This is a genomic window from Micromonospora sp. NPDC005707 (assembly GCF_040631005.1).
Classification (GTDB): Bacteria; Actinomycetota; Actinomycetes; order Mycobacteriales; family Micromonosporaceae; genus Micromonospora.
Window position 1 is genome coordinate 1 of record NZ_JBEXYR010000020.1, and the last position, 55903, is coordinate 55903.

51 protein-coding genes, 1 pseudogene and 1 riboswitch (1 of these 53 cut by a window edge) are annotated in these 55903 nt (G+C 73.6%); of the genes and pseudogenes, 15 read left to right on the top strand and 37 right to left on the bottom strand.

Features of this window, described 5'->3' with window-relative positions:
* Positions 1 to 165: 165 nt before the first annotated feature.
* On the bottom strand, positions 166 to 1104 hold the full coding sequence (locus ABZ452_RS29080) for an ABC transporter substrate-binding protein (RefSeq protein WP_357949572.1): 939 nt from the start codon (positions 1102 to 1104) through the stop codon (positions 166 to 168).
* A 111-nt stretch (positions 1105 to 1215) separates the two neighbouring features.
* Positions 1216 to 1309: riboswitch (cobalamin riboswitch) on the bottom strand.
* Positions 1310 to 1418: 109 nt separating this feature from the next.
* Positions 1419 to 2723 (bottom strand): annotated as a pseudogene (locus tag ABZ452_RS29085) (M14 family metallopeptidase); the annotation flags it as partial.
* Positions 2724 to 2930: 207 nt separating this feature from the next.
* Between ABZ452_RS29085 and ABZ452_RS29090 the strand changes: the two are divergent.
* On the top strand, positions 2931 to 4271 hold the full coding sequence (locus ABZ452_RS29090; RefSeq protein ID WP_357949575.1) for a C39 family peptidase: 1341 nt from the start codon (positions 2931 to 2933) through the stop codon (positions 4269 to 4271).
* A gap of 95 nt (positions 4272 to 4366) precedes the next feature.
* Here ABZ452_RS29090 and ABZ452_RS29095 read toward each other — a convergent pair whose 3' ends face one another.
* The 4 genes from ABZ452_RS29095 to mqnE all read right to left on the bottom strand — a co-directional run bounded on the left by ABZ452_RS29095 (position 4367) and on the right by mqnE (position 6876).
* Positions 4367 to 4852 carry a hypothetical protein gene (locus ABZ452_RS29095; RefSeq protein ID WP_357949577.1) on the bottom strand — a complete coding sequence of 162 codons (486 nt, stop codon included), beginning with the start codon at positions 4850 to 4852 and terminating at the stop codon, positions 4367 to 4369.
* A 52-nt stretch (positions 4853 to 4904) separates the two neighbouring features.
* Complete coding sequence (locus ABZ452_RS29100) at positions 4905 to 5183, bottom strand: DUF4229 domain-containing protein (protein WP_357949580.1); 279 nt, start codon at positions 5181 to 5183, stop codon at positions 4905 to 4907.
* An 84-nt stretch (positions 5184 to 5267) separates the two neighbouring features.
* A complete protein-coding gene (locus ABZ452_RS29105; RefSeq protein ID WP_357949583.1) occupies positions 5268 to 5696 on the bottom strand; it encodes a hypothetical protein in 429 nt (142 codons plus the stop codon).
* Positions 5697 to 5706: 10 nt separating this feature from the next.
* On the bottom strand, positions 5707 to 6876 hold the full coding sequence (gene mqnE, locus ABZ452_RS29110) for an aminofutalosine synthase MqnE (RefSeq protein ID WP_357949585.1): 1170 nt from the start codon (positions 6874 to 6876) through the stop codon (positions 5707 to 5709).
* A gap of 236 nt (positions 6877 to 7112) precedes the next feature.
* On the opposite strand from mqnE, the gene ABZ452_RS29115 reads away from it, so the two are divergent.
* The 4 genes from ABZ452_RS29115 to ABZ452_RS29130 all read left to right on the top strand — a co-directional run bounded on the left by ABZ452_RS29115 (position 7113) and on the right by ABZ452_RS29130 (position 13008).
* Complete coding sequence (locus ABZ452_RS29115; protein ID WP_357949588.1) at positions 7113 to 8678, top strand: NlpC/P60 family protein; 1566 nt, start codon at positions 7113 to 7115, stop codon at positions 8676 to 8678.
* Between the two features lie 110 nt (positions 8679 to 8788).
* Entirely contained in the window at positions 8789 to 10063 is a 1275-nt protein-coding gene (locus ABZ452_RS29120; protein ID WP_357949590.1) for a hypothetical protein, read from the top strand.
* Positions 10064 to 10249: 186 nt separating this feature from the next.
* Positions 10250 to 12247 (top strand): DEAD/DEAH box helicase, encoded by a 1998-nt coding sequence (locus tag ABZ452_RS29125; RefSeq protein ID WP_357949592.1) that lies wholly within the window; start codon positions 10250 to 10252, stop codon positions 12245 to 12247.
* A gap of 140 nt (positions 12248 to 12387) precedes the next feature.
* A complete protein-coding gene (locus tag ABZ452_RS29130; protein WP_357949830.1) occupies positions 12388 to 13008 on the top strand; it encodes a putative glycolipid-binding domain-containing protein in 621 nt (206 codons plus the stop codon).
* 4 nt (positions 13009 to 13012) lie between these two features.
* On the opposite strand, the gene ABZ452_RS29135 is transcribed toward ABZ452_RS29130, so the two are convergent.
* From ABZ452_RS29135 to ABZ452_RS29145, 3 genes are read right to left on the bottom strand one after another with little or no spacing between them, the layout of a single operon-like run.
* Positions 13013 to 14104, bottom strand: coding sequence for a PLP-dependent cysteine synthase family protein (locus tag ABZ452_RS29135; RefSeq protein ID WP_357949594.1), 1092 nt, complete (start codon positions 14102 to 14104; stop codon positions 13013 to 13015).
* A 10-nt stretch (positions 14105 to 14114) separates the two neighbouring features.
* Entirely contained in the window at positions 14115 to 14957 is an 843-nt protein-coding gene (locus tag ABZ452_RS29140; protein WP_357949597.1) for an SDR family oxidoreductase, read from the bottom strand.
* Positions 14958 to 15003: 46 nt separating this feature from the next.
* The gene (locus ABZ452_RS29145) at positions 15004 to 15462 is read right to left on the bottom strand and encodes an Lrp/AsnC family transcriptional regulator (RefSeq protein WP_091261335.1); all 459 of its coding nucleotides are present in this window, start codon (positions 15460 to 15462) and stop codon (positions 15004 to 15006) included.
* A 268-nt stretch (positions 15463 to 15730) separates the two neighbouring features.
* Here ABZ452_RS29145 and ABZ452_RS29150 point away from each other — a divergent pair, with 268 nt between their 5' ends.
* Entirely contained in the window at positions 15731 to 15997 is a 267-nt protein-coding gene (locus ABZ452_RS29150; RefSeq protein ID WP_013473529.1) for a BldC family transcriptional regulator, read from the top strand.
* 53 nt (positions 15998 to 16050) lie between these two features.
* Here the strand turns inward: ABZ452_RS29150 and ABZ452_RS29155 are convergent, their stop codons facing one another.
* A complete protein-coding gene (locus ABZ452_RS29155; protein WP_357949600.1) occupies positions 16051 to 16695 on the bottom strand; it encodes a UbiX family flavin prenyltransferase in 645 nt (214 codons plus the stop codon).
* Between the two features lie 157 nt (positions 16696 to 16852).
* Here ABZ452_RS29155 and ABZ452_RS29160 point away from each other — a divergent pair, with 157 nt between their 5' ends.
* Complete coding sequence (locus ABZ452_RS29160; RefSeq protein ID WP_357949603.1) at positions 16853 to 17809, top strand: terpene synthase; 957 nt, start codon at positions 16853 to 16855, stop codon at positions 17807 to 17809.
* A gap of 7 nt (positions 17810 to 17816) precedes the next feature.
* Here ABZ452_RS29160 and mqnP read toward each other — a convergent pair whose 3' ends face one another.
* From mqnP to ABZ452_RS29175, 3 genes are all read right to left on the bottom strand, one after another.
* Positions 17817 to 18731 carry a menaquinone biosynthesis prenyltransferase MqnP gene (gene mqnP / locus ABZ452_RS29165; protein WP_357949606.1) on the bottom strand — a complete coding sequence of 305 codons (915 nt, stop codon included), beginning with the start codon at positions 18729 to 18731 and terminating at the stop codon, positions 17817 to 17819.
* Positions 18731 to 20191 (bottom strand): menaquinone biosynthesis decarboxylase, encoded by a 1461-nt coding sequence (locus ABZ452_RS29170; protein WP_357949609.1) that lies wholly within the window; start codon positions 20189 to 20191, stop codon positions 18731 to 18733. Before ABZ452_RS29170 ends, mqnP begins: the two co-directional genes overlap by 1 nt.
* Positions 20192 to 20287: 96 nt before the next feature.
* Positions 20288 to 20848, bottom strand: a complete 561-nt coding sequence (locus tag ABZ452_RS29175) for a carboxymuconolactone decarboxylase family protein (RefSeq protein WP_357949612.1) — start codon at positions 20846 to 20848, stop codon at positions 20288 to 20290.
* 64 nt (positions 20849 to 20912) lie between these two features.
* Between ABZ452_RS29175 and ABZ452_RS29180 the strand changes: the two genes are divergently transcribed.
* Complete coding sequence (locus ABZ452_RS29180; RefSeq protein WP_357949615.1) at positions 20913 to 21383, top strand: MarR family winged helix-turn-helix transcriptional regulator; 471 nt, start codon at positions 20913 to 20915, stop codon at positions 21381 to 21383.
* A gap of 53 nt (positions 21384 to 21436) precedes the next feature.
* Positions 21437 to 21655 carry a hypothetical protein gene (locus tag ABZ452_RS29185; protein ID WP_357949617.1) on the top strand — a complete coding sequence of 73 codons (219 nt, stop codon included), beginning with the start codon at positions 21437 to 21439 and terminating at the stop codon, positions 21653 to 21655.
* On the opposite strand, the gene ccsB is transcribed toward ABZ452_RS29185, so the two are convergent.
* From ccsB to hemL, 6 genes are read right to left on the bottom strand one after another with little or no spacing between them, the layout of a single operon-like run.
* On the bottom strand, positions 21640 to 22620 hold the full coding sequence (ccsB, locus tag ABZ452_RS29190) for a c-type cytochrome biogenesis protein CcsB (RefSeq protein WP_357949619.1): 981 nt from the start codon (positions 22618 to 22620) through the stop codon (positions 21640 to 21642). The genes ABZ452_RS29185 and ccsB overlap by 16 nt on opposite strands.
* Entirely contained in the window at positions 22620 to 24242 is a 1623-nt protein-coding gene (locus ABZ452_RS29195) for a cytochrome c biogenesis protein ResB (RefSeq protein ID WP_357949621.1), read from the bottom strand. The genes ccsB and ABZ452_RS29195 overlap by 1 nt, the downstream gene beginning before the upstream one ends.
* Positions 24242 to 25108: a cytochrome c biogenesis protein CcdA gene (locus ABZ452_RS29200; RefSeq protein WP_357949624.1), complete on the bottom strand. Its 867-nt coding sequence runs from the start codon at positions 25106 to 25108 to the stop codon at positions 24242 to 24244. The genes ABZ452_RS29195 and ABZ452_RS29200 overlap by 1 nt, the downstream gene beginning before the upstream one ends.
* Complete coding sequence (locus tag ABZ452_RS29205) at positions 25108 to 25680, bottom strand: TlpA disulfide reductase family protein (RefSeq protein WP_357949627.1); 573 nt, start codon at positions 25678 to 25680, stop codon at positions 25108 to 25110. The genes ABZ452_RS29200 and ABZ452_RS29205 overlap by 1 nt, the downstream gene beginning before the upstream one ends.
* Complete coding sequence (locus tag ABZ452_RS29210; RefSeq protein ID WP_357949629.1) at positions 25680 to 26327, bottom strand: histidine phosphatase family protein; 648 nt, start codon at positions 26325 to 26327, stop codon at positions 25680 to 25682. Before ABZ452_RS29210 ends, ABZ452_RS29205 begins: the two co-directional genes overlap by 1 nt.
* Positions 26328 to 26330: 3 nt before the next feature.
* A complete protein-coding gene (hemL, locus tag ABZ452_RS29215; RefSeq protein WP_357949631.1) occupies positions 26331 to 27668 on the bottom strand; it encodes a glutamate-1-semialdehyde 2,1-aminomutase in 1338 nt (445 codons plus the stop codon).
* Between the two features lie 151 nt (positions 27669 to 27819).
* Here hemL and ABZ452_RS29220 point away from each other — a divergent pair, with 151 nt between their 5' ends.
* The gene (locus ABZ452_RS29220) at positions 27820 to 28152 is read left to right on the top strand and encodes an STAS domain-containing protein (RefSeq protein WP_357949634.1); all 333 of its coding nucleotides are present in this window, start codon (positions 27820 to 27822) and stop codon (positions 28150 to 28152) included.
* 88 nt (positions 28153 to 28240) lie between these two features.
* Here the strand turns inward: ABZ452_RS29220 and ABZ452_RS29225 are convergent, their stop codons facing one another.
* Both ABZ452_RS29225 and ABZ452_RS29230 read right to left on the bottom strand, forming a co-directional pair.
* Positions 28241 to 29833, bottom strand: a complete 1593-nt coding sequence (locus tag ABZ452_RS29225) for an ABC transporter permease (RefSeq protein ID WP_357949636.1) — start codon at positions 29831 to 29833, stop codon at positions 28241 to 28243.
* The gene (locus ABZ452_RS29230) at positions 29830 to 30732 is read right to left on the bottom strand and encodes an ABC transporter ATP-binding protein (protein WP_357949638.1); all 903 of its coding nucleotides are present in this window, start codon (positions 30730 to 30732) and stop codon (positions 29830 to 29832) included. The genes ABZ452_RS29225 and ABZ452_RS29230 overlap by 4 nt, the downstream gene beginning before the upstream one ends.
* Positions 30733 to 30799: 67 nt before the next feature.
* Between ABZ452_RS29230 and ABZ452_RS29235 the strand changes: the two genes are divergently transcribed.
* Positions 30800 to 31324, top strand: coding sequence for a MarR family transcriptional regulator (locus ABZ452_RS29235; protein ID WP_357949641.1), 525 nt, complete (start codon positions 30800 to 30802; stop codon positions 31322 to 31324).
* 4 nt (positions 31325 to 31328) lie between these two features.
* Here ABZ452_RS29235 and ABZ452_RS29240 read toward each other — a convergent pair whose 3' ends face one another.
* On the bottom strand, positions 31329 to 31886 hold the full coding sequence (locus ABZ452_RS29240; RefSeq protein WP_357949644.1) for a response regulator: 558 nt from the start codon (positions 31884 to 31886) through the stop codon (positions 31329 to 31331).
* Entirely contained in the window at positions 31883 to 36235 is a 4353-nt protein-coding gene (locus ABZ452_RS29245) for a HAMP domain-containing protein (RefSeq protein WP_357949647.1), read from the bottom strand. Before ABZ452_RS29245 ends, ABZ452_RS29240 begins: the two co-directional genes overlap by 4 nt.
* Before the next feature lie 182 nt (positions 36236 to 36417).
* On the opposite strand from ABZ452_RS29245, the gene ABZ452_RS29250 reads away from it, so the two are divergent.
* Positions 36418 to 38481 carry a SpoIIE family protein phosphatase gene (locus ABZ452_RS29250; protein ID WP_357949649.1) on the top strand — a complete coding sequence of 688 codons (2064 nt, stop codon included), beginning with the start codon at positions 36418 to 36420 and terminating at the stop codon, positions 38479 to 38481.
* A 307-nt stretch (positions 38482 to 38788) separates the two neighbouring features.
* Here the strand turns inward: ABZ452_RS29250 and ABZ452_RS29255 are convergent, their stop codons facing one another.
* Positions 38789 to 40381 (bottom strand): FAD-binding oxidoreductase, encoded by a 1593-nt coding sequence (locus ABZ452_RS29255; RefSeq protein WP_357949652.1) that lies wholly within the window; start codon positions 40379 to 40381, stop codon positions 38789 to 38791.
* 100 nt (positions 40382 to 40481) lie between these two features.
* Between ABZ452_RS29255 and ABZ452_RS29260 the strand changes: the two genes are divergently transcribed.
* Positions 40482 to 42596: a S9 family peptidase gene (locus tag ABZ452_RS29260; RefSeq protein ID WP_357949655.1), complete on the top strand. Its 2115-nt coding sequence runs from the start codon at positions 40482 to 40484 to the stop codon at positions 42594 to 42596.
* Between the two features lie 26 nt (positions 42597 to 42622).
* Here the strand turns inward: ABZ452_RS29260 and ABZ452_RS29265 are convergent, their stop codons facing one another.
* On the bottom strand, positions 42623 to 43564 hold the full coding sequence (locus ABZ452_RS29265) for a threonine/serine dehydratase (protein ID WP_357949658.1): 942 nt from the start codon (positions 43562 to 43564) through the stop codon (positions 42623 to 42625).
* A gap of 64 nt (positions 43565 to 43628) precedes the next feature.
* Here ABZ452_RS29265 and ABZ452_RS29270 point away from each other — a divergent pair, with 64 nt between their 5' ends.
* The gene (locus tag ABZ452_RS29270; RefSeq protein WP_357949661.1) at positions 43629 to 43793 is read left to right on the top strand and encodes a hypothetical protein; all 165 of its coding nucleotides are present in this window, start codon (positions 43629 to 43631) and stop codon (positions 43791 to 43793) included.
* A 1-nt stretch (position 43794) separates the two neighbouring features.
* Here ABZ452_RS29270 and ABZ452_RS29275 read toward each other — a convergent pair whose 3' ends face one another.
* The 6 genes from ABZ452_RS29275 to ABZ452_RS29300 form a co-directional block, all read right to left on the bottom strand.
* The gene (locus tag ABZ452_RS29275; RefSeq protein ID WP_357949664.1) at positions 43795 to 45912 is read right to left on the bottom strand and encodes a bifunctional polysaccharide deacetylase/glycosyltransferase family 2 protein; all 2118 of its coding nucleotides are present in this window, start codon (positions 45910 to 45912) and stop codon (positions 43795 to 43797) included.
* Positions 45913 to 45914: 2 nt separating this feature from the next.
* Positions 45915 to 46334, bottom strand: a complete 420-nt coding sequence (locus ABZ452_RS29280; protein ID WP_357949666.1) for a hypothetical protein — start codon at positions 46332 to 46334, stop codon at positions 45915 to 45917.
* A gap of 109 nt (positions 46335 to 46443) precedes the next feature.
* Complete coding sequence (locus tag ABZ452_RS29285; protein WP_357949669.1) at positions 46444 to 47967, bottom strand: FtsX-like permease family protein; 1524 nt, start codon at positions 47965 to 47967, stop codon at positions 46444 to 46446.
* The gene (locus tag ABZ452_RS29290; protein ID WP_357949672.1) at positions 47964 to 48665 is read right to left on the bottom strand and encodes an ABC transporter ATP-binding protein; all 702 of its coding nucleotides are present in this window, start codon (positions 48663 to 48665) and stop codon (positions 47964 to 47966) included. Before ABZ452_RS29290 ends, ABZ452_RS29285 begins: the two co-directional genes overlap by 4 nt.
* The gene (locus ABZ452_RS29295) at positions 48662 to 49198 is read right to left on the bottom strand and encodes a PadR family transcriptional regulator (protein ID WP_357949674.1); all 537 of its coding nucleotides are present in this window, start codon (positions 49196 to 49198) and stop codon (positions 48662 to 48664) included. The genes ABZ452_RS29290 and ABZ452_RS29295 overlap by 4 nt, the downstream gene beginning before the upstream one ends.
* A 75-nt stretch (positions 49199 to 49273) precedes the next feature.
* Positions 49274 to 49840, bottom strand: a complete 567-nt coding sequence (locus tag ABZ452_RS29300; RefSeq protein ID WP_357949677.1) for a TIGR03086 family metal-binding protein — start codon at positions 49838 to 49840, stop codon at positions 49274 to 49276.
* A gap of 31 nt (positions 49841 to 49871) precedes the next feature.
* Here ABZ452_RS29300 and ABZ452_RS29305 point away from each other — a divergent pair, with 31 nt between their 5' ends.
* On the top strand, positions 49872 to 50708 hold the full coding sequence (locus ABZ452_RS29305) for an AraC family transcriptional regulator (protein ID WP_357949680.1): 837 nt from the start codon (positions 49872 to 49874) through the stop codon (positions 50706 to 50708).
* A 10-nt stretch (positions 50709 to 50718) separates the two neighbouring features.
* Here the strand turns inward: ABZ452_RS29305 and ABZ452_RS29310 are convergent, their stop codons facing one another.
* The 6 genes in view from ABZ452_RS29310 to ABZ452_RS29335 are tightly spaced (at most 32 nt apart) and all read right to left on the bottom strand, a layout consistent with a single transcriptional unit that may run on beyond the window.
* Positions 50719 to 52257, bottom strand: a complete 1539-nt coding sequence (locus ABZ452_RS29310; protein ID WP_357949683.1) for a SpoIIE family protein phosphatase — start codon at positions 52255 to 52257, stop codon at positions 50719 to 50721.
* 2 nt (positions 52258 to 52259) lie between these two features.
* On the bottom strand, positions 52260 to 53588 hold the full coding sequence (locus ABZ452_RS29315) for a sensor histidine kinase (RefSeq protein ID WP_357949684.1): 1329 nt from the start codon (positions 53586 to 53588) through the stop codon (positions 52260 to 52262).
* 32 nt (positions 53589 to 53620) lie between these two features.
* Positions 53621 to 54634, bottom strand: coding sequence for a SpoIIE family protein phosphatase (locus tag ABZ452_RS29320; protein WP_357949833.1), 1014 nt, complete (start codon positions 54632 to 54634; stop codon positions 53621 to 53623).
* Positions 54631 to 55050 (bottom strand): ATP-binding protein, encoded by a 420-nt coding sequence (locus ABZ452_RS29325; RefSeq protein WP_357949687.1) that lies wholly within the window; start codon positions 55048 to 55050, stop codon positions 54631 to 54633. Before ABZ452_RS29325 ends, ABZ452_RS29320 begins: the two co-directional genes overlap by 4 nt.
* Positions 55047 to 55454: an STAS domain-containing protein gene (locus tag ABZ452_RS29330; protein ID WP_357949690.1), complete on the bottom strand. Its 408-nt coding sequence runs from the start codon at positions 55452 to 55454 to the stop codon at positions 55047 to 55049. Before ABZ452_RS29330 ends, ABZ452_RS29325 begins: the two co-directional genes overlap by 4 nt.
* Positions 55454 to 55903: the 3' portion of an STAS domain-containing protein gene (locus ABZ452_RS29335; protein ID WP_357949692.1), read on the bottom strand. 411 nt of this gene lie beyond the right edge of the window; only the last 450 of its 861 coding nucleotides appear in the window; its start codon lies off the right edge, out of view; its stop codon occupies positions 55454 to 55456. Before ABZ452_RS29335 ends, ABZ452_RS29330 begins: the two co-directional genes overlap by 1 nt.

Consider the following 55903-nt stretch of genomic DNA (forward strand, 5'->3'; position numbering starts at 1 on the left):
GGGCGTACCCGGAAAAGGGTTTCGGGGGGCCCGCCCCGCCCCGCGCCGGCGCGGGGGCGGCCCCGCCTCTCCTTGCGGGGGGGGTTGGGGGGGCGCGGGGCGGGCGGGACGCCTCGGGCGCCCCGGCCGGCCGGTCGGTGGGTTCCGCTGGTCGCACGGTCGGGCTCAGGCCGGGACCTTGGCGGTGGCGTCCACGATCACCTTGAGCAGGTCGACCACACGCGGACCCCAGCGGGAGGCGATGTCGTCGTCCAGCGCCACGATCTGGTTGTTCTTCACGGCGGTCACGCCGGCCCAGCCGCTGCGGGCCTTGACGGTCTCCGGGGTCTGCTTGCAGCACTTGGTGTCGGCCAGGAAGACGAAGTCGGGGTTCGCCCGGACGATGACCTCCTGGGAGAGCTGCGGGTAGCCGCCGTTCTTCCCGTCGGCGTCCGCGGGGTCGGCGATGTTCGCCAGGCCGGCGAGGGCGTAGATCGAGCCGATGAAGGTCTTGCTGGTCGCGCTGTACAGCTCGGGGCCCAGCTCGTGGTAGTAGGTGAGCTTCGTCGCCCGCTTCGGCAGGTCCTTGGTGAGCGCGGTGACGTCGTCCTTCATCTTCTTCGTGACGGCGTCCGCCTCGGCCGGGTGGCCGGTGAGCTTCCCCAGGTCGGTGATCTGCTGGTAGGTGTCGTCCAGCGTGGTCGCCGCCGGGGTGAGCAGCACCGGGATCTTCAGCGTGGTGAGCTGGTCGACGATCCTGTTGGTGTCGTTGGCGAGCACCACCAGGTCGGGGCTCCGGCCGGCGATCGCCTCGGCGCTCGGCTGGTAGCCGGAGAGGTCGGTCTTCGGCGCCTCCGGCGGGTAGTTCGACTGGTCGTCCACGGCGGTGACCTGCTTGCCGGCGCCGACGGCGAAGAGCATCTCCGTCGCGGTGGGCGAGAGCGAGACGATCTTCTCGGGGCGCTTCTCCAGGGTCAGCTTGCCGACTGTGACCGGGAAGGCCGCGGCGGCCGGGCTGCCGCCGGCCGCGGGGGTGTCGTTCGAGGTCTTCTCGGCGCAGCCGCCGAGGAGCAGCGCGCCGGCCGCGAGGGCGGCGGCGAAGAGCCGGGGGGTACGTCTGGACATCGGTCCTCCTGTCGGTCGAGGAGCGTGGTGCTTCGCCGACAGGGACCTGAGCGGGCCCGTCCGCGAGGCGCCCTTCCTCGAGAGCGCGTGTCGCGACCGTGCCGCAGGCGACCTGGCTCGTCCCCCCACAGGTGTCGGCGCCGGCCGAGGCCGACGCCGTGTGCGGGGCATCACAGTTGCGGGACAGCGCCGGTTTCGCACCGGCTTCGCTGCGGGGTGGTCGGTGCCACCGTAGCGCATGACCAGCGGAGATCGTCCGGACGGGAGGGGGCGGTGGGGCCCCGGTACCGGGGCCCCACCGTGCTTCGTGGTCAGCAGTACTGGCTCTGCTTCCCGATCGCCCGGTACGGGCAGTCGGCGTATTCGGAGAGCAGCAGCACGGCCTCCCGGTTGCGGGAGGTCTGCGCGGGGATCACCTCGTCGGGCGGGTAGAAGCCGCCCCCGGAGGCCGACCCGGGGTACATCTCGAAGGTGTACGCCCAGATCTTGTGGGTCCCCCACATCCAGTCGATGCTGGTGCCGTCGGCGATGTAGAGGTCGCTGGACTGCTCCGGGGTGTAGCCGTTGCTGGACGCCATCTGCCGGCCGATGGTGGCGAAGGTGTTGTACTGGTCGGTGTTCATCCCGGTGGCGGTGTTGCTGTACGTGTAGCCGTACGGCCAGAGCACCAGCTGCGAGTAGGTGTGGAAGTCGATGTTCGCCTTGATCTGCTGCACCCCGCCGACCACCCGGCTGTTGACGAAGGTGCGCAGCGCCGCGGTCTCCGGGGCGGAGAAGGCGGACGGGCCGCGGTAGGTCTCCGACGAGGTCGAGCCCGACGAGCCGCCGCAGCAGCCCCACTGGTAGGACCAGTTCCGGTTCAGGTCGGTGCCGACGGACGAGGAGCCGCTGTTCGGCTGCCGGTTCTTCCGCCAGGAGCGGTAGGAGCCGGTGGCGATGTCGTACTCGCTGCCGTCCGGGTTGACCGTGGGGACGATCCAGATCTCGCGGGAGTTGACGAGGTTCGTGATCCGGGAGTCGCTGCCGTAGTTGTCGGTGAAGAGGTTGAGCAGGTAGATCGCCATCTCGACGGTCAGGTGCTCGCGGGCGTGCTGCTGGGCGTTGAAGAGGATCTCCGGCTCGCTCTCGTCGGTGCCGACGTTGTCGGAGATCTTCACGGCCATCAGGTCCCGACCCTGGTAGGACCGCCCGATGCTGAGCTTGCGGGCGATGGCCGGGTGGTCGGCGACCACGGTGTTCACCACCGACGTCAACTCGGCGTAGTCGTGGTAGTTGGAGTCGGCGGGCGGGAACGCGTACGCGACGGCGCCGGCGGCCGTGGCCGGTGCGACGTCCTTCTCCAGCCGGAAGCCGAGCCGGGTGATCGCGGCGGCCTCGGCGGTGGTGGCCGTGACGTGCAGCACCCCGTGTTCGGACTGGTCGATCGCCGCGCCGGTGCGGGCGACGGCGCTCCGGTCGGCGAGGGTGCGCGGGCCGAGCACCCGGTAGGCGACGGCGGCCGGTTCGCCGTCCGGTGCGGGCCGGGCGGCGGCCGGGCCGGTGACCGCGGCGACGAGGGTCAGGCCGACGGCGGCGACGAGGGCCAGCCGGCGGCGGAGGCGGGACGTGCGGAGGGCCATGGACAACCTCCTCGGGGTACGGGCGATCCCGTTGTCCGCACACTTCACCAGGAGTCACATGGTCATATCAATATTCATCACTATGTGCTTCCATCCCGACCGCATCCTCACGCCGGCAATGATTTTCCATGCGTCACCCTCTGGCGAAACTTCCCGCCAGGCGCGACAGTGAACGGCAACGAGCCCTTCCCACCTCACGGAGTGCACATGGTCAGACCAGCCCTGCGCGCGGTCGCCCTCGTCGGCGCCGCCGCGCTCGCTCTCGTCGGCGTGACGGCACCCGCCCACGCCGGGAACAACCTGCCGGTCGTCTCGCACGACGAGCAGATCACCTTCCAGGAGTGGTCCAAGTACCCCGACTGGCGCGGCGGCACCCACCAGGGCACCTTCGCCATCCCGGGGCACCGCACCGGGATCACCATCGGCCGCCCGGCCGGCACCACCGAGTTCACCGACGAGCACACCGGCACCACCCGGACCTGGGAGTACGCGACCTGGACCTCGCCGCAGCGGCAGGTCGGCTTCGACGCCAGCGAACTGGTCGCCTCGTGGAACGCCGCGACCCCGGCCGGCACCTGGATCCAGGTCGAGCTGCACGGCACCTACAACACCGGGCAGCAGACCCCCTGGTACGTCATGGGCCGCTGGGCCTCCGGCGACCAGGACATCAAGCGATCCACCCTGGACGGCCAGGGCGACCCCTGGTCGACCATCTGGACCGACACGTTCTCCATCGACGACGCCAAGGCCGGCGTGCTGCTGCGGTCCTACCAGCTCCGGCTGACCCTCTACCGCGCGCCGGGACAGACCGCCTCGCCGCGGGTCTGGATGCTCGGCGCGATGAGCTCCAACGTGCCGGACCGGTTCACCGTCGCCCCGAGCAAGGGTGGCATCGCCTGGGGCACCGAACTCGCGGTGCCGCGCTACTCCCAGAACATCCACATCGGGGAGTACCCCGAGTACGACGGCGGCGGCGAAGCCTGGTGCTCCCCCACCTCCACCGAGATGGTGGTCGAGTACTGGGGCCGGAAGCCCTCGGCCGAGGACATCGCCTGGGTCGACCCGAGCTACGCCGACCCGACCGTCGACCACGCCGCCCGGATGACCTACGACTACGAGTACGAGGGCGCGGGCAACTGGCCGTTCAACACCGCGTACGCGGCCAGCTTCCCGGGCCTGGACGCCCGGGTCACCCGGATGCACTCGCTGGACGAGGTGGAACGCTTCATCAAGGCCGGCATCCCCGTGATCACCTCGCAGTCCTTCCTGAGCGAGGAACTGGACGGGGCCAACTACGGCACCTCCGGGCACCTGTTCGTGATCGTCGGCTTCACGGCCGACGGTGACGTGATCGTCAACGACCCCGCCTCGTCGTCCGACGACGTGGTCCGCAACGTCTACAAGCGGGAGCAGTTCGAGCAGATCTGGCTGCGCACCAAGCGCCACCGGGCGAACGGCACCGTGGCCTCCGGCTCCGGCGGCATCGCGTACCTGATCAAGCCCACCAACCGGGCCTGGCCGGTGGTGCCGGGCTCGACCAACTGGTGAAACGCCGCGGGCCCGGCGCGATCCCCGCTCGGGGATCGCGCCGGGCCCGGTTTCGTTGGAAGGGGCGGGTTTCCCGCTGGAGGGACGGGTCTCCGCTAGAGGGACGGGGCGAAGGAGGCCGGCTGGGCGGTGGGCTGCTTCGCCCGGCGCCGGTTCCGGATCGCCCGCACGATGATCCACACCCAGGCCACCAGGGCGGCCACGCCGGCCAGGGCCAGCCCGGTCACCAGCAGGTACGTCGACCCGCCCGTGGTGGAGAAGACCCCGGCCCGGGCGCCGGTGTCCCGAGCGGGAGCGGTGGCGCCGGCGGCGAGGCCGTCGGGCGCGTCGTAGAGGATCACGTCGGCACGGCGGGCACCGCCCTGGTCGGCCACGAAGGTGCCGCGCCACTCGCAGTTACGCCGGCCGCAGTCCTCGTGGACCGCGGTGAAGGTGCCCGGCGTGCCGCCACCGTTCTTCGCCTCCCAGGTGGGAGCGAGGTCGGTGACGCTCAACATCAGTCCGATGGCGGCGATGACCGGCAGGCCGATCCAGACGAAGACCTTCGTCCGCCACCCGTTGATCGTGTTCAGGAAACTCACGGCGGCAGACGCTAGCGGCCGGCGTCGTTTCCCGCTGCCCCGTTTCGGGCGGTCAGCTCTCGCGGCGCTCGTCGGTGCGCTCGGCCTGGTCGTCCCCGGCCAGCGCGGAGCGCAGCCGATCCTTCTCGGCGCGACGCCGCTCCGCCGCCTCGGACATCTCACCGGCCATCTCGTCCCGCCAGCCGCGGAGCAGGAAGAACGACAGCGCGGCGGAGAAGACCAGCGCCAGCATCAGCCGCAGGAACATGTTCATCTCGACGAACCAGAGGGCCGCCAGCACGCCGACGAACAGCCCGATCCGGCCCAGCGTGTACTTGACCGCCGCGCTCACTGCGACGCCTCGGTTCGCGACTGCGGGGCTCGCAAACCCGGCTCACTCCTCGCGCTCACGCTGCCCTGCCTTCTCTCTCACGCCTCAGCCCGTCCGCCGGGCCAGCCAGTGCACGCCATGAAACCAGACCACCGCGTAGACCACGGTGAACACCGCCGCGGCCAGCGCGCCGGACACCAGCGCCGGCAGTCCGGCGGCGAGGCCGGCCGCCAGCAGCCCGGCGAGAACGCCGAGCGCGACCCCGGCCAGCGCCGCGAGCACCCGGGCCGAGCCGAACTCCCAGGCCCGGAAGTCGTCCCAGAACAGCCAGAGCGGCAGGATCACCGCCAGCCAGCCGTTGGTCCGCCCGAACCGGCCCGCGCCCATGGTGGCGAAGGCCCACTCGAAGAGCACCAGCGCCAGCACCCCGATCACCAGCCCGGCGAGACTCACCCCGAGCAGGTCGCCCAGGGTGAGGATGCGCCCCTCGTCGTCCCGCCGGGGGAAACTGCGCTGCTGCTCCTCGGTGCTCATCGGCGTGCGGTCAGGCCCAGACCTGCTGCGGCTCGGCGCGGCGCTCGGCCAGCGACGGGGCCGCGTCGTACTCGCGGACGATCTCGTAGCGGGTGTTCCGCTCGACCGGGCGGAAGCCCGCGTCCCAGATCAGGTTCAGCAGGTCCTCGCGGTGCATGGTGTTCGGCGTGCCGTACGAGTCGGCGTCGTGGGTGATCTTGTATTCCACGACCGAGCCGTCCAGGTCGTCGACACCGAAGTTCAGCGAGAGCTGGGCCACCGAGAGGCCGTGCATCACCCAGAAGTTCTTGACGTGCGGCACGTTGTCGAACAGCAGCCGGGAGACGGCGAACGTCTTCAGCGACTCGGCCGGCGAGGCCATCGTGGTGCGCGCCTGGATCTTGTTACGGATCTTGCCGTCCGCCGAGTCCACGAAGTCGTGCTGGTAGCGCAGCGGAATGAAGACCGCGAAGCCGCCGGTCTCGTCCTGGAGCTCGCGCAGCCGCAGCACGTGGTCGACCCGGTGCCGGGGCTCCTCGATGTGGCCGTACAGCATCGTCGCCGGGGTCTGCATGCCCTTGCGGTGCGCCAGGGCGTGGATCCGCGACCAGTCCTCCCAGTGGCAGGCGTGGTCGACGATGTGCTGCCGGACCTCCCAGTCGAAGATCTCCGCGCCACCGCCGGTGAGCGACTCCAGGCCGGCGTCCATCAGCTCGTCGAGGATCTCGTCGGCGCTCAGGCCGCTGATCTTCTCGAACCACTGCACCTCGGTCGCGGTGAAGCACTTGAGCTTGACGTTCGGCAGCGCCGCCTTCAGCTCGCGCAGCACCTTCGGGTAGTAACGCCAGGGCAGCGTCGGGTGCAGGCCGTTGACGATGTGCAGCTCGGTGAGCTGCTCGTCCTCCATCTCCTTGGCCTTGCGGACCGCCTCGTCGATGCGCATCGTGTAGGCGTCCTTCTCGCCCGGCTTGCGCTGGAACGAGCAGTACGCGCACGAGGCGGAGCAGACGTTGGTCAGGTTGAGGTGCCGGTTGACGTTGAACATCACCCGGTCACCGTTCATCTCGGTGCGCTTGTGGTGGGCCAGTCGCCCCAGCCAGGCGAGGTCGTCGCTCTCGTAGAGGGCGATTCCGTCCGCACGGGTGAGCCGCTCCCCCGCGTAGACCTTCGCTTCGAGCTCGCGCTTGAGTCCGGCGTCCATCGAAAGCCACGTCCCTTCCACCTGCGGTCCCGGTCGAGCGTACGTCGCGCGCCCGACGACCCGGCGACCCGGTCAACCGCAGCGACCTACTTCACCGGACTACCGGCCGGCCGTCACCCTCCGCACATCGACATAGCTGCGTTCGTGAGGTAAGACAGGATGGGGCGGAACACACACCGGTACCGTCCTGGCTCAGCGCGCCCACCTCGCGCGAAAAGCAGACGACGGGGAGCGGAATGGTCGAGAGCATCCAGGGCCGACGCCGACGAAACCGGATTCCGGTGATCTCGCCGGTGCTGCGCCCGGCGCTCTGGTCCGCACTGCTCGGCGCGGTCGCCGCCGCGGCGCTGGCCACCCCGGCCTGGGCCGACCCGCTGCCCGACACCGTCCCCGACACCGGCTCCCGCCCCCGCGTCGCCGGCACCCTCCAGCTTCCCACCGTGCCCGGCGCCGTCCCGGGCCTCCCCGGCACGGTCACCGGCGGGCCCGGCACCACCCCGGGCCTCCCCGGCGTCACCAACCCCGCCGACGGCCCGCTGATCGCCCAGATCAACCAGGCCGACGCGCAGGTCGCCCAGCTCGGCGACACCCTGCTCAGCGTCAAGGGCGAACGGGACACCGCGCAGGCGGACCTGGCCCTGGCCGCCGCCCGGCTGAAGGAGGCCCAGGACGCGCTCGTCCGGGCCCAGGAGAACGCGAAGACCGCCGCCGCCGACGCGGTCAAGGCCGACGCCGCGCTGCCGCCCGGTGAGTTCGGGGCCAGCCTGCGCGAGCTCGCCAACCTCCAGCGGATCACCCGGGGCGACAAGGCCGAGGGCGCCACCACCGCGGTGACCGGCGAGCTGGCCCGGGCCACCACGGCCGAACAGGTCGCCCGCCAGGCGCACGCCTCGGCCGAGCGGCGTGCCACCGAGAAGAGCGCGGAGTACACCCGGGTCGAGACCGACCTGCACAAGCAGGAAGCCGCGCTGGTCAAGCTCCGCAGGGACAACGCCGCCAAGCTGCGCGAGATCGAGCGCCTCGAGGACGCCGCCGAGCAGCAGATCGGCAGCTCGTACGTCGTCAACCAGAGCGTCAGCGGGCGGGTCGCCGACCCGAGGGCGCTGGCCGCGGTGCGCTACGCCCTCGCCCAGCTCGGCGACCCCTACCTCTGGGCGGCCGAGGGGCCGGACCGGTTCGACTGCTCGGGCCTGGTGCTCGCCTCCTACCAGGCGGCCGGCTACCGCGGCCTGCCCCGCGTCTCCCGCGACCAGTACTACGCCACCCGCTCCCGCACGGTCGACCCCAACGCGCTCCTCCCCGGCGACCTGCTCTTCTTCGCCTCGGGCAGCAGTTGGACGAGCATCCACCACGTCACCATGTACATCGGCAACGGCAAGATGGTCGAGGCGCCGCGCACCGGCGACGTCGTCAAGATCTCCGTGGTCCGGTGGTCCCGGCTCTACGCGGCCACCCGGGTGATCGGCGCGGTCCCCGCCCCGGCCACCCCGGCGCCGGCCCCGACGGTGCCGACCACGCCGCCGACAACCCCGTCGAAGCCCAGCCCGACGCCCAAGCCCACGAAGACGGCCACGCCCAAGCCGACGAAGACGGCCACGCCGAAGCCGACGCCGAGCACGTCGAGCCCGACGCCCACCCCGTCGACCTCGCCGAGCACCACGCCGCCGACGACGCCGCCGCCGAGCCCGTCCGACTCGCCCACCTCGACGCCGCCGACCAGCACCGCGCCGTCCGGCGGCAGCGCGGACCCGACCGGCAGCACGGCCGAGAGCACCTCGGCGAGCCCGAGCGCCACCGACTGACCCAACCGTCCACTCCGGCTGTGCTCCCGGGCCGGAATGTGGCACGGTGAGACCCAGGCACGCCCGGCCGGTGCGACGGCCGGGGGCGAGCGTGGGCGCGGAGGGGCGAGATGGGCGAGCAGGACGTTCCGGCGGAGACGGTCCACCCCGGATCCGCGCCCGACGCCGCCGACCGGCCGGCCGGGCCCGCGGAGGAGCGACCGGGCCAGGACGGCCCGGTGGCCGTCGCCCGGGCCCGGGTGAGCGTCGCCGGCGCCGCGTCGCCGCCGGCCGATGAGCGGCCGAGCGCGCCGGCCACCGCCACCACGTACCGGGCGGGCGGCCCGGCGGAGTCGGTTCCGGAGCTGGATCGGCGCCAGCCCGGCGCCTCCGTTCCGCCGCCCTCGACCTGGTCCGCCTTCGCCGCCGCCGAGCGCGGCGGAGCGGAGGCGCCGGCTGCCGACGGCGACCGGCCGCAGGCCCCGAAGACCTCCGTGCCCGCTCAGGGGCAGGCCCGCGCCAGCGCGTCGGTCCCCGGGCTGACCCGGGCCTCGGCCGACGAGGTCGCCGCCGCGGTCGCCGGGACGTCCGGCAGCGCCAAGGTCTACCGCGCCGGCCCGGTCAACCCCGAGCCGCCCGAGCCGGCCCAGCCGCCGGAGCCGGCCCAGCCCCCGACGCCGCCCGTGCCCGAGCCCGAGCCGGCGCCGACCCCCGTGCCGGGTCCGACCCCGCCCTCGCCGGCGCCGCCCGTGCCGGCGCCGGAGCCCCCGTTCCGGCCGGTGCCGCCGGTGCCCGCACCGCCGCCGGGCCCGACCCCGCCGGGACCGGTGCCCCCGGTGCCGGGGCCACCGGCGCCGCCGCCGGGACCGCCGGTGCCCGCGCCTCCGCCGCCGCCCGGCCCGATGCCCGCGCCACCGTTCCCGCCGCCGCCCGCCATGGCCGGCGTACCGGGGTCGACGCCGTTCGCGGACGCCGGGCAGCCCGCTGCGCCCGCCGCGCCGTGGGCCTCGGGGCCGCTGACCGGCGCACCGGCGGTGCCCGCCCCGGCCCTGCCGACCTGGCCGCCGTCGACCAACCCCACCGCATACGGGTCCGGACCCGCCGGCAACCCCCCCGGCGCCCCGCCGAGCGGTCCCGCCGGCAGCGTGTACGGCGGCACCGAGGGGCCGGGCTTCGCCACCGTCTCCTTCCCGCAGGGCAACCCGCTGGAGAACTCCGGCTCGCTGACCGGGCACATCCTGGCCCAGGGCTGGACCGAGGACGCCCCGGCGACCCGGTCGAGCAACACCAAGGTCGTGATCGTGCTGGCCGGCGCGTTGGCGCTGCTGGTCGCGATCAGCCTGGTGGTGGTCTTCCTGGCCAACGACGCGCTCAGCGGGATCACCGGCGCCGCGCTGACCAGGTGACCGGGGTGAGCCCGCCCACTACGCCCTCGCGGCGCGGTGGCGGGTTCGCCGCGCCGCCGTACACTTGTGGGGATCACTGACCCGGCGCGCCCATTGCGCGCCCATGGGCGATCTTGCGGGCGAATCGGCGGCGTGACGAAGCCGCGGCGGCCATCGCGAAGATGCGCCCCGCTCGAAAGGCATTTCTTGACCACGTTCGCTGCCACCGGCACGTCCCCGTCCGCCGACCCCACCATCGACACCCCTGACTTCGCCGCCCTCGGCCTGCCCCGCCAGCTGGTCGAGGCGCTCGCCCGGCAGGGCATCACCACCCCGTTCGAGATCCAGCGGGCCACCCTGCCGGACGCCCTCGCCGGCCACGACGTGCTCGGCCGGGGCCAGACCGGCTCGGGCAAGACGCTCGCCTTCGGCCTGCCGGTGATCGCCCGCCTCGCGGAGCGCAACCGGGCCCGGCCGCTGCACCCGCGCGCCCTGGTCCTGGTGCCGACCCGCGAGCTGGCCATGCAGGTCAACGACGCGCTGATGCCGCTCGGCAAGGCCGTCGGCATCTTCCTGAAGACCGCCGTCGGCGGTGTCCCGTACGACCGGCAGATCGATGCGCTGCGCCGCGGCGTGGAGATCGTCGTGGCCACCCCGGGGCGGCTCGGCGACCTCATCGAGCGGGGTGTCTGCAACCTCGACGACGTCGAGATCACCGTGCTGGACGAGGCCGACCAGATGGCCGACATGGGCTTCCTGCCCGAGGTCACCCAGCTGCTGGCGAAGACGCCGGCGGACGCCCAGCGGCTGCTCTTCTCGGCCACCCTGGACAACGACGTCGACACCCTGGTCAAGCGGTTCATGACCGACCCGGTCACCCACTCGACCGCGCCGGCGACCGCTGCCGTGTCCACCATGGACCACCACCTGCTGCTGATCCCGCCGCACGACAAGTTCGCCGTGGCGGCGTCCATCGCGGCCCGCGAGGGCCGCACCATGCTCTTCGCGCGTACCCAGCTCGGTGTCGACCGGCTGGTCGAACAGCTCGGCGCCGTGGGTGTGCGGGCCGGCGGCCTGCACGGCGGCAAGACCCAGCGGATGCGCACCCGGACCCTGGCCGAGTTCCGCGAGGGCCGGGTGAACGTGCTGGTCGCCACCGACGTGGCGGCCCGGGGCATCCACGTCGACGGCGTGACGCTGGTGCTGCACATCGACCCGCCGAAGGACCCGAAGGACTACCTGCACCGGGCGGGTCGCACCGCGCGGGCCGGTGAGTCCGGCGCGGTGGCGACCCTGGTGCTGCCGAAGCAGCGCCGGACGACGCTCGCCATGCTGGAGAAGGCGGGCGTCGCGCCGGCCGAAACCCGGGTCCGCGCCGGCGACGCGGCGCTGGCCGAGCTGACCGGCGCCCGCGAGCCCAGCGGGGTGCCGGTCCGCGAGGAGCCGGAGCCGCGCCGGGGCGGCCCGCGCCGCTCGGGTGACCGCGACGGGCGCGGCGAGCGCCGCTTCGGCGACCGGCCGACCGGCCGGGGCTTCGACCGGGGCGACCGCCGCCACGACGACCGCCCGACCGGCGGCCGCGGCTACGACCGGCCCTCCGGCGAGCGGCGCTTCGACCGCGAGGGCTTCGGCGAGCGCCGCAGTGCCGACCGGGGCGGGTTCGACCGCGCCGACCGGGGCGGAGCCGACCGCGGCGACCGGCGCTTCGGGGACCGGGGTGAGCGGCGCGACGAGCGCGGCTCCGGCCGGCCCACCGGCGACCGCCACTTCGGCGACCGCGGCGGGCGCGACCAGCACCGGCCGACCGGCGCCGCTCGCGGCTACGACCGGGACGGCCACGGCGACCGGCGGCACGACGACCGGCCCACCGGCGGCCGATCCTTCGGCGACCGGCCCACGCAGGGCCGCGGCTACGGCGACCGGGACGGCGGCCGCGCCTACGGCGACCGGCCGACCGGCGGGCGCTCCTACGGCGACCGGCCGACCGCCGGTCACGGTGACCACGGCCGCCGCTACGAGGACCGCCCGCAGGGCGAGCGGCGCTACGGCGACCGCGACGGCCGGGGTGACCGGCGCTTCGGCGAGCGGGGCGAGTTCCGTCCGGCCGAGCACCGGGGCGGCTTCCGGCCGGAGCGGGGCCGCGAGGACCGCCCGCGCGACGACCGGCGCGGCTTCGGCGGCCGGCCGCCGGCCCGTACCCACTGACCCACCGCACCGCACGACCCCGGCCGCACCGGCCGGGCCCGCGAACACCGGCGCCGCCGTCGAGCCACCGCTCGGCGGCGGCGTTCGTGCATCCGCTGCCGGTGTCCGGCCGGTCGCGTAACGTCCGGTTCATGCCGACCATGCCGAAGTCGCTGTTCTGGACCCGGACCGACACTGCCGGCTCGGAGCACGTGCTGCTCGACGACCGGCAGGGCCTGACCGCGCAGGGCGTGGCCCTGGCCGTCGACCCGATCCCCTACACGTGCCGCTACCAGCTGACGCTGGGCGCGGACTGGTCGACCAGCCGGCTGGAGGTCACCGCGGAGGGCGCGGGCTGGACGCGGAGCGTACGCCTGGAACGGGCCGGGGACGGATGGCGGGTGCGCACCGGCGAGGAGGGTGACCTGGACGCGGCGTTGCGCGCGGCCGGGCATCCGCCGGCCGGGCTGCCGGGCACCGACGACCCGGACCGGCTGGCCGAGGCGCTCGACGTCGACCTGGGCGGCTCGCCGCTGACCAACACCCTGCCGGTCCGCCGGCTCGACCTGGGCCGGGCCCCGGCCGACCAGGCACGAACGATCACCGCGGCCTGGGTGCTGCTGCCCGGCCTCGCGGTGGTCCCCGCCGAGCAGGTCTACACCCCGCTCGGGCCGGGCCGGGTCCGCTACGCCAGCGGCTCCTTCACGGCCGACCTGGACGTGGACCAGGAGGGCTTCGTGGTGCGCTACCCGGGGCTGGCCGAGCGGATCGACCCGCGCTGACTCCTCAGGCCGGCCAGGCGCCGGTGGCCAGGAAGCGGTCGATGGTGGCCAGGTGCGGCGCGAGGTCGAGGCCCTGCCCGGCCACCCACTCGTCGTTGTAGTAGGTGTGTGCGTAACGGTCGCCCGGATCGCAGATCAGGGTGACCACCGAGCCGGTCCGGCCGGCGGCGAGCAGCTCCGCGATCAGCGCGAACGCACCCCAGAGGTTGGTGCCGGTGGAGCCGCCCACCCGGCGGCCGAGCACCGCCGAGCCGGCCCGCATGGCGGCCAGCGACGCCGCGTCCGGCACCTGCATCATCCGGTCCACCACGCTGGGCAGGAAGGACGCCTCGACACAGGGCCGGCCGATCCCCTCGATGCGGGAGCCCTTGTCGGTGCGGACCGACCAGTCGCCGGCCTGCCACGCCGGGTAGAACGCCGAGTTCTCCGGGTCGACCACGCAGAGCTTGGTGGGCAGCCGGCGGTAGCGGGCGTACCGGCCGATGGTGGCGCTGGTGCCGCCGGTGCCGGCGCCCACCACGATCCACGCCGGCACGGGGTGCCGTTCCAGGGCGAGCTGCGCGTAGATCGACTCGGCGATGTTGTTGTTGCCCCGCCAGTCGGTGGCCCGCTCGGCGTAGGTGAACTGGTCCATGTAGTGCCCGCCGCTGTCCTCGGCGAGCCAGCGCGCCTCGATGACCACCTTGGCGGGGTCGCGCACCAGGTGGCAGCGGCCGCCCTGGAACTCGATCTGGGCGATCTTCTCGGGCGAGGTGGAGGCGGGCATGACCGCGATGAACGGCAGCCCGAGCATCCGCGCGAAGTACGCCTCGGAGACCGCCGTCGAACCGGACGACGCCTCGACGATCGTGGTGTCCGGGCCGATCCAGCCGTTGCAGAGCCCGTACAGGAAGAGCGACCGGGCCAGCCGGTGCTTGAGCGAGCCGGTGGGGTGCACCGACTCGTCCTTGAGATAGAGGTCGATGCCCCACTCCCGGGGCAGCGGGAAGGGCAGGAGGTGGGTGTCGGCGGAGCGGTTGGCGTCCGCCTCGACCGTGGCGATGGCCTCGGTCACCCAGCTCCGGCTGGCCTCGTCACACCGGTCGAGATGAGTCACGCCGGCAACGTTACAAGCGAGGCCCGCTCGCCTCGGGACGGACCCGGCGCGCCTGCCGGCGCTGGCCGGCCCGGCCGGCGGCCCGGACCACCGGGGTGAGGGCCAGGGCGAGCCGGGGGAAGGCGTCCAGGAGCCGCACCTGGGCGCCGCGCCAGCGCGGCAGGCTGACCACCGGCCGGGGCCGCCGGGCCAGCCGCACGGCCCGCGCGGCGACCCGCTCCGGGGTCAGCAGCGACCCGGTGAAGGATGCCAGGGCACCGGGGTCGTCGAGCTTGTCGTGCAGCATCGGCGTCCAGATCCCGTCCGGGCAGAGGCACGACACGTGTACGCCTCGGACGCCGGCCATCCGCAGGTCGGCGAGGGTGCCGAGGCTGAACGCCAGGAGGGCGTGCTTGCTGGCCGCGTAGACGGTCTCGCCGGGGGCGGCGATCAGCCCGGCCAGCGAGACGACGTTGAGCACGTGGCCGTGGCCCTGCGCCCGCATCTCCGTCAGGGCCGCGTGGGTGCCGTTCATCGCACCGAGCGCGTTCACCTCGACGAGCCGGCGCCGGGCCCTAGCGTCGTGCGTCCAGGACGGCCCGGTGGCCAGGATGCCGGCGTTGTTGACCCAGAGTGTGAGCCCGCCCGGCGTCCCGGCCGCCTCGGCGGCCACCGTCGCGCAGGCCGCCTCGTCGCGGACGTCGAGGGGGCGGGACCAGCCACCGAGCGGTGCCGCCGCGGTGGCCACGGCCTCCGCGTCCACATCGGTGAGCAGGACCCGCCAGCCGTCGGCGTGCAGCGCGGCGGCGATCGCCCGGCCGAGGCCGCCGGCCGCCCCGGTCACCACGGCGGCGCCCCGCCCCGGAGTCGTCATCGGCGCACGGTAGCGCTCCGCGCCGGCCGGGACCAGAGCGAGACGGTCAGGAAGCGGCGGATTCGAGGGGCTGGGGACGGTTCTCCCACTTGGTCGACAGGGCGATGCCGGTGCGGGTGGAGGCCACCCCGGCGGTCCGGTTCAGCCGGACGATCAGCTGTTCCAGCTCGGCGATGGTGCCCACCCGGGCCTTCAGCAGGAACGATTCGACGCCCGCCATGAAATAGCAGGACTCGATCTCCGGCATCTGCCGGAACGCCTCCAGCACGTCGTCGGTGTCCGCGGTCGAGTCCTCCACGATGCCGATCAGCGCCGTGACGCCGAGCCCGATGGCCTCCGGCTCCACCTCGGCCCGGTAGGCCCGGATGACGCCGCCCGACTCCAGCTTGCCGACCCGCTCGTGCACCGCCGGGGCGGAGAGGCCGACCTGGCGGGCCAGCTCGGCGTACGACAGGCGGGCGTTGCCCCGCAACAGCTCCACGAGGCTCAGGTCGATCGCGTCCACGGAGAGTGACCCTATCCTTTCGGGCGTAACGCCCGACACGCGGCATCAGTTGAACATGACGTCACGTTGCCGTTCACAAACGTGCAGTCACGGGGGTTCTACACCGGTAGCATTTACTAACTTCTCACTGTGTGCGTTTTTCGCGTTTGGCGGACACGCCAGGTCGCTGGTGCTGTAATTGCCATACGTCCCTCATGACGGCTCTGGGCTCGCACCGGCCGGGGGCAGTGTGTTCAGCCGGGGGCTTCGTCGACGCGAGGAGGGGGCTGTGGACACTGGAGATCGCCTGCTGACACCTGGTGAGGTCGCCGCGCTGTTTCGGGTTGACCCGAAGACCGTCACCAGATGGGCAGCGGCCGGCCGGATCGGCAGCATCCGGACTCCAGGCGGGCATCGCCGGTTTCGGGAATCCGAGGTGCGAGCCCTGCTTGAGGGGGAGGGCATGCTGGACGAGGCGGAGGACATGGGCAAGGCACGCAACATGGGCCCGACCGCTTCGACCGGCCCAGGGCCGGCGAACGCCGGAATGTACTGAGGCGACACCGATCGGGACGCGGTCCGGCTCGGTCCGCGTCCCGATCCGCGCCGTCAGGTCGGGTCGGGGTCCCGGCGGGTGACGGCCAGCTCACCGGACCAGCGGCGGAACAGCGTGTGCGGCACGCCGAGCGCGTCCAGCACCTTCCCGGCCACGAAGTCGACAAGTTGCTGGGCGGAGGCCGCCGCCCCCGCCCCGTAGAAGCCGGGGCTCGCCGGCAGCACCACCGCGCCGGCGTCGTGCAGCGCGATGAGATGTTCCAGGTGGCTGCGGGTCACCGGGGTCTCCCGGGGGACCACCACCAGGGGCCGCCGCTCCTTGAGGTTCACCTCGGCGGCGCGCTGCAACAGATCCTTGGACAGCCCGATGGCGATGCCGGCGCAGGCCGCCGTGCTGGCCGGGACGACGGCCATGCCGCGTACCCGGTAGGAGCCGCTGCTCGGGCCGGCGGCCAGGTCACCGGCGGGCCAGTGTCGCAGGTCCGCGTCGGCGAGGTCGCGGCCCAGCCAGGCGGCCAGGTCCTCGGCCCAGTGCCCGTCCCGGAACGGCCGGCCGGTCTCGTCGAGAATGGTCAGCCGGGCGGCCCGGGAGACGATCAGGTCCACCGCCTGGCCGGCGTCGAGCAGGCCCCGGACGACCGCGGCCGCGTACGGGGTGCCGGAGGCACCGGACACGCCGACCACCCATGGTTCGCGCATGCGTCAAGACTGCCTGGTCGATCCGGGCGGCGGGCGGCCACCCCGGCGCTGTGTCCCGCTTGTCCCGCGACCAGTGGCGTTGTCCACCGGGTCGGCGGACGTGCCGGGAACGTGGGATTCTTCCGTCGGGGATCCACGTCCATGGAAGGGACCGGTCATGACGGCGGCGGTGCTGCGGGCGTTGCGGTCCGAGTGTCCGATCCCATCCCGGCTCTCCCCGCACGCCGACCGGGTGCAGGAGTGGCTCGTCGGCCAGCTCGACCGGCTCGGCCTGCCGCTGGACCCGGCCATGCGGGAGCGGCTGGCCCGCGCCGGCTTCGCCCGCTACGCCGGTCGCCTCTACCCGGGCGCCACCGAGCCCGACCTGCGGGCACTGGCCGCCCTGTTCACCTGGTTCTTCCTGGTGGACGACGCCTGTGAGGGGCCGGACCGGCTGGCCCCGACGCAGATCAGGGCGTTGCGCGACGGCGCGCTGGCCCTGCTCCGGGAGGGCCCCCGGGCCCGCCATCCCGGGTTCTCCGGCCCGCTGCGCCGGCTCCTGGTCCAGGCGTGGCGGGAGCCGCGGCGTCGGATGCCGGCCCGCTGGCGGCTGCGCTTCGCCGACGCCGTGGCCGACCACCTCGACGGCGCCTGGCGGGAGGCGGTCGCCACCGTCGCGGGGCGGCCACCGGGCGTCGCCGAGTACGTGCAGCTGCGGCGGGCCACCTCGGCGGCGTACGTGTCGTACCCCCTGATCGAGTTCGCCGCCGGGCGGCCGCTGCCCGACGCGGTCTACCACCATCCCGCGCTGCGCCGGCTCGCCGACCTGGCCAACGACCTGCTGTCCTGGTACAACGACCTGGCCTCGCTGGAGCGCGACCGGGCCGGCGCCGGGGGCCACAACCTGGTGCTGGCGGTGGCCGCCGAGCGGGGCGTGCCGGTGCCGGCCGCGGTCGACCTGGTCGCCGCGCGCTGGCGCGCGGAGATGGCCCGCTTCGTGGCCCTGCGCGCCGCGGTGCCGTCGTTCGGGCCGGCGCTGGACGAGTCGGTCACCGCCCACCTCGACGGGCTGGCCAACGCGGTCCGCGGCACGGTCGACTGGACGCTGGAGAGCGCCCGCTATCCGGTCGGGTGACGTCCCCTCAGGGGCGCAGGCCGAGCCGGACCACCAGGTCCAGCAGGGCGAAGACGAACAGCGCGATGCCGACGAAACCGTTGGCGGTGAAGAACGCCCGGTTGACCTTGCTCAGGTCGGTCGGGCTGACCACCAGGTGCTGGTAGCCGAAGGCGACAGCGGTGAACGCGAGCCCGATCCACCAGAGCCAGCCGAAGCCGACCAGCGCGCCGAACCAGATGAACAGCGCGAAGGTCACCACGTGCGCGACGGTGGAGGCGTGCAGCGCGAAGCGCCGGCCGTACCGGGCCGGGACGCTGTGCACCCCGATCTCCCGGTCGATCTCGGAGTCCTGGCACGCGTAGATGAGGTCGAAGCCGCCGATCCAGAGGCCGACTGCCGCGCCGAGCAGCCAGGCCGGCCAGGAGCCGGCGAGGGTGCCGGTGACGGCCAGCCAGGCGCCGACCGGGCCGACCGCCTGGGCGATCGCCAGGATGGCGTGCGGCCAGTTGGTGAACCGCTTGCCGTAGGGGTAGACGACCAGCGGCACCACGGCGAGCGGGGCGAGCACCAGGCAGAGCGGGTTGAGCAGGGCGGCGGCGGCCAGGAAGACCACCAGCGCGACGGCCGCGCCGGTCCAGGCCGTCCGCACGCTCACCGCCCCGGTCACCAGTTCCCGGTTGGCGGTACGCGGGTTCCGCGCGTCGATCCGCCGGTCGAGGATCCGGTTGGCGGCCATGGCGAACGTCCGCGCGCCGACCATCGCCACGGTGATCAGCAGCAGGTCGAGCCAGCGCACCCGGCCGCCGTCGACCTGCATGGCGGTCAGCGCCGACAGGTACGCGAACGGCAGCGCGAAGACCGAGTGCTCGATCGCGACCAGCTTGAGGAACGACTTGACCCGGCCCGGGCGCTCCACGGGGACCTCGGCGACGGTGGCCATCAGATGCCGTACTCCTTCCAGCGCTTGTCGACCAGCGAGACCACCTCGGGCGACATGGTCATCTCCTCGGGCCAGCCCCGGGTGTAGCCCTCGGTGGGCAGCTTGCGGGTCGCGTCGAGACCCGCCTTGCCGCCCCAGAACTGCTGGTACGAGGCGTGGTCCAGGTGGTCCACCGGGCCCTCGGTGACCAGCAGGTCCCGGGCGTAGTCGACGTTGCCGAAGGCCCGGAACGCGACCTCGTTGTAGTCGTGCACGTCGCAGTCCTCGTCGACGATCACGATGAGCTTGGTCAGCGACATGAGGTGCGCGCCCCAGATCGCGTTCATCACCTTCTGCGCGTGCTTCGGGTAGCGCTTGCGGATGGAGACGATCGCGCAGTTGTGGAAGACGCCGGCGGCCGGCAGGTCGTAGTCGACGATGTCGGGGATCATCATCTTGAGCAGCGGCAGGAAGATCCGCTCGGTGGCCTTGCCGAGGCCGTGGTCCTCCTGCGGCGGCTTCGAGGTGATGATCGAGTGGTAGACCGGGTCGCGCTGCATGGTCATGGTCTCGACGTGCAGCACGGGGAACGGCTCGACCGGCGTGTAGAAGCCGGTGTGGTCGCCGAACGGGCCCTCGGGCAGCCGCTCGCCCGGCTCCAGGTAGCCCTCCAGCACCACCTGGGCGTGCGCCGGCACCTGCAACGGCACGGTCAGGCAGTCGACCATCTCCACCCGCTCGCCGCGCAGGAAGCCCGCGAACAGGTACTCGTCGATGTCACCGGGGAGCGGCGCGGTCGCCGCGTACGAGACGACCGGGTCGCAGCCGATGGCGATGGCGACCGGGAGCCGCTGGCCGAGCCGCTCGGCGACCGCGTGGTGGGCCGTGGAGTCCTTGTGGATCTGCCAGTGCATGCCGAGGGTGTTCCGGCTGTGCTGCTGGAGCCGATAGAGGCCGAGGTTGCGCTTGCCGGTCTCCGGGTGCTTGGTGTGGGTCAACCCGAAGTTGTGGAAGATCCCGCCGTCGCCGGGCCACACCTGGAGGCCGGGCAGCCGGTTCAGGTCGACGTCGTCGCCCCGGTAGACCACCTGCTGGCAGGGCGCGGTCTTGACCTTGCGCGGCGGCAGCGACTTGAGCTGCATGACCTTGCCGAGGCCGTCGCGGATGCCGGACCAGCCGACCGGCAGCTCCGGCTTGATCATCGCGCCGATCCGCTCGCCGATCTCGTCGAGCGTCTCGACGCCGAGCGCCATGGCCATCCGCTTCTCGGTGCCGAACAGGTTGATCGCCACCGGCATCTCGCCGCGGGTGGGCCGCTCGAAGAGCAGCGCCGGGCCGCCGTCGCGGACGGTCCGCGTGACCACCTCGCTGATCTCCAGCGTGGGGTCGATCGGGACGCTCACCCGCCGCAGCTCGCCCGCGGCCTCCAGGGCCGCGAGGAAGTCCTTGAGATCGGTGTACGGGAAGCCACGAGCCGCCATGCCCGCCAGTCTCCCGCACGGCTTCCCGCACTGCCCACGCCGGGTCGGCGTGACGGCTGTGTGCCTGCCCACCCATCCGTGCGCCGGCCCGGCCGGTCAGGCGGCCGGCTCCCAGGCGTACGCGGCGAGCGGCGGGTCGAGCGGCGCCCCGGTCAGGCGGTTGGCGAAGGTCGAGATCGTGTACGTCCCGACGCCGAGCACCACGTCGAGCGCGTGCCGGGTCTGCCAGCCGGCGGCCAGGAAGGCGTCCAGCCCGTCGTCGGGGACGGCGCCCCGGTGGTCGAGCACGGCGACGGTGAACCGGCGCAGCGCCTCCAGGCGCGGGTCGGGCAGGGCGGCGCCAGCCCGGAGCGCCTCGATCAGTTCGGGCGCCGCGCCGTGCCGGGTGAGTGTCGCGGTGTGCATGGCCACGCAGAGGTGGCACTCGTTGCGGGTGGCGACGGTCAGCACCACCACCTCACGTGCCACCGGATCGAGGTCGGTGGACTCGAAGACGGCGTTCGCGGTGAGGAAGCCCTTGAGCAGTTCGGGCGACTCGGCCATGAGGGCCACCGCGCCGGGCAGGTGACCGAACTTGCGGTGGATGTTGGTCATCGTGGGGCGGGCGGCGGCGGGTGCGGTGTCGGGGGTGTGGGCGGTGAAGGCGGGCCGGGACATGACGGGTACCCCTCGCGTAAGATAGTCAACGTGGTTGACGAAACAGTAAACGAGGTTGTCGAACATGGCAACACCTGACCGCCCGGGCTTCGCGCTCCCGCTGCTCCTGCTCGCCGGCTTCCGCGCGCTCATCGACGACCTGCACGCCGAACTGGCCCGGCAGGGGCACCACGAACTGCGCCCGGCCCACGGCTTCGTGCTCCAGGCCGTCGGCCCCGCCGGCACCACCGCCTCCGACCTCGGGCAGCGCCTCGGCGTCTCGAAGCAGGCGGCCGGCAAGACCGTCGACCGCCTGGTCGCGCTCGGCTACCTGGAACGCGCCGACGACCCCGCCGACGCCCGGCGCAAGCTGGTCCGGATGACGGCCAGGGGCCACGACGGGCTCCGCCGCTCGGCGATCGTCTTCGACGAGCTGCGCGACCGCTGGGTGGCGACCCTCGGGGCCGACCGGGTCGCGGCGATCGAGGACGACCTGCGCCGGATGGTCCCGGCCGACGTCTTCCGCCTCGACGTCCCCGGCTGGTTCGGCGCGTGACAAACATCGTCGCGCCTTGACCTCTCACCAGGGTCGGCGACGACGATGACGGCATGGACGACGCGTACGTGGCGGGTGACCCGGACGGGCTCAGCCGCCTGCAGGCCGAGATCCGGGACGCGGTGGCCCGCGAACTGCACGCCCAGTTCGCGCTGCGGGCCGACCGCCTCGACCTGGCCGACCTCCCCGAGGTGGCCTACCAGATCACCCTGCGCGTCGACGGGGTGCTGACCGCCCGCCGGTCGGGGCGGGCGGGTCAGACGCCGGCGTAGGAGTGCAGGCCGGTGAAGAAGAAGTTCACCCCGAACAGGTTCATGAGCATGGTCAGGAAGCCCACCACCGAGATCCAGGTGGCCACGTTGCGCTTGACGCTCGGGGTGGCCCGGGCGTGCAGGTAGCCCGCGTAGACCACCCAGGAGATGAACGCCCAGGTCTCCTTCGGGTCCCAGCCCCAGGCCCGGCCCCAGGCCGCCTCGGCCCAGATCGCACCCGCGATCACCGCGAAGGTGAAGACGGGGAAGGCGAAGGCGTGCAGCGTGAAGGTCAGCCGCTCCAGGCCGGCCGCCGCCGGCAGCCGCCGGGCCAGGGTGTACGGGAAGCTCCGCTTCCCCTGCTCCCAGCCGGCCCGCATCAGGTAGCCCACGGCCGGCACCACGCCCAGCAGGAAGATGCCGGAGGCGAAGATGATCGTCGACACGTGGATGATGAACCAGTAGGACTGGAGCGCCGGCATCAGCGGCACGACCTGCACATAGAGCTTCAGCTCGGCGAACGCCAGCAGCAGCACCATGACCAGGGTCAGGAACAGCCCGAGCCGGCGCAGCGATGGCTGCTTCCAGAGCACCGCGAGCCAGGCCGCCGCCCCGATCCAGGTGACGGTCAGCACGAACTCGTACATGTTGCCCCAGGGCATCCGCTCCGCGGCGAGGCCGCGGGTGACCACCGCGCCCAGGTGCAGCGCGGCGGCGAGCACGGTGATCCAGGCGGCGATCCGCCCGGCCAGCGCGGCCCGGGCGGCGGAGCGGCCGGCACGGGCCGCGTCCGTGGTGGCCGGTCCGGCCGGCTCCTCGACCGTCCCGCCGGGGCCGCCGACGCCGGCGCCGACCAGCTCGCGAGCCGGGGCCGCCGCCGGCACCTTCCGGGCGTTGCCCAGGGCGAACTCGACGGCGTGGCTGATCATCGCGACCAGGTACGCCAGGATCGCGAACGTGACCAGCTGGTCGGAGAGTGCGGACATCACTCGTCTCCTTCTCGCGCCCGCCGGTCGTCCCGCCCGTCGTCGCTGACCGCGGCGACGAGCTGTGCGAACTCATCGGCGAACCCTGGGTGCTCGGTGCGCGGCAGCCCACCGGCCTCCACCAAACTACTACCGCTCGTCGGAGATCCACCCACCGGGGGCGAAACCCGGAACCAGACCCGCCGCCGCCGGGCGAAGAGCGAGCCCATGAGCCCGAGCAGCAACGTCCCGCAGGCGACCAGCATCATGGTCTGCCCGGGGGCGTGCCGGACCGAGACGGTGATGTACGGCTTCGTGCCGACGAACTCCAGCGTGCTGCCGTCGTCCAGGGTCCACTTCTCGCCGGGGCGCAGCAGCTTCTCACCGATCTGCTTGAGCTTGCCGTTGGCGACCTGCCCCTGGTCGAGCTTGTAGACCGAGCCGGGGATCCCGGCGTCCAGCCCCAGGTTGCCCCGGTACGCCGCCAGCACCACGGCGGGGTTCCGCTCCGCGGGGAACTGGGACGCGACGAACGGTGCGCTGTCCGGTGCGGTGGGCAGATAGAGCCCGTCGAAGGCGACCTGCTGGTCGGGGGCGCGCTTGCCGGTCTTCGGGTCGACGTTCGCGTCCGGGAAGGCGGCCACACCCTCCTCGGTGGCGTTCTGCTCACCGCTGCGCAGGAACGGCGCCGTGCTGGTCTGCGTACGGCCGTACCTGTCGGTGTACCTCAGGATCGGCGCGTACCCGTTGCCGAGCAGGTAGACGTTTGCCGAGTCGAGCCGCAACGGCGAGTTGACCGAGAAGCCGGCGGTCCGCGTCGACCCGTCCTCCAGGTGGTCCACGGTCACCGTGGCCCAGTAGCGGGAGGCCTGCCCGGACGCCAGGTAGTCCGCCTCGAACCGGTCGAGGGTGAGGCAGAACGGCGGCAGGTCGGCGCTGTCGACGCGCGGACCGAGCGACGCCTCGGCGTACTGCTGGCGGGTGTTGCAGAAGGCGTTGTCCGCGCCGGACACCAGGATCCGGTTGCCGTGCCAGCCGTACCAGGAGCCGAGCGCGACCCCGAGCAGGACGGCGACCAGCGAGACGTGGAAGAGCAGGTTGCCGGTCTCCTTGAGGTAGCCCTTCTCGGCGGAGACCTCGTTGCCGCGGACGGTGACCCGCCAGCGGCGGCGGCGCAGCACCGCCGCGATCGCCGCGGGGTCGGCGGCGGCCGGGGCCTCCAGCACGGCGTGCTGGGGCAGCCGCTCCAGGCGCTTCGGCGCGGCCGGCGGCCGCATCCGCAGGGCGCGGGCGTGGTCGCGGGCCCGGGGCAGGACGCAGCCGACCAGCGAGGTGAACAGCAGCAGGTAGATGGCGGAGAACCAGACCGAGCCGAAGACCTCGAACATGCCGATCTGGTCGAGCCGGGGCGCCAGGTCGGGGTGGTCGACGAAGTACTGGTTGACCTTCTCCGGGTTGACCCCGCGCTGCGGCAGCACCGAGCCGGGGATGGCGGCGATCGCGAGCAGGAAGAGCAGGATCAGCGCCGTACGCATGCTGGTGAGCTGCCGCCACGAGTTGCGCAGCAGGGCCAGCACGGGGTTGACCCGGCGCCGGGGCGCGCCGGCGGGCGGCGCGGCCGGCCGGTCGTCCACGGTCGTCATCAGATGCTCACCTCGCCCACGCCCACGTGCGTCTGCAACCAGATCACGAAGTCCTGCCAGCCGCCGGTGACCAGCGCCACGCCGATGAGGATCAGCAGCGCGCCGCCGATCCGGGTGACCCAGCGGCTGTTGCGCCGGACGGCGCGGAACACCCCGAGCAGGCGGTGGAAGCCCAGCCCGAAGACGACGAACGGTACCCCCAGCCCGAGGCAGTACGCCACGGCGAGCAGCACGGCCCGGTCGGTCCGCCCGTCGACGGTGGCCATGCCGAGCACCGCGCCGAGGGTCGGGCCGGTGCACGGCAGCCAGCTCAGCGCGAAGACCGCACCGAGGACGGGGGCGCCGAGCAGCCCGGCGGCGGGGAGCCGCCGGATGCGGAACTCGCGCTGCATTCCGGGGACCACGCCGAGGTAGCCGAGGCCGAGCACCACGACGAGGGCGCCGATGACGATCTCCAGCGTGCGCTCGTGCGCGAAGAGGAGCTTGCCGACGCCGGAGAAGAGGATCGCGGTGGCGGTGAAGACCGCGGTGAAGCCGGCGATGAAGAGCATGGTGCCGGCCAGCACCCGCCCCTTCACGGCGGCGACCGGGCGTGCCGCCGGGGGCGCCGCGACCGCCACGCCGCTCGCTCCGCCTGCGGCGTCAGCAGGGGCGGCCCCCTCCTCCACCGGAGGCGTTACCAGGGAGCCCTTCCTCTCCCGGCCCTCCAGGTCCGCCCCGGCCAGCCCGGTGACGTACGACAGGTAGCCGGGCATCAGCGGCAGAACGCACGGGGAGAGGAAGCTGACCAGCCCGGCGAGTGCCGCGGCCCCGACGGCCAGCAGCAGCGGGCCGGACTCGGCGAGCTGGCGGAAGGTCTCGCCCATCAGCGGGATCCGGCGTCGGGCTGCTCGGCCGCGATCCGCTCGACGACGGGCTGCAGCTCGTCCCGGGTGATCGCCCGGCGGATCACCACGGCGACCCGGCCGTCACGATCGAGGACGACGGTCGCCGGGGTGGTGTTCGGCGGGATGTCGAAGTTGAGCGCCTGCCGGCTGGCCGGGTCGAAGAGGCTCGGGTAGGTGACCCGCCCCTCCTCGAAGGCGATCGCCTTGTCCTTGCTGTCCTGCACGTTGATGCCGAGGAAGGTCACGCCGGACGCCTTGGTGGCCTGGTAGGCGGCCTCCAGGTCGTCGGCCTCCGCCCGGCAGGGCGCGCACCAGGAGCCCCAGAAGTTGACCACGACGACCTGGCCACGGGCCTCGGCGATGTCGTAGCTGCCTCCGGTCAGCAGCTCACCGCTCACCTTCGGGGTCTTCGACCGCTGCTCGGGGGCGCAGGTGATGGTGACGCCGTCGCTCGCGCAGCGGCTCTCCTCGCTGCCGGAGGAGCAGCCGACCAGCGCCGTCACGGCGGTGACGGCGGCGAGCAGGGCGGCGGCGAGCCTCCGGCTGGACATCAGGCTCCCTTGGCCGTCCGGGCGGTCGGCGAGATCGAGACCAGGTGGGCCGCGGGCTCGGAGTAGCCGATGCCGACGATCTTGGCACCGTCGAAGTGGAACGAGGTCAGGCTGGCCAGGCCGCACTGCCGCTTGCGCGGGTCGTGCCAGAGCCGCTTGCGCTCGACGTGGCGGCGCAGGGTCCAGATGGGGAGCTGGTGGGAGACGAGCACGGCCTCCCGCCCCTCGGCCGCGACCCGGGCGGCGTGCAGCGCCGCGAACATCCGCTCGGCGATCACCCGGTAGGCCTCGCCCCAGGACGGGGTGACCGGGTCGCGCAGCACCCACCAGTTACGCGGGTCGCGGAACGAGCCGTCGCCCGGGGAGACCTTCTTGCCCTCGAACCAGTTCGCGCTCTCGATCAGCCGCTCGTCCACCCCGACCGGCAGGCCGAACTGGGCGGCGATCGGCTCGGCGGTCTGCTGGGCCCGCTCGAGCGGGCTGGCCACCACGTGCACCACGGTGCGCTCGGCGAGCGCCTGGGCGGCCGCCTTGGCCATCTGGACGCCCAGCTCGGAGAGGCGGAAGCCGGGCAGCCGGCCGTAGAGGATGCCGTCCGGGTTGTGCACCTCGCCGTGCCGCAGCACGTGGACCACCGTCTCGCTCACTTGCTAACCCCCGTGTCCTGCCGCTGCCGCCGCGGTCGCCGCCTCCGGAAGGGCCGCGGCGATCTGCTCCAGCGCGGCGTCGTCGATCGCCGCTGACACGAACCACGACTCGAACGCGCTCGGCGGCAGGTAGACGCCGGCGGCCAGCATGGCGTGGAAGAACGCCTTGAACGCGGGCACCTGCTGGGTGCGGGCGCTGTCGTAGTCCGACACGTCGGCGTCGGTGAAGAAGATCGAGAACATGTTGCCCGCGTACGAGAGGCGGTGCGGGACCCCGGCGGCGGCCAGCGCCTCGGTGGCGAGCTTGCCCACCGCGGCGGCCGTCTCGTCGAGGCGGCGGTAGAGCGCGTCGTCGGCCAGCCGCAGCGTGGCCAGGCCGGCGGCGCACGCGAGGGGGTTACCGGAGAGGGTGCCGGCTTGGTAGACCGGGCCGGCCGGGGCCAGCTTCGCCATGATCTCCGTGCGCCCGCCGAACGCCGCGGCGGGCAGGCCACCACCCATGACCTTCCCGTACGTCCACAGGTCGGCGTCGGACGGGTCGAGGCCGTGCCAGCCGGCGCGGGAGACCCGGAACCCGGTCATCACCTCGTCGACGATCAGCAGCGCGCCGTGCGCGTGGGCGATGCGGGCGAGCTGCTGGTTGAAGTCGCCGCGCGGGGCGATGACGCCCATGTTGCCGGCGGCCGCCTCGGTGATGATCGCCGCGATGTGGGGGCCCTCGGCGGCGAAGGCCTCCTCGACCGCGCGCAGGTCGTTGTACGGCAGCACGATGGTGTCGCCGGCGGCGGCCCCGGTCACGCCGGGCGAGTCGGGCAGGCCGAGGGTGGCCACGCCCGAGCCGGCGGCGGCGAGCAGCGCGTCGGAGTGGCCGTGGTAGCAGCCGGAGAACTTCACGATCTTGGCGCGGCCGGTGAAGCCGCGGGCCAGCCGGATCGCCGACATGGTCGCCTCGGTGCCCGAGTTGACCATGCGGACCTGCTCGACCGGGGTCCGCGCGACGATCTCCGCGGCCAGGTCGACCTCGCCCGGGGTCGGGGTGCCGAAGCTGGTGCCGAGCGCGGCGGCCTCGCGCAGCGCCTCGACCACGGCCGGGTGGGCGTGACCGAGGATCAGCGGGCCCCAGGAGCAGACCAGGTCGACGTAGCGGCGACCGTCGGCGTCGAAGAGCCAGGGACCCTCCCCCCGGACCATGAAGCGCGGGGTGCCGCCGACGGCACGGAACGCGCGCACGGGGGAGTTGACCCCGCCGGGCACGATGGCCTTGGCGCGGTCGAACAGGGCCTCGGAGGCCGGGGCGTCGACCGGGTAGCGGCCGGATCCGGCGGAAAAGGTAGCGCTCACGATGCCGCCATTGTGTCAGCGCCGGGCGGCTGATCGGCAGGCACCCCGCGCCGAGGGTTACCGGGCTCACGCCCTCATCCGTTCGGCACGGGCCAGCGACCGGCGGGTCGCTCGACGGGCCCGTTGGTCGAGATCGCGATAGGCTGACCGGGTGGATCGTGCCGAACTGTCCATCACGCTACACCGGACGGGTGACGAAGCCGTGCTTCGCCTCGCCGGTGAGATCGACATGCTCACGGCCGCCCAGCTGTCGACGGTCGTCAACGAGGTGCTGGCCGAGCCCCCGCCGCGCGTCGTGCTCGACATGGGCGGGGTCACCTTCTGTGACAGCCAGGGCCTCGGCACCCTCGTGGTGCTCAGCCGCAAGGCCAGTCACGCCCAGAGCCTGCTGGTCCTGAGCAACGTCGGCGACTTCCTCCTGAGGGTCCTGGACATCACCGGCCTCCGCTCAGCCCTGATGATCCGCAACGAAACGGCCCCCTGACCCGCCCCCCTCTCGCGTTGATCATGAAGTTGACGGCGATGTGGATCTCCACAGGTGCCGCCAACTTCATGATCGACGAGGCGGGCGGTCAGGTGACCGGGACGTCGCGGCGGCGGAAGGTGGCCAGGCCGGCTGTTGCCAGGGCCAGGGCCACGATGGCCAGGGCCCACAGCGGGGTGGCGCTCCAGGTGTCGCGGAGCACCTGCGGGGTGTGCGTGAACGGGGACAGGTCCAGCAGCCACTGGTCGAGTTCGAGCACCGCGCCGAGCTGGCCGAGCAGCACGCAGACCGCCAGCACCGCCCAGGCCACCGGGGCGAGCCGGGGCAGCAGGCCGTAGAGCAGCACGGCGAGCCCGGCCAGCACCCAGGCGGCCGGCGCCTGGGCCACCCCGGCGCCGAGCATCCGGGGCAGCTCCCGCGGCACGTCGTGCACGCTCAGCCCATATGTCAGGCCGGTGGCCAGACCGGTCACGGCGAGTACCACGACCGGGCCGACCAGCGCGAACACCACGTGCGACAGCAGCCAGGTGGAGCGGTGCGTGCCGGTGGCCAGCACCGGTTCGGCGTGCCCGGCGGACTCCTCGGCGCGCATCCGCAGCGCGGCCTGGATGCCGTAGCCCGCCGCGGCCAGCCCGGCCAGGCTGAGCGTGGCGCCCAGGTAGGCGTCGGCCAGGCCGGACGCCCCGCCGATCCGCTCCATGATGTCCTCCAGCTGCTGGTTCCCCTCGACCGAGCGGCCGGCCGCCTGCGCGGCGCCACCGAGGATCAGCCCGAGCAGGCCGAAGCCGACCGACCACCAGAGGATCTGCCCGCGGTGCAGCCGCCAGGCCAGCCCGAAAGGACCGGCGAGCCCCCGGCCCGCGGTGGCCGGCCCGAGCCGGGGCGGCAGCACCCCCGCGCCCAGATCACGACGCACCGAGACCGGGTACGCGACGGCGGCGAGCAGCGCCGACGCGACCAGCGGCAGCGCCAGCACCCACCAGCGCTCCCCCTCGAACGGCCGGATCCGGGCCGCCCAGCCCAGCGGGGAGAGCCAGCTCGGCCAGTCGTTGGCGGCGGTGTCCCCGACCATCCGCAGCGCGAAGGAGGCGCCGAGGACGGCGATCCCGATCCCCCGTGCCCCGCCCGCGGTCTCGGTGAGCTGGGCGGTCAGCCCGCCGAGGGTGGCGAAGACCACGCCGGTGAGCGCCGTGCCGAGCCCGTACGCGTACGAGCCGGCGGCCGGCAGCCCGGTGGACGCCAGCCCGGCCGCGGTGAGCAGGCCGAGCAGCAGGTCGGCCACGTACGTGACGAGCAGCGCGGCGGTCAGCCCGGCGTGCCGGCCGAGCACCCCGCCACCGAGCAGTTCCCGCCGGCCGGCCTCCTCCTCCACCCGGGTGTGCCGGACGACGGTGAGCAGGCTGGCCAGCGCCACGATGACCAGCAGGAAGCCGCCGCGCTGGGCGGTCAGCGCGCCGACGCTCTCCCCGTAGACCGGGCCGAGCAGCGCGACGATCGAGGGGTTGCGGGCGGTGCCGGCGGCGTACGCGGCCCGCTCGGCGGCGGTCGGGAACAGCTCGAAGAAGCTTGTCGCGTAGGTCATCGGCAGCACGGCGAGGATCAGCACCCAGAGCGGGAGCAGGAGGCGGTCCCGGCGCAGGCCGAGCCGGGCCAGCTGCCACGTGCCGGCGAGCGTGCTCATCGGGTCAGCTCCTCGGGGACCGCCTCGTAGTGCCGCAGGAACAGCTCCTCCAGCGTCGGTGGCGTGCTGACCAGGCTGCGGACGCCCAGCTCGGTGAGGCGCCGCAGGGCGGTGTCCAGCGCGGCGGTGTCCACGTCGAACCGGACGCGGTTGCCGTCCACCCGCAGGTCGTGCACGCCGGCCAGGTCGGCCAGCCCGTTCAGCGGGGCGGTCACCTCGGCGTCGATCGAGGTGCGGTGCAGGTGGCGCAGCTCGGTGAGGGTGCCGGACTCGACGGCCCGGCCGTTCCGGATGATCGTCACCCGGTCGCAGAGCGCCTCCACCTCGGCCAGGATGTGGCTGGAGAGCAGCACGGTGCGGCCGTCCTGCTTGGCCCGGCGTACCCAGTGCTGGAAGACCTCCTCCATGAGCGGGTCGAGCCCGGAGGTGGGCTCGTCGAGGATGAGCAGCTCGACGTCGGAGGCGAGCGCGGCCACCAGGCCGACCTTCTGCCGGTTGCCCTTGGAGTAGGCCCGGCCCTTCTTGCGCGGGTCCAGCTCGAAGGACTCCAGCAGCTCGGCCCGGCGCTTCGGGTCGAGCCCGCCGCGCAGCCGGCCGAGCAGGTCGATCACCTCGCCGCCGCTCAGGTTCGGCCAGAGGGTGACGTCGCCGGGCACGTACGCGAGCCGGCGGTGCAGGGCGACGGCGTCCCGCCAGGGGTCGCCGCCGAGCAGTCGGACGGCCCCCGCGTCCGCCCGCAGCAGACCGAGCAGCACCCGGATGGTGGTCGACTTGCCGGAGCCGTTGGGCCCCAGGAAGCCGTGCACCTCGCCGGCGCGGACGGTCAGGTCGAGTCCGTCGAGCGCTCGGGTCCGGCCGAAGGTCTTCACCAGGCCGGACACCTCAATGGGAGTTTCCATACTTCGGAAGCTACGCTCGTTTCATAAACTTGTGAAGACAGTGAGATCTGAGAGACGATCGGATGCGATGAGCACCGAGGAGATGACGCCGATGACCCCACCCCGCCCGGACGAGGAAGAGGTCCACCTCTTCGTGGAACGGATGGCGATGGCCTTCGCGGACGTCGGCTTCCCCCGGATGGCCGGCCGGGTGCTCTTCACCGTGATGAGCGCGGACGAGCCGCTCACCGCCGCCGAGATCGGCGAGCGGCTGGGGGTCAGCGCGGCGGCCGTGTCCGGCGCCGTGCGCTACCTCACCCAGTTCGCCATGCTGGTCCGCGAGCCCGTCAAGGGGTCCCGACGGGACCGCTACCGGATGCCGGCCAACCCCTGGTACGAGGCCACCATCACCAAGACCGGCCTCTACAAGAACTTCATCGACATCGCCAACGGCGGGGTGGACGCCCTGCTCGGGCGGGACACCCCGGCGGGCGAGCGGGTGGCCGAGATGCGGGACTTCTTCCTCTTCGTACAGGAGGAGATCGACGCCCTCGGCGAACGGTGGCGGGCCCGGCGCGCCGCGACGGGACACGGCGACCGGGCCGACGCCTGAGCCCTCAGGAGTTGTTGCCCCAGCGGGCCTGCTCCAGCAGGTCCACCGCGCGCTCCCGGGACTCCGCGTCGTCCTCCGCGCGCAGCAGCGCGGTCGCCTCGTCCACCGCGTCGGTGAGCACCCGCCACTGGGCGTCGCGCTCCCGCACCAGGTCCGACTGGGCGGCGAGCTGCCGGGTCTTCACCCACAGCTCGACGAAGACCGACACCTTGGCCCGCAGCACCCACGGGTCGAACGGCTTGGTCAGGTAGTCGACCGCGCCGACCGCGTAGCCCCGCAGGGCCAGCTGGGCGTCCTTGTCGGCGGCGGTGAGGAAGATGATCGGCACGTGCCGCGTCCGCTCCCGCCGCTTGATGTGGGTGGCGGTCTCGAAGCCGTCCATGTCCGGCATCTGGGCGTCCAGGAGGATCACGGCGAAGTCGTCCACCAGGAGTTGCTTGAGCGCCGCCTCACCGCTCTCCACGGCGACCGACTGCACCGGCAGCCCCTGGAGGATCGCCTCCAGGGCCATCAGGTTCTCCCGCCGGTCGTCCACCAGCAGCGCCTTGGCCATCTGGGTCACGGAGTCTCCTCGCCTCGGCTCCGGCCGATCCAGGACGCCATCAGCTCGATCAGCTCGTCCAGGTCCACCGGCTTGGTGATGTAGTCGCTACCCCCGGCCGCGATCGCCGACTCCCGATCGCCGGGCATCGCCTTCGCGGTCAGGAACACGATCGGCAGGTCCGCGAAGCGGTGGTTGCGCCGGATCTGCGCGGTCGTCTCGTAGCCGTCCTGGTCCGGCATCATCGCGTCCATCAACACGATGTCCACCTCCGGATGCTCGGCCAGTTGGCGGACGCCGTCCGCCCCGTTGTCCGAGTACAACACGGTCATACCGTGAAGTTCCAACGCGGAGGTCAGCGCGAACACGTTCCGGACGTCGTCATCGATGATCAGAACGGTCACGCCCTCCAGCCGGCGGGTCGCCGGGGTCTCCTGCGGCTGCGGCAGCTCCATGGGCATGAGCAGGGACGACGGCAGGCCCGCGCGCTGCGGCGAGGGCGGGGCCGGCGCCACCACCGCGTCCGGCGCCAGCACATCGGGTACGAAGAGAGTGAACGTCGACCCCTGCCCGGGCGCGGAGGACACGGTGATCGTGCCGCCGAGCAGGCGGGCCAGATCCCGGCTGATCGACAGGCCCAGGCCCGTGCCGCCGTAGCGCCGGCTGGTGGTGCCGTCGGCCTGCTGGAACGCCTCGAAGATCAGCGAGAGCTTGTCGTCCGAGATGCCGATGCCGGTGTCGATCACCGTGAACGCGATGACCTGCCGGGCGTTGGTCAGCGCCGGCACGTCGAAGACCGCGTTCTCGGCGGCCGGCGCGATCCGCAGGGTCACCGCGCCGTTGTCGGTGAACTTCACCGCGTTGGAGAGCAGGTTGCGCAGGATCTGCTGCAACCGCTGGGCGTCGGTGACCAGCGCCGGCGGCAGGTCCTTGCTGATCCGCACCTGGAAGTCGAGGCCCTTCTCCTCGGCCTGCGGCGCGAACGCCTGCTCGACGTAGCCGCGGATCTCCGAGAAGTGGATGTCGGTCGGCTCCACGTCCATCCGGCCCGCCTCGATCTTCGACAGGTCGAGGATGTCGTCGATCAGCGAGAGCAGGTCCGACCCGGCGCTGTGGATGGTCCGGGCGAACTCGATCTGCTTCGCGCTCAGGTTCTGCTCCGGGTTCTCGGCGAGCAGCCGGGCCAGCAGGAGCAGCGAGTTCAGCGGCGTACGCAGCTCGTGGCTCATGTTGGCCAGGAACTCCGACTTGTACGCCGACGCCCGGGTGAGCTGCTGCGCCTTCTCCTCCAGGCCGAGCCGGGCCAGCTCGATCTCCCGGTTCTGCGTCTCGATGTTGGTCTTCTGCTCGGAGAGCAGCTTCGCCTTGTCCTCCAGCTCGGCGTTGGTGCGCTGGAGCTCCGCCGACTGCTCCTGCATCTCGTGCGCCAGCCGCTGCGACTGCGCGAGCAGTTCCTCCGTACGCCGGTTGGCCTGGATGGTGTTGACCGCCACGCCGATGGTGAGCACGAGCCGCTCCAGGAACGCCAGGTGCAGCTCGGAGAAGGTGGTCACGCCGGCGAACTCGATCACGCCGAGCAGTTCGCCCTCGAAGAGGACCGGCAGCACCACAAGGTCGGCCGGGGGCGTCTCGGCCAGGCCGGAGCGGAGCACCAGGCGCCCGTCGGGCTGGGTGTTGACCCGGATGGTCCGCCGGGACAGGGCGGCCTGCCCGACCAGCCCCTCGCCCGGCCCGAAGGTCACGTCGTGCCCGCGGGCCACGTAGCCGTAGGAGGCGGTGAGCCGCAGCCGCATGCTGCCCTCGGAGCTGTCCGCCAGGAAGAACGCGCCGAGCTGCGCGTCGACCAGCGGGGTCACCTCCATCATGATCATGCGGCAGACCTCGCCGAGGTCCCGCTGGCCCTGGAGCAGGCCGCCGATGCGGGCCAGGTTCGAGTCGAGCCAGCCCTGCTCGGCGTTCTTCTTGGTCGTCTCCCGGAGGGTGACGATCATCTGGTTGATGTTGTCCTTCAGCTCGGCGACCTCGCCCTGCGCCTTCACGCTGATCCGCTGGGTCAGGTCCCCCCGGGTCACCGAGGTCGAGACCTGGGAGATGGCCCGGAGCTGGGTGGTCAGGGTCGAGGCGAGCTGGTTGACGTTCTCGGTGAGGTCGCGCCAGGTGCCGCTGACCCCCTTCACCTGGGCCTGGCCGCCCAGCTTGCCCTCGATGCCGACCTCGCGGGCCACCCGGGTGACCTCGTCGGCGAACGACGAGAGCTGGTCGACCATGGTGTTCACGGTGTTCTTCAGCTCCAGGATCTCGCCCTGCGCGTCCACCGTGATCTTCTGCCCCAGGTCGCCCTTGGCGACGGCCGTGGTGACCGAGGCGATGTTCCGCACCTGGCTGGTCAGGTTCGACGCCATCGAGTTCACGTTGTCGGTCAGGTCCCGCCAGGTGCCGGAGACACCCTTCACCTGCGCCTGACCGCCCAGCTTGCCCTCGGTGCCCACCTCGCGGGCCACCCGCGTCACCTCGTCGGCGAACGACGACAGCTGGTCCACCATCGTGTTGACCGTCGACTTCAGCTCCAGGATCTCGCCCTGCGCGTCCACCGTGATCTTCTGCGACAGGTCACCCTTGGCCACCGCCGTCGACACCTGGGCGATGTTCCGCACCTGGGCGGTCAGGTTCGACGCCATCGAGTTCACGTTGTCGGTCAGGTCCCGCCAGGTGCCGGCGACGCCGCGCACCTGGGCCTGGCCGCCCAGCTTGCCCTCGGTGCCCACCTCACGGGCCACCCGCGTCACCTCGTCGGCGAACGACGACAGCTGGTCCACCATCGTGTTGACCGTCGACTTCAGCTCCAGGATCTCGCCCCGGGCGTCGACAGTGATCTTCTGGCTCAGGTCGCCCTTGGCGACGGCCGTGGTGACCGAGGCGATGTTCCGCACCTGGCTCGTCAGGTTCGACGCCATCGAGTTCACGTTGTCGGTCAGGTCCCGCCAGGTGCCGCTCACACCCTTCACCTGGGCCTGACCGCCGAGCTTGCCCTCGGTGCCCACCTCACGGGCCACCCGCGTCACCTCGTCGGCGAACGACGACAGCTGGTCGACCATGGTGTTCACGGTGTTCTTCAGCTCCAGGATCTCGCCCTGCGCGTCCACCGTGATCTTCTGCGACAGGTCACCCTTGGCCACCGCCGTGGACACCTGCGAGATGTTCCGTACCTGGCTGGTCAGGTTGCCGGCGAGCTGGTTCACGTTCTCCGTCAGGTCGCGCCAGGTGCCGGAGACCCCGCGCACCTGGGCCTGACCGCCCAGCTTGCCCTCGATGCCCACCTCACGGGCCACCCGCGTCACCTCGTCGGCGAACGACGACAGCTGGTCCACCATCGTGTTCACGGTGTCCTTCAGCTCCAGGATCTCGCCCTGCGCCGCCACGGTGATCTTCTGGGAGAGATCGCCGCGGGCCACCGCCGTGGACACCTGGGCGATGTTGCGGACCTGGCTGGTCAGGTTCGACGCCATCGAGTTGACGCTGTCGGTCAGGTCCTTCCACGTGCCGGCCACGTTCGGCACGTCGGCCTGGCCGCCGAGCTTGCCCTCGGTGCCCACCTCGCGGGCCACCCGGGTCACCTGCTCGGCGAAGAGCCGCAGCGTGTCGGTGAGATAGTTCATGGTGTCGGCCAGCTCGGCCACCTCGCCGCGCGCGCCCACCGTGATCTTCTGCGACAGGTCGCCCTTCGCCACCGCCGTCGCCACCTGCGAGATCGACCGCACCTGACCGGTGAGGTTCGACGCCATGGTGTTCACCGAGTCGGTGAGGTCCTTCCAGGTGCCGGCCACGCCGCGGACGTCCGCCTGGCCGCCCAGCTTCCCCTCGGTGCCCACCTCACGGGCCACCCGCGTCACCTCGTCGGCGAACGACGACAGCTGGTCGACCATCGTGTTCACGGTCCGGCCGATACGCAGGTACTCACCGCGAAGCGGCCGGCCGTCGATCTCCAGCGCCATGTGCTGGGACAGGTCGCCGTCGGCCACCGCCACGATCACCCGGGCGATCTCCGTGGTCGGGCGGCCCAGGTCGTCGATCAGCGAGTTGACCGCCCGCTGCCCCTCCGCCCACGAGCCGTCCAGGCCCTCGTCGTCGAGCCGCTCGGTGAGCCGGCCGTCGCGGCCGACCACCCGACTGATCCGGCGCAGGTCCAGGTGCTGCCGCTCCTGCAGCGACACCACGTCGTTGAAGGAGTCCGCCACCTCGCCGGCCAGGCCGGCGCGTCGGGGCAGGCGGACCCGGAGGTCGCCGCGACGGACCCGTCGCAGCGCCTCGACCAGCTCACCGAGGAGTACCTCGTGGTCGTCCCCGGCTACCGCTTGTTTCGCCGTGGTCATCAACTTCCTCGCTCAGCTCGGGGGCCATCAGGCTCGTGCCGACACGCGGCCATCAGACCATTCTGCCGCGTGTCACGTCGAGGCCACGGGCTCCGGCCGCACGCCACGCCCGATCCGTCCCGCGCCGACCGGATCGGCGGAGCGGCTTGGCACCCGGGGCGGCGGCGGTGGAGGATACGAAGGTGTCAGCGGAGGCGGGGCCGCCCATGAACGGCGGCGCGGACGAGCACATCCGGCGGGTCCGCCTCCCCGCCGACCGGCGCACGCCCGCGGCGGCCCGGGCGCTGGTGCGGTCCGCGCTCGCCGAGGCGGACCTGCACGAACTGCTCAACGAGGCACTGCTGCTCACCACCGAGCTCACCACCAACGCGGTGGAGCACGCGCGCACCGAACTGGACATCGAGGTCGAAGCCGACCCGGCCGGGCTCACCGTCACGGTCACCGACTTCGCCTCCGGCCCGGTCGACGAGCTGATGGTCGGCGTCCGGAACACCACCTCCGACATCGCCGAGGTGGCCGAACGCGGGCGCGGGCTGCTGCTGGTCGACCACTTCGCCAGCCGGTGGGGCACCACCTACCTGCCCACCGGGAAGGGCGTCTGGTTCCGGCTCGACCGGCCCGACCTCGACGCGGCCACCCGGCCGGCCGAGGCCCGTGCCCCGCTCACCACCTCCGCCCCCACCGGCGGGGGCACCCCGAGCGCCGCCGCGATGAGCGAGCTCATGCAGACCACCCCCGACCCGTACGCGGACGACCCGCTGCCCGAGTTCGCCGCCGGGCTGCTCACCCGGGTCGCCGAGATGGTCGGCGCGGCCGGCGGCGTGGTGCGGCTCGACCGCGGCGACGGGCAGGGCAGCCAGGTGCTCGCCCGCTACGGCCGGCAGCCCCGGGAGGGCAACGAACTGCTCCGCGTCCCGCTCGCCGTGCACCGCCCGTACGCCGGTGAGCTGGAGCTGGACGCGGCGCCCTCCGCGTACGCCCGGCCCCTCGCGGTGCTGGCCGCCGAACGGCTCTCCCTGCACCTGGAGAACGACCGGCTGCGCCGCGCCGACGTACGCCGGTCGGCCTGGCTGACCTTCCTGGCCGAGGCGAGCGAGCTGCTCGCCCAGTCGCTGGACGTCGAGCTGACCATGGCGCTCGTCCCGCAGCTCGTGGTGCCCCGGCTCGGCCAGTGGTGCGCGGTGCACACCAGCGACGAGTGGGGGCGGCTGCGGCTCGCCGCGGCCAGCCACGCCGACGAGGCGGTGCTGCCGCAGCTACACCGGGTGCTCCAGGAGACCGGGCCCGACTCGATCCAGGCCCGCCTGCGGGAGGCGTCCCGCAGTGCCGCGCAGGTGCCGCTGAGCGGGCCGATGGAGGGCTTCGCCGTACCCCTGATCGCCCGCGGGCAGCGGCTCGGCACCCTGGCCGTGGGCCGCCACCAGCGGCACCGGCACGACCCCGACGAGGTCTCGGTGCTGGAGGACGTCGCCCGGCGGGCCGCCCTGGCGATCGAGAACGCCCGGATCCACGCCGAGCGCCGGCGGGTCGCCCAGACCCTCCAGCAGTCGCTCCTGCCGCCGGTGCTCCCGGTGGTCGAGGGCATCGGCTTCGCCGCCGAGTACGTGCCCACCGGCGACGACGCCGAGGTCGGCGGCGACTTCTACGACGTGGTGCCGCTGTCGGACGGCCGGTGGCTCGTGGTGGTCGGCGACGTCTCCGGCAAGGGCGTCCAGGCGGCGGCCGTCACCGGGCTGGTCCGGGACGTGATCCGGGTGCTGGTCGGCGACGGCAAGCCGCTGCCGGAGGTGCTCGGCCGGCTCAACGAGACGCTGGTCGAGCGGGGCGGCGGCCGCTACTGCACGCTGGCGCTGGCGGCCGTCGGCCCGGGCGACGGCGACCAGCTCGACGTCTCCCTGCACCTGGCCGGGCACGACCGGCCGGTCCTGCTGCACGGCGGCGGTGGGGCGGGCTTCGTGGGCACCGGCGGCACGGCCCTCGGGCTGCTCGACTCGATCGCCACCCCGACCGCCGAGATCGCGCTGAAGCCGGGCGACGCGCTGATCTTCTACACCGACGGTGTCACCGAGCGGCGGCGCGGCCGGGAACTGTTCGGCACCGACCGCCTGCGCGAGGCCGCGGCACCCCTGGCCGGCTACTCGGCCGACGTGGTCGCCGCCCGCCTCCGCGCCACGGCCATCGCCTTCTCGGTGGAACCCCCACGCGACGACATAGCCGTCCTGGTCCTCCGCAACGACGCCCTGTAACTCGTCCCCACCGCCGCCCTCCCTGCCCGCCTCCTCCTGCTCCCTCTCCTCCTGCCCCCGTTGATCATGAAGTTATTGCCGATTCTTGTCCGATTCGTCGGCAATAACTTCATGATCAACGAGGCGGGCCCGGGGCATAGGGTGCCCGCTGCCACCGACGCGGTGTTGACCAAGAGGTTTGCGTCGGCGAGTGGTCGGATGGTGACGCAAACCTCTTGGTCGACACGGAGACGCGCGAGGAGACGGGAGACGCGCGGGCGAAACGCGCGGGGACGCTGGGGCGCGGGAGGACCTGCCGGGGGTGGGGTTACAGGCCGCCGGGGAGGCGGCCGGGGGACAGGCGGTGGTGGGGGTCGAGGTGGGCCTTGGCCGTGCGGAGGCGGGGCAGGGTGGGCAGTTCACCCCAGAGGTCGACGGCGCGGCGGACCGGCGCGGGAGCGGAGACCACCACGCAGCGGCCCTGGCGGGCCAGAAGCACGCCCCGGACGGCGGCGAGGATCGAGGCCACCCGCTCGGGCGGCAGCGAGCCGGGCAGCGCGGCGTGCACGGCGCCGATCCCGGCCGAGCCGCGGACCGGGACCGGGGTGCCGGCCGCGTCGCGCAGCGCGTAGACGGCGGCGTGCAGGTCGTTGATCGGCACCTCGATCCGCAGGGCGGTGTCGCCGGGGGCGAACGGGTAGCGGCCCCACCAATCGGGTGCGGCGTGGTTGATCACGGCCTCGGGGCCGAGCAGCGCGACGAGCCGATCGACGCGTTCCGCCACGTCGGCGGGGCCGCCCTCCAGGAGCACCACGAGGCTGCCCGCGGCGGCGGGCCGCCCCGGGCGCCCGGTCACCGCCGGGTGATCGGGCCGGTTGGCCACGGACGGGTGGGACGCGGGGATGCGCCGGCGCGGCAGCGACACCGGCACCGGCAGGTCCAGCTCGACGGCCGCCGGGTCGAGCCGGGCGGCGAGCACCGCCCGGACCAGGTCGTGCACCTCCAGCGGGGTCCACACGGGACGGGACACCCAGACCCGGCCGGCCGGCACGGCCTGCACCCGCATGGTGGCCGAGACCAGCACCCCGAGGCCGCCCTGCGAGCCGCAGAGCAGCCGGGCCACGTCGAGCCCCAGCACCTCGGCCGCGCCGAAGACGGCCGCCGCGCCACCCAACGCGGCACCGCCCGGCGCCGCACCAGCCAACTCCCCACCGCTCGGCGCGGCACCACCCAACGCCGCACCGCCCAACGCCGCACCACCCAACCCCGCACCACCCGACACCGCACCACCCAACCCCGCACCGCCCAACGCGGCGCCACCCGGTGCCGTGCCGCCCAGCGGCGGGCCGGCGCGGCCGAGCAGCGCGGTGCCGGGCTCCCCCACGCTGACCAGTTCGCCGTCGGCGTCGAGGTAGCGCACCCCGACAAGCTGGGCGCACGGGCTGCCGTGCCGGTGGCGCAGCGGGCCGGCCTCGTCGGCGGCCAGCACCCCGCCCAGCGTCGCCCCCGGGGAGGGCGCGTCGACCGGGAGGCGCCGGCCGGTGCGCTCCAGGGTGGCCTGCACGGCCCGCAGCGGGGTGCCGGCACCGATCTCGGCCACCGCGGAGGCCTGCGGCTCGTGCCAGATCCCCGCCAGCCGGCCGGTGTCGAGCATGATGTCGACCTGCGCCGGGGCGGCGCCCCAGTCGATCTTCGTGCCGGCGCCGCGCGGCACCACGGTCAGATCGTGCGCCGCGGCCAGCCGCAGCACCTCGGCCGCGGCGTGCGGGCCGCCCGGCACGGCCACCCAGCGGGCCGTGCGGCCGGCCACCTCGTCGGCCGGGCCGGCGAAACGTGCGAACGCCGGACCGCAGATCTCCGCCAGCTTCCGGGTGATGTCGAGGGCTCCGGGTCGATCGGTGGAACGCGCTGCAGCCGCCATGGCGGTTATCGTACACATGTTCGAAAGACTTGCCGGCGAGTCGCCGCAACTCGGCGGCGCACGGCCGCGGCGGCGGCCCGGCGGCCGGTAACGTGACGCCGTGACCACCAAGACCCGCGACCAGGAGCCGTCGCCCGTGCCCGTCGCCAAGCGCGTTCCGGCCGACCGGACCCACCACGGCGACACCGTCGTCGACGAGTACGCCTGGCTCGCCGCCAAGGACGACCCGGACACGATCGCCTACCTGACCGCGGAGAACGCGTACACGGAGGAGCGCACCGCCCACCTGGCGGGGCTGCGCGAGGAACTGTTCGAGGAGACCCGCCGGCGCACCCAGGAGACCGACCTGTCGGTGCCGACCCGCAAGGACGGCTACTGGTACTACACCCGCACGGTCGAGGGCCAGCAGTACGGCGTGCAGTGCCGCCGGGCCGTCCGCGACGGTGAGACCACCCCGCCGGTCAGCGCGGACGGCGCCCCGCTCGACGGCGAGGAGGTGCTGCTCGACGGCAACCGGCTCGCCGAGGGGCACGACTTCTTCTCCCTCGGCGCCTTCGACGTCAGCCCGGACGGGCGCTGGCTGGCCTACTCCACCGACTTCTCGGGCGACGAGCGCTTCACGCTGCGGATCAAGGATCTGCAGACCGGCGAGGTGCTGCCCGACGAGATCCCGGACACCTTCTACGGCACCGCCTGGGCGAGCGACGCCTCGACGCTGTTCTACGTGACGGTCGACGACGCCTGGCGGCCGAACCGGGTCTGGCGGCACGCGGTGGGCACCCCGTCGGGTGAGGACGTGGTGGTGCACCAGGAGGACGACGAGCGGTTCTGGGTGGGCGTCGAGCTGACCCGTTCCGAGCGCTTCGTGCTGATCGACATCCACAGCAAGGTCACCAGCGAGGTACGGGTCATCCCGGCCGGCAACCCCACGGGTGAGCCGGCCGTCGTGGCGCCGCGGCGGCAGGGCGTCGAGTACGCGGTGGAGCACCACGGGCACCGCTTCCTGATCCTGCACAACGACGGCGCGGAGGACTTCGCGCTGGCGTACACCTCGGCGGACGCGCCGGGCGACTGGACGCCGCTGATCCCGCACACCCCCGGCACCCGGCTGGAGGCCGTCGACGCGTTCGAGAACCACCTGGTCGTCTCGCTGCGCAGCAACGGGCTGACCGGGCTGCGGGTGCTGCCGGTCGGCGGTGGGGACAGCTTCGACATCGACTTTCCCGAGCCGCTCTACAGCGTCGGCCTCGACGCCAACCCGGAATACCGCACGGCGGAGGTGCGGCTGCGCTACACCTCGCTGGTCACCCCGGACTCGGTCTACGACTACGACCTGGTGACCCGGCAGATGGTGCTGCGCCGGCGGAAGCCGGTCCGGCCCGGCCCGGACGGGCGCGAGTACGACCCGGCCGACTACGAGCAGCACCGGGACTGGGCGCTCGCCGACGACGGCACGCGGGTGCCGATCTCGCTGGTCTGCCGCAGGGGCACCCCGCGCGACGGCTCCGCCCCCGCCGTCATCTACGGCTACGGGTCCTACGAGGCGAGCATGGACCCCTGGTTCTCCATCGCCCGGCTCAGCCTGCTCGACCGGGGCGTGATCTTCGCGGTGGCGCACATCCGCGGCGGCGGCGAGTTGGGCCGCCACTGGTACGACGAGGGCAAGCTGCTGGCCAAGAAGAACACCTTCACCGACTTCGTGGCCTGCGCCCGGCACCTGGTCAAGGCCAGCTGGACGGCGAGCGACCGGCTGGTCGCCCGGGGCGCCTCGGCCGGCGGCCTGCTGATGGGCGCGGTGGCCAACCTCGCCCCGGACGCGTTCGCCGGCATCGTCGCGCAGGTGCCGTTCGTGGACGCGCTCACCTCGATCCTCGACCCGTCGCTGCCGCTCACGGTCACCGAGTGGGAGGAGTGGGGCAACCCGCTCGACGACCCCGAGGTCTACGCGTACATGAAGTCGTACACGCCGTACGAGAACGTGACCGAGGTGGACTATCCGGCGATCCTCGCGGTGACCAGCCTCAACGACACCCGGGTGCTCTACCACGAGCCGGCCAAGTGGATCGCCCGGCTGCGGGCGGTCGCCCCGCAGGGCGACTACCTGCTCAAGACCGAGATGGGTGCCGGCCACGGTGGCCCGAGCGGCCGGTACGACGCCTGGCGCGAGGAGGCGTTCGTCAACGCCTGGACCCTGGACCGGGTGGGCCGCGCCTGACCCACTGGGCTGAGGGGCGCCGCCCCTCAGCCCAGCAGCGGGGCCAGCACGTGCGGGTCGGCGTTGCCGCCGGTGACCACGGCGACGGTGCGCCCCGCCGGCAGCTCGTCGCGGTGGAAGAGCCGGGCGGCCAGCGCGACGGCGCCGCTCGGCTCGGCCACCAGCCGGGCCTCGCCGAGCAGCCGTCCCATCGCGGCGACGATCTCGTCCTCGGTGACCGTGACGATGCCGTCGAGCCGGTCGCGCAGGTGGGCCAGGGTCAGCTCGGACAGGTTGGTGCGCAGCCCGTCCGCGCAGGTCCGGTAGGTGCGTTCGACCTCCCAGACCACCACCTCACCGGCGGCCAGGGAGTCGCGGGCGTCGGCGGCGAGCAGCGGCTCCACCCCGATCACGGCGGCCGACGGGCGCAGGGCCTTGACCGCGGTGGCCACGCCCGAGGAGAGCCCGCCGCCACCCACGGGCACCAGCACCACGTCGACGTCGGGCAGGTCCGCGACGATCTCCAGGCCGATCGTGCCCTGGCCGGCGATGATCCACGGGTGGTCGAAGGGCGGCACGAGCGCGGCCCCGGTGTCGGCCACGATCCGCTCGGCCTCGGCGACCCGGTGGGCCGGCGGGACGAGCCGCACGTCCGCGCCGAGCGCCCGCATCCGGTCCACCTTGATCCGCGGCGCGCCCTCCGGCACGACCACGGTGCACGGCACGCCGAAGGCCCGGGCCGCGTACGCGAGGGCCTGCCCGTGGTTGCCCGAGGAGTGCGTCACCACGCCCCGGGACCGGGCGGACGGGTCCAGCCGGGCGACCGCGTGGGTCGCCCCACGCAGCTTGAACGAGCCGACCGGTTGCAGGCTCTCCGGTTTGAGCCACAGCTCGTCGTCCCAGAGCGTCGGCAGCAGCGGGGTGCGCACCACGGTGCCCGCGACATCCTCGGCGGCGGCCCGGACGTCGGCGATCGAGACCAGCTCCATCGCCCCATCCTGCCGCGCGGAGGGACGGGCCGCCGCCCCGCGCCCGCCGCCTAGACTCACCCGGGTGAGCGAGGACGACCAGCGGGCGGACGGCGGGCCGGGGCCGGCCCGGCGCGCGCCCGTCTGGCTGATCCTCGGTGTCGTCACCTCCGCACTGCTGGTCTGCTGCTGCTCGGCGCTGATCGGCCTGGTCGTCGCCTGGTCGGCCGGGCTGTTCGGTCCGCGCTGACTCAGCGGGCCGGCGCCCCGCCGAGGAGCGCCGCCGCCTCGCCGGTGCGGACCATGCGCTGCCAGCGCAGCCGGTTGCCGACCACCGCGGTCACCACCGACTGCACCACCACCAGGTACATCACCTGCCGGTAGACGAGCTGCTGGAACGGCAGCGTCCAGAGTGGGCCGAACCGTTCCCGGTCCAGGCGCAGCGCGTACGCGGCGGTGCCGCCCTGGAGCAGGAGCAGGCCCAGCCAGGCCAGCGCCAGCTGGGACCAGGGCAGGAAGAGCAGCCCGTAGACGGCGAAGACGTCGACGGCCGGTGCGGCCAGCGGCAGCACGATCTGGAACACGGCCAGATAGGGCAGGCCGCGCCTTCCGAGCTTCCCGCCGGCGCCCGGCTCGCGCAGCGCGTGACGGTGCTTCCACATCGCCTGCATCGTGCCGTAGCACCAGCGGTAGCGCTGCCGCCACAGCTGGCGCAGCGACGAGGGCGCCTCGGTCCAGGCGATCGCGCTCTCCTCGTACACCACCCGCCAGCCGGCCCGGAGCACCTTCATGGTGAGGTCGGTGTCCTCGGCCAGCGTGTCGGCGGGCACGCCGCCGACCGCGAACAGCACCTGGCGGCGGAACGCCCCGATCGCGCCGGGGATGGTCGGCATGCACTCCAGCACGTCGTACATCCGGCGGTCGAGGTTGAAGCCGATCACGTACTCCAGGTGTTGCCACCGGCCGAGCAGGCGGCGCCCGTTGGCCACCTTGGTGTTGCCGCTGATCGCCCCCACGGTCGGGTCGGCGAAGCCCTGGACCAGCCGGTAGACGGTGTCCGGCTGGAAGACGGTGTCCCCGTCGACCAGCACCAGCAGGTCGGCGCGGGCGGCCCGGATCCCGGTGTTCAACGCGGCCGGCTTGCCGGCGTTGGCCTGCCTGATGACGCGTACCCCGCGCAGCCGCAGCCGTTCGACGATGTCGGCCGTCCCGTCGCTGGAGCCGTCGTCCACCACGATCACCTCCAGCGCCGGGTACGCGCTGGCGACCAGGGACCGCACGGTGGCGGCGATGTTCGCGGCCTCGTTGTACGCCGGCACGATCACCGACACCGGTGCGGTCACCTCGGGCCGCCGGTGCCGTGGCCGGCGTACCCGGCGGACGTGCCGGCGGGCGCAGACGACCTGGACGGCGAGGCGGACCACGCCGAGCACCAGGGCCAGCCCGAGCAGCAGGTTCATGGCCGAGGTCAGCCAGTCGGCGCCGGTCTGCGCCCAGCGCAGCGCGGTGCCGCTCAGCCGGGCGCCGGTGGTGGCCGGCACCATCGAGTCGGGCGCGCCGATCCCGGCGGAGACGGTGGTGAACCGGTAGCCCTGGGCGGTCAGCCGGGGCAGCAACTGGTCCAGGGCGGCGACGGTCTGAGCGCGGTCGCCGCCGCCGTCGTGCATCAGCACCACCGCGCCGGCGCCCCCGGGCGGGGTGGCCGCCCGCACGATGGCCGGCACGCCGGGACGCTGCCAGTCCTTGGCGTCCCGGTCGGCGAGCACCGCCACGTGACCGCTGCCGGCGGCCGCCCGCAGCATCCGGTACTGCGCGTCGGTGACGGCCGCCGGAGTGGACGAGAAGGGCGGCCGGAACAGCGTCACCTCGCGGCCGGTCACGCCGGCGATCGCGTTGCGGGTCCAGGAGAGCTCGGTCCCGGCCCGCCAGCCCGGCGCGGTGGTCAGGTCGGTGTGGGTGAAGGTGTGCGAGCCGATCTCGTGCCCCTCGGCGAGGATCCGCCGGACCAGGTCGGGGTACTCGTCCACCCGGGCGCCGACCTCGAAGAACGTGGCGTGGGCGTGGTGCTTGCGCAGCACGTCGAGGATCTGCGGCGTCCAGCGCGGGTCGGGGCCGTCGTCGAAGGTGAGCGCCAGGGTGCGCGCCGGCAGCCGCCGGCTGACCGGGGTGGGGCCGTCCAGCCGCAGCACCGGCCCGCCGGTGGCGACCGCGCGCGGCGGGGGCGAGGCGGGCGCCTGGTCCGGGCCGGCGCCGCCACCGACGGCGCTGACCAGGCCGTGGAGGCTCAGCGCGGCGAGCAGGGCGACGAGGCCCAGCAGGAGCAGCACCCAGTGGGCCCGGGGGTCGGGGCGGGCGACGTGTCTCGCCATGGTCAGGGCTTGCCCGGCGGCCGGCTCGGCTTGGCGCTGTGGCGCCGCTCGTCGCCCTGCCCCGGGACGGTGGCGGTCGGCCGGGGCGGCGGGGTGGCGGCCCGGGTGGGGGCGGTCGTGCGGCTGGCGGCCGGCGCGGGCGCCGACGGGCTGGTGCTGGTCACCGACGGCGGCCGAGGGTTCGGGCTGGTCGGCTTCGCGTCCCGGGGCGGGGCGTCGACCCCGGCCTCGATCGGGGGTGGCTTCGTGTCGGACCAGCCGGGCAGCGGCACCGTGGAGTCGAAGAACAGCCCGGCCAGGATCAGGCCGAGACTGGTCAGCAGGCCGAGGCCCATCGCCACGCCGGCGATCACGGTCAGCCGGCGGCGCCGGCCGGTCCGGTCGACGAACACCGGCGGCGCCGCGCCCGGGTGGTTCGGCATGGTGCTGGTCTCCCGCTGTCGCGCTCCCGCCGGCTGGTGCGCCGGCTCGGGGTGACCGCCCCCCGGGCCTCCCGTGGCAAACAGCGCCGGTGCCACCGGCCGCGTCACGTCAGGTCGCGCGCAGTTCCTCCACCGTCGTGCTGGCGCGCAGGAAGAGCAGGCCGACGCCGACGGTGAGCAGCACCGCCGCCAGCCCGCCGGCCGCGAACCAGGCCAGCTGCTCCCACGGTACGTGCGGGGGGACGGTCACCTCGGGCACCCATTCGGTGCGGGTGTAGCGGGCCCGGGTGTCCGGGTCCCCGCAGAGCCGCTCACCCGCGTCGCAGACCTCCTGCGCGTAGCCTCCGCCGGTCGGCGCGGGGGACATGCCCCGCACAAGCAGGTAGCCGACGGCCAGCGCCAGACCGATCGCGGGCACCGCCGGAGCGAGCGACTGCCAGAGCAGCGAGCGGCCGATGGTGGCGCGGGGCACCCCGGTCGCCACCAGCGCCGCGTACGCCCGGCGCCGCGTGGCGATGCCCTCGACGACCGCCACCAGCAGGCCACCGCCGGCGATCGCCACCGACACGGCGACGCCCAGGTCGACCAGGTCCATCGCGCCGAGGTAGAAGGAGTCCGGACCGGCGAGCCCCGCACCGGTCCGGCGGTTCAGCTCCATGGTGGCCAGGAAGTCGGCGCGGGTGCCGGCGGCGCCCGCGCCGAAGACCAGCGCGGCCAGCAGGGCGGCGAAGGTGCGGCTGCCCGCCCACGGGTCGGCGGTCAGCCGGCGCGCGGCGAGCAGCGCGGCCGGGCGACGGCCGTAGCGGTGCAGCAGGCGGCCGGCGGCGTGGGAGAGCCAACCGGTGCCGGCGATCACGCCGATCATGGCGGCCAGGGCGCCGAGGATCAGCAGCGCCGGCAGCAGCCAGGGCGGCGGTTCGGCGTGCCGACGCTCGTACCAGAGGCCGACCGGCCGGAACGCGGCGAACAGGGCCAGGCCCACCAGGATCAGCAGGCCGGGCCACGGCCAGGGCGCCCGGGTGCGGACCCGACGGACCACGCCGAACGGGGTGGTGGTGACCCGGCGCAGCAGGACCGCGCTGACCAGGGCGGCGAGCAGCGGCAGGCCGAGCACCACGGCCAGCATGGCCGGCGGGGCCGGGTGGACGTCGGTGGGCAGCGGCAGCCGCCCGTCGGCGCCGGGCCGGTGCAGCAGCCGGTGGCCGGCCAGGAAGGCGGCGAGGCCGCCGACGGTGCCGAGCAGGCCGGCCAGCCCGGTCTCGGCGGCCGCGATCCGGGTGACCTGGTGCGGGGTCGCCCCGGCCAACCGGAACGCGGCCAGGCGGCGGTCGCGGGCCGGCGCGCCGAGCCGGGCGCACTGCCCGGCCAGCCCGAGCACCGGCACGACGAGCAGCAGCAGGCCGAGCGCCAAGCCGCCACGCAGGCCCGGCTCGCGCAGCAGCTCGTTGGTGTACTGGAGGGACCAGCGGACGCCGTTGTCGTCGGTGGTGGGCGGGGTGGGTATGGCGAGCACGGTCAGCGCGGCCAGCCCGACCAGCGTGGCCAGCGCGGCGCTCAGCGCGGTCAGCGCGACCCGGGCCGTGTCGGTCCGGGTGCCGGCCCGGGCGAGCTGGAACAGGGTGCCCGGGCTCACCGGTGGCCGCCGGACACCGGCGCGTCGAGGCCGAGGCCCGACTGGTCGACCGCCCCGTCGCGCAGGGTCACCTCGCGGTCGGCGTACGCGGCGATCCGCGGCTCGTGGGTGACCAGCACGACGGCGGTGCGCTGCTCGCGGGCGAGCCGGACGAGTTGCGTGAGCACCTGCTCGCCGGTGAGCGTGTCCAGCGCGCCGGTGGGCTCGTCGGCGAAGAGCACCCGCGGCTCGGTGACCAGGGCCCGGGCCAGGGCACAGCGCTGCTGCTGCCCGCCGGACATCTCGCCCGGCGGGACGTCGGCGACCTCGGCCACGCCGAGCCGCTCCAGCCAGGTGAGCGCCGCCGTCCGCGCTTCTCGCCGCCCCGTGCCGGCGAGAAGCAGCGGAAGGGCGACGTTCTCCGCGGCGGTCAGCTCGGCGACGAGCTGGCCGAACTGGAAGAGCACCCCGAACTCGGTGCGCCGCAGCCGGGACCGGGCCGCCTCCGGCCACTCGTCGATCCGCTCACCGCGCCAGGTGACCTGCCCGGCGTCGGGGCGCAGGATGCCGGCGAGGCAGTGCAGCAGGGTGGACTTGCCGCAGCCGCTCGGGCCGGTGACGGCGAGGATCTCGCCCTCGGCCAGGTCGAGCGTCACGCCGCGCAGGGCCGGCGTCCTCCCGTACGCCCGGACCACGCCGCGCGCCTCAAGGAAACTCACGAGTGCACCTCCCGGTGCCAGTCGGCGACCCGTTCGAGGGTGGTGTGCAGCCACCGCAGGTCGGCGTCGAGATGGGCGATGGCGAAGTCGGCCGCGATCACGTCGTCGAGGCCGGCCCCGGGTGCGGTCTTCACGGCGGTCAGCTCGCGCAGCCGCTCGGTGTGCGCCCGCCGCTGGGCGACCAGGTAGGCGCGGGCCCGCTCGACGTCGGCCACCATGAGCGCGACGACCACCTTGGCGAAGAGGGTGCTCGCCACGTACGGCATCGGTGGCTCGACGGTGGCCAACCACCGGTCGAGCGCGGCCCGCCCCTCCCCGGTGAGCGCGTAGGAGGTGCGGTCGGGCCCGCCCTCGCGGTCCTGGCCGGCCGGAGTCACCAGGCCGTCCCGCTGGAGCCGGGCCAGGGTGGCGTAGACCTGCCCGAAGGCGAGTGGCCGGGCCCGGGGCAGCCGCTCGTCGTGGGCGCGCTTCAGCTCGTAGCCGTGCCGGGGGCCGCGCGCGAGCAGCCCGAGCAGTACGTGCTGAGTGGACACGCCCACACTATTCAATGAGTGAATAGTGGTGTCAAGAGCGGCCCGCGCGGCGGGTCGCCGCACGGGCCGGTCGGGTCAGGGGGTCCAGGCGGGGTCGCGGCCGGTCCGGCCGAGCAGGGCGTCCAGCGTGGTGGGCTCGGCGCTCGTCGGGACGGGCTCGCCGAAGGCGCCCATCTTCTGCCCGGTGTCGCCCATCCGGTCCATGAAGCCGTGCCCCGCCGCGAGCACGGCCGGGTCGACCTCCAGCCGCCGGCCGGTCGCCCGGGCCAGGTCCCAGCCGTGCACGGTGAGGTCGATGAGCGCCATGTCGCCCACGGTCTCCTGCGGCAACCCCATGCCGGGCGAGACGCCCTCCAGCGCCGCCGGGTCCGACCAGGCCCGCGTCAGGCGGTCGGCCTCGGTGGCGAACCGGTCGCGCCAGCCCTCGGTCAGGTGGTCGGTCTTGGCCGCCCAGTCGACCTCCCGCCGGCGGGCCAGGTCCTGGAAGTTCACCACCACGTCGAAGAGGTGGTTGAGCAGGTCGCGCACCGTGTAGTCGGGGCACGGGGTGGGCAGGCCGAGCTGGTCGTCGGAGATGCCCTGGACCACCGCCGCCGTCCGGGGCGCGGCAACGGCCAGCAGTTCACTAGTCTTCGTGGTCATAGGACCAGCGTATGAGGGCGGTCTTGAAGAAATGCGACACGAACCGCGGCGGGACAGCAGGGGGATTCTCGACCCCGGCCGGCTGCTGCGGCGGGTCCGCTTCCGGCGCCTGCTGCCAGCCCCGGCGCTGCATCCGTGGGTCGAGCACTACTGGCTGGTCGACTGGACGCTGACCGAGCCGTTCGACCAGCGGATCGTCCCGCACCCGGCGGTCAACGTGGTGTTCCAGGCCCAGGCCGGCGGGCCGGAGCACGGCGAGCTCACCGGGGTGGACACCGGCCTGTTCACGGTCACCCTGCACGGCACCGGCAGGGTGACCGCCGTCAAGTTCCGTCCGGGCGGCTTCCGCCCCTTCTGGCGCCGCCCGGTCTCCGAGCTGACCGGCCGGCGCCTCCCGCTGCCCGCCGGGCCACCACCGGCCGGTGCGGCCCCCACCGGACCGTTCGCCGCCGGGCCGGTCTGCCCCGGCACGGACGAGGAGCGGTGCCGCCGGCTCGACGACCTGCTCACCGCCTGGCAGCCGGCGCCGGACCCGCTCACCGCCGAGGCCACCGCCCTGGTCGAGGAGATCCGCGCCGACCGGGCGGTCCTGCGCGTCGACGACTTCGCCCGCCGGCACGGGGTCTCCACCCGGCGCCTCCAGCGGCTGTTCCTGGACCACGTCGGCGTCGGTCCGAAGTGGGTGATCCGCCGCTACCGGCTCCAGGAGGCCATCGAGCAGGCCGCCGCCGGGCCGCTGGACTGGTCGCGGGTCGCCGCCGACCTGGGGTACGCCGACCAGGCCCACCTGGTCCGCGAGTTCACCGCGGTGGCCGGGGTGTCGCCGGCCGCGTACGCCCGCTCGCTGGCGGCCTCGCGCGGCGGGTGACCCCGGCGGCTCAACGGCGGCGGACGGCGACCACCGCGATGTCGTCGTGGATCTCCGGCGGCGCCAGCTCGACCAGCAGCCGCTGGCAGAACTGGTCGAGGTCGTCGTCGATCCGGGCGGCGACCGCGGCGAGCGCCGCCATGCCCTCGTCGATGGTGGCGTCGCGCCGCTCGATCAGCCCGTCGGTGTAGAGGACCAGGGTGGCCCCGGCCGGCAGCACGAACTCCAGGTCCGGCGGGCGGGGCGCGCGCACCCCGAGCAGCGGCGCGGAGTGCTGCACGAAGTCGGTGCGCCCGTTGCTGCTGATCAGGGCCGGCAGGTGACCGGCGCTGGCCAGCCGGATCAGCCCGCTGCCCGGGTCGAGCAGCAGCACGCAGATGGTGGCCAGCTCGGTGGGCAGGAGGGTGCGCATCAGCTCGTTGACCCGGTCCAGGATCACCCCCGGCGGATGCCCCTCGACCGCGTACGCGCGCACCGCGTGCCGCAGCTCCGCCATCACCGTGGCGGCGTGCAGGGAGTGCCCGGCCACGTCGCCGATCGCCACCAGCAGGTGCCCGTCGAGCATCACCAGCTCGTAGAAGTCACCGCCCACCTCGGTCTGGGCGCTCGCCGGCTCGTAGCGGACGGCCAGGTCGAGGCCGGCGATGTCGGGCAGCCGGCGGGGCAGCAGGCTGCGCTGGAGGGTCACCGCGATGCGGTGCTCCTGGTCGAACGAGCGCTGGGCCTCGACCGCCGAGGCGACCGCCTGGGCGAGCTGCACGAGCACCGGGGTGCGTACGGTCTGGGTGGCGGTCGGCACCACCACGTAGAGCGCGGCCCGGTCCTCCCGGAGCCGGGCGGCGGCCACGGTCACCGTGTCGCCGTCGGGCCAGGCGGTCAGGTCCCAGGCGCCCGGTTCGTCGATCCGGACCCGGGTGCCGATCGGCTGGCCGGTGTCGTCCACCGTCCACGGCACGATCACCGGCGGCGCCTCCGGCCCGACGGTCACCCCGGCCAGGCAGTCCCCGTCGAACGTCTCCGCGACGACGGCCGCCGGGCTCTTGAAGATCCGCGCGGCGCCGGCCGCCGCCGCCTCCAGCAGCCGGACGAAGTTCGGCGCCGCGTGCATCTCGACGGTGGCGTCGGCCAGGGCGGCCAGCCGCTCGGCGAGCAGTTCGGCCCGCTGCCGGGCCTGGTAGTAGCGGAGCACCGCGTGCGCGGTGGCGACCAGTTCCTCCGGCTCGATCGGCTCGGCCAGGTACGCGTCCGCGCCGCGGGTCAGCCCCTGGGCCCGGTCCACCACGTCCACCGCGTGCGCGGAGACGTGGATGACCGGGGTCGACGGCCGGTACTCCTTGATCAGCTCGCAGACCTCGAAGCCGCTCATGTCCGGCAGCCGGACGTCGAGCACCACGAGGTCGACCCGGTCCTTGCGCACCCGGTCCAGCGCCTCGGCGCCGTTCTGCGCCTCCAGGGTGGTGAAGCCCGCCCGGGTCAGCCAGTGCACCAGCAGGTACCGCTTCGGACTGCTGTCGTCGACCACCAGCACGGTCGCCGGACCGCCCTCCACCGTCAGGCTCCGCCCACGGGAAGGATCACGGTGAAGCTGCTCCCCCGGCCCGGTTCGCTGGCCAGCTCCAGCCTCCCGCCGAGCAGCGTGACCAGCCGCCGCGCGTACGGCAGGCCGAGGCCGGTGCCGCCGACCCGGGTGGTGCCGGGCACCTGGTAGAACTCCTCGAAGATCCGTTCGTGCAGCTCCGGTGGGATGCCCGCGCCGGTGTCGGTGACCGACAGCGACCAGAGGTCGCCGTGGCGTTCCGCCCGCAGCCGCACCTCACCCCGCTCGGTGAACTTGAGCCCGTTGTGCAGCAGGTTGCGCAGCACCTGGGCGAGCAGCACCTCGTCCGAGCGGACGGCCGTCGGGGCCGGCGGCTCCTCCACCACGAGCTCCACGCCCGGCCGGGTCGCCAGCGCCCGCAGCGTGCCGCGGAGCTGCCCGAAAAGCGCGCGCAGGTCCACCTCGGCCCAGTTCGGTTCGAGCCGGCCGGATTCGGCCTTGGCCAGGTCGAGCAGCTCGTTGACCAGGCCGAGCAGGTCGGCCGCGGACGACCGGATCAACCCCACCTGCCGGGCCTGCTCGCCGGTGAGCGGGTCGGACGCGGAGTCGCCGAGCAGTCGGGCCAGCCCGATGATCGCGGTCACCGGGGCCCGCAGCTCGTGGCTCACGTTGGCCAGGAACCGGCTCTTCGACTCGCTGGCGGCGCGGAGCTGGGCGGACTTCTCGTCCAGCTCGGCGTAGAGCGCCACCACGCCGCGGTTGGTCTCCTCCAGCTCCTCGGTGAGCTGGTTGTAGAGCGCCATCACGCCCCGGTTGGTCTCCTGGAGCTCGGAGTTGAGCACCTCAAGCTCGTCGCGATGGCTGCGCACCTCGTCGAGGGCGGCGATGAGCTGCGTGTTCTGCGCGGCCAACTCGTCCAGCGCGGTGCCCGGAGCGCTGCTGGCCAGCTCGGTCCGGAGCTGGTCGAGGCGCTCCGGCGTGAGCGGTGGCGCCGGTGCTGGGACTCGTCGGGACATTCTCACGACGGTATCGCCCCCGTCGGTCACCGTGCCCAGCATGTCCACGAGACGCGCCACCGCGCCGGACTGCGGCTCGTAGCGGCCGCCGGGCAGCGGGCGGACCGGGGCCAGGTCGACCCGGAGGGACCGCTGGCCGGTGTGGGCGTCGACGACGACCGCGAAGGTGACCTCCGCGCCGCCGACGGAGCGCAGCAGGTCCCGGGCCACCTCGCTGAGCGCCGTGGCCAGGCGTACCTGGTCCTGGTGCTCCAGCCCGACCGCGGCAGCCACCTCCCGGCCGCGCTGCCGGACCAGGAAGATGTCCTGTTCCACTCGGAGCGCCATCTGCAGCAGCGGGTCCGGTGCGCCCGGGCGGGTCACGGCTCCGCCCGGGCGACCAGGACGCAGGCGTCGTCGCGGCGGATCCCGGCGTCGCGAAGCAGGGTGGCGGCGACCAGCAGCGGCGCGCGGCCGCCCAGGCCGGGGTAGTCGGCCAGGTCCCAGCGGTCCACCACACCGTCGCTGTGCATCACCAGGGTCGCGCCGGACGGGAACGGGTAGTCGTACTCCCGCACCGAGGGGCGCTGGTGTCCGGCGATGCCGGGCAGCGAGACGAGGGCCCGCCGCCGCTCGCCCGCGGCCACGATCATGGCTGCGATGTTGCCGAGCCCGGCGTACCGCAGCAAGCCCGACACGGGGTCCGGCTCGGCCACCGCCAGCGCGGCGCCACGGGTGTGCGACATGGCCCGGTGCAGGTGCTGCACCACGGTGGCCGGCGACCCGGCCGGCGCCGTCCGGAACGCGGCCAGCGCGGCCCCGGTGGCGGCGGCGGCCAGCGGGCCGTGCCCGAGACCGTCGGAGACCAGCACCTGCCGCCGGCCGTCGGCCACCCGCACCGCGTACCCGTCGCCGCTGACCTCCTCGCCGGTGATCGGCCGGGCCAGCGCGCCGGCCCAGTCCGGCTCGGGGGCCGGACCGTCCCAGACCTGGACGGTCAGCACGGTGCCCCGGCCGGGCATCGAGTAGCCGTCGAACCGGCTCGCCTGCCGGACGATGGCGCCGAGGCCGATGCCGAGGGTGCCGGTGGTGGAGTGCCCGTCCGCCGAGGAGAGGGCGAGGTCGGCCATGCCGGGGCCCGAGTCGATGGCCACCAGCTCCACCCCGGCCCGCCCGCTCCGGCGCACCGGGCGGAGCAGCAGGGTGCCCTCCTGGGCGTGCTTCACCAGGTTGCTGGTGATCTCGGCGGTGACGATGGCCAGGTCGGCGACGCGCGGCTCGCCGAGTTCCACCTGCCGGCCGAGCCGCTCGGCGGCCCGCCGCACGCTGCTCGCCGCGGCGCCGCTCTCCACCCGGAACCAGAGACCGTGGTCGGCGACCACGTCGCCGATCATCGGGACCACTTGGTGACGGTGATCCGGGTGCCCTCACCCACGGCGGTCCAGATGTCGAAGTCGTCGACCAGCCGGCGGGCGCCGCTGAGCCCCAGGCCCAGGCCGCCCCCGGTGGTGAAACCGTCGGTGAAGGCCTCGTCGAGGTCGGGGATGCCCGGCCCCTGGTCGGCGAAGACGATGCGGACCCCGCGCCGGCGACCGTCCTCCACGGTGGTCACCTCGGCGCTGCCCCCGCCGCCGTAGATCAACGTGTTGCGGGCCAGCTCGCTGGCGGCGGTGACCAGCTTGGTCTGGTCGACCAGCGAGAGCTTGACGGCGACGGCGGTGGTACGCACCAGCTGCCGCACCCGGACCACGTCCTCGTCACTGCGGATCGCCTGGGTCGCCGGCACCCCCAGGTCGACGCCGGCGGTCATGGCGTGGCCGTCGTCTCGGCGTCCTCGTCGTCCGCCTCGTCCCACTCGTCGCCCCGGCTCGCCGCGATCAGCTCCATGCCGCGCTCGACGTTCAGCGCGGTGCGGATGCCGTTGAGCGACAGCCCGAGCTCGACCAGGGTGATGGCGACGGCGGGCCGCATGCCGACCACCACCGTCTCGGCGTCCAGCACCTTGGAGATGGACGCGATGGTGGAGAGCATCCGGCCGACGAAGGAGTCGACGATGTCCAGCGCCGTGATGTCGATGATCACGCCGTGCGTTCCGGTGGCGACGATCCGCTCGGCGAGGTCCTCCTGGAGCTGGATCGCCGTCTGGTCGGACATGTCGAGCTGGATGGAGACCAGCAGGATGTCACCGATCTTGAGGATCGGCACCCGCTCCATCAGGACTCCCGGCGGGCGCGGCGGGCGGTGGTCTCGACGCCGGTCAGGCGCAGCACGTGACGCAGCGCGTCCGCCAGGCTCGCCTTGGTGGCGATGTCGCCGAACTCGATGCCGAGGGCCACGATCGTCTGGGCGATCTGCGGCCGGATGCCGGAGATGATGCAGTCGGCGCCCATCAGCCGGGCGGCCACCACGGTCTTGAGGATGTGCTGGGCGACCTGGGTGTCCACCGCCGGCACGCCGGTGATGTCGATGATCGCGTAGGGCGAGCCGGTGTCGACCAGGGTCTGGAGCAGCCGCTCCATCACCACCTGGGCGCGGGCCGAGTCGAGGGTGCCGACCAGCGGGACGGCGACCACGCCCTCCCACAGCTTCACCACCGGCGTGGACAGCTCCAGCAGCTGCTCCGCCTGGTCGGCGATCAGGCCCTCGCGGGTGCGCACGAAGCT

Bases quoted from the DNA above. Each gene is read 5' to 3' on its own strand.
- ABZ452_RS29105 (WP_357949583.1), bottom strand. From the start codon at position 5,696: ATGAGCACCGAGGAGCAGCAGCGCAGTTTCCCCCGGCGGGACGACGAG.
- ABZ452_RS29315 (WP_357949684.1), bottom strand. From the start codon at position 53,588: ATGGCGCTCCGAGTGGAACAGGACATCTTCCTGGTCCGGCAGCGCGGC.
- ABZ452_RS29195 (WP_357949621.1), bottom strand. From the start codon at position 24,242: ATGACGACCGTGGACGACCGGCCGGCCGCGCCGCCCGCCGGCGCGCCC.
- ABZ452_RS29140 (WP_357949597.1), bottom strand. From the start codon at position 14,957: ATGACGACTCCGGGGCGGGGCGCCGCCGTGGTGACCGGGGCGGCCGGC.
- ABZ452_RS29200 (WP_357949624.1), bottom strand. From the start codon at position 25,108: ATGGGCGAGACCTTCCGCCAGCTCGCCGAGTCCGGCCCGCTGCTGCTG.
- ABZ452_RS29090 (WP_357949575.1), top strand. From the start codon at position 2,931: ATGGTCAGACCAGCCCTGCGCGCGGTCGCCCTCGTCGGCGCCGCCGCG.
- mqnE (WP_357949585.1), bottom strand. From the start codon at position 6,876: ATGGACGCCGGACTCAAGCGCGAGCTCGAAGCGAAGGTCTACGCGGGG.
- ABZ452_RS29175 (WP_357949612.1), bottom strand. From the start codon at position 20,848: ATGTCCCGGCCCGCCTTCACCGCCCACACCCCCGACACCGCACCCGCC.
- ABZ452_RS29280 (WP_357949666.1), bottom strand. From the start codon at position 46,334: ATGCCGAACCACCCGGGCGCGGCGCCGCCGGTGTTCGTCGACCGGACC.
- ccsB (WP_357949619.1), bottom strand. From the start codon at position 22,620: ATGTCCGCACTCTCCGACCAGCTGGTCACGTTCGCGATCCTGGCGTAC.
- ABZ452_RS29235 (WP_357949641.1), top strand. From the start codon at position 30,800: ATGAGCACCGAGGAGATGACGCCGATGACCCCACCCCGCCCGGACGAG.
- ABZ452_RS29205 (WP_357949627.1), bottom strand. From the start codon at position 25,680: ATGTCCAGCCGGAGGCTCGCCGCCGCCCTGCTCGCCGCCGTCACCGCC.
- ABZ452_RS29300 (WP_357949677.1), bottom strand. From the start codon at position 49,840: ATGACCACGAAGACTAGTGAACTGCTGGCCGTTGCCGCGCCCCGGACG.
- ABZ452_RS29120 (WP_357949590.1), top strand. From the start codon at position 8,789: ATGGGCGAGCAGGACGTTCCGGCGGAGACGGTCCACCCCGGATCCGCG.
- ABZ452_RS29160 (WP_357949603.1), top strand. From the start codon at position 16,853: ATGACGGCGGCGGTGCTGCGGGCGTTGCGGTCCGAGTGTCCGATCCCA.
- ABZ452_RS29080 (WP_357949572.1), bottom strand. From the start codon at position 1,104: ATGTCCAGACGTACCCCCCGGCTCTTCGCCGCCGCCCTCGCGGCCGGC.
- ABZ452_RS29180 (WP_357949615.1), top strand. From the start codon at position 20,913: ATGGCAACACCTGACCGCCCGGGCTTCGCGCTCCCGCTGCTCCTGCTC.
- mqnP (WP_357949606.1), bottom strand. From the start codon at position 18,731: ATGGCCACCGTCGCCGAGGTCCCCGTGGAGCGCCCGGGCCGGGTCAAG.
- ABZ452_RS29320 (WP_357949833.1), bottom strand. From the start codon at position 54,634: ATGATCGGCGACGTGGTCGCCGACCACGGTCTCTGGTTCCGGGTGGAG.
- ABZ452_RS29225 (WP_357949636.1), bottom strand. From the start codon at position 29,833: ATGAGCACGCTCGCCGGCACGTGGCAGCTGGCCCGGCTCGGCCTGCGC.
- ABZ452_RS29265 (WP_357949658.1), bottom strand. From the start codon at position 43,564: ATGGAGCTGGTCTCGATCGCCGACGTCCGGGCCGCCGCCGAGGATGTC.
- ABZ452_RS29155 (WP_357949600.1), bottom strand. From the start codon at position 16,695: ATGCGCGAACCATGGGTGGTCGGCGTGTCCGGTGCCTCCGGCACCCCG.
- ABZ452_RS29170 (WP_357949609.1), bottom strand. From the start codon at position 20,191: ATGGCGGCTCGTGGCTTCCCGTACACCGATCTCAAGGACTTCCTCGCG.
- ABZ452_RS29230 (WP_357949638.1), bottom strand. From the start codon at position 30,732: ATGGAAACTCCCATTGAGGTGTCCGGCCTGGTGAAGACCTTCGGCCGG.
- ABZ452_RS29255 (WP_357949652.1), bottom strand. From the start codon at position 40,381: ATGGCGGCTGCAGCGCGTTCCACCGATCGACCCGGAGCCCTCGACATC.
- ABZ452_RS29115 (WP_357949588.1), top strand. From the start codon at position 7,113: ATGGTCGAGAGCATCCAGGGCCGACGCCGACGAAACCGGATTCCGGTG.
- ABZ452_RS29330 (WP_357949690.1), bottom strand. From the start codon at position 55,454: ATGGAGCGGGTGCCGATCCTCAAGATCGGTGACATCCTGCTGGTCTCC.
- ABZ452_RS29325 (WP_357949687.1), bottom strand. From the start codon at position 55,050: ATGACCGCCGGCGTCGACCTGGGGGTGCCGGCGACCCAGGCGATCCGC.
- ABZ452_RS29185 (WP_357949617.1), top strand. From the start codon at position 21,437: ATGGACGACGCGTACGTGGCGGGTGACCCGGACGGGCTCAGCCGCCTG.
- ABZ452_RS29245 (WP_357949647.1), bottom strand. From the start codon at position 36,235: ATGACCACGGCGAAACAAGCGGTAGCCGGGGACGACCACGAGGTACTC.
- ABZ452_RS29130 (WP_357949830.1), top strand. From the start codon at position 12,388: ATGCCGAAGTCGCTGTTCTGGACCCGGACCGACACTGCCGGCTCGGAG.
- ABZ452_RS29275 (WP_357949664.1), bottom strand. From the start codon at position 45,912: ATGGCGAGACACGTCGCCCGCCCCGACCCCCGGGCCCACTGGGTGCTG.
- ABZ452_RS29305 (WP_357949680.1), top strand. From the start codon at position 49,872: ATGCGACACGAACCGCGGCGGGACAGCAGGGGGATTCTCGACCCCGGC.